The organism is Nonomuraea turkmeniaca (assembly GCF_005889735.1).
In the GTDB taxonomy this organism is placed as follows: Bacteria; Actinomycetota; Actinomycetes; order Streptosporangiales; family Streptosporangiaceae; genus Nonomuraea; species Nonomuraea turkmeniaca.
Genome location: NZ_VCKY01000027.1, coordinates 1 through 57671 on the forward strand (window position 1 = coordinate 1; position 57671 = coordinate 57671).

Here is a 57671-nt window from a genome sequence, read left to right on the forward strand (position 1 = left end):
CCGCCCGAACTCCGAGCCGCACTCAAGACCATCACCCGGCACGTCGACGACTACGCCGCCCAAGCTCGGCTCCCTCGGGCGTCGTGAAACTTGACACAAACGTCCAGAAACGCGAGACCAAAGATCGTTAGGCGACCTGCTTCGAGGAGGCCGTCCAGGTGTTGCAGGAACCGGGGTCACCAGTGGCGAAGCCTCGCTTGACCCAGTAGGCGATGCTCTTCTTCTTGCCGTAGATGACGGAGTCGGAGAACTGGCCGTAGAGCTCGGACACCTCCTTGGCGGACCGGCCCTTCAGCGGCCAGACGCTCCTGAGGAAGACCCCGGACAGGCAATCTCCCTGCAGGGCCTGACGCCGCAGTTGCTCCTTCCACTCCTCGTAGTGGTAGTAGCGGAGTCCTTCTTTCGCCTTCTGGATGCCGACCAGGCGCTGCACGTGGTAGCCATAGGCCCTTGCCGCTGTGTAGGACAGCCACAGATTGTCAGGCTCCCCGAGCCAGCTTCTGCCGAGCTGGTAGGTGATGCCGTCGGTCGCAGGGCAGTACCAGTACTGCGAGTCGTCGGCCGGAATCCTCATCCCACACCACCTCTTGGGAAGCCTCTTGACGAAGGTGACCTTGGCCTTCTCGAAGGGCACCTCGTTGGCGGTGAGGTGCTTGCCCCAGGTGGCGTCAAGGCACCGGAAGATCGCCAGGATGTAGGCCTTCGCGGAGACGGAGTCATTCCCCTTGACCGACTTCTCGGCGCACTTCGACGCGGGCAGCTTGCCGTAGCCGTAAAGGGCGTTTTCTGTGAGCTGAGGCTCGTTCTCGATTGGATACGCCGCAGCGGGGGTGCTTAACGCCAGCACTGAGACGCAGCTCAGGCTGGCGATGACGAGGAGTCTCACGGGGCGTGACAATACGGTCTAGACCATCCCGGGAGCAACAGTCAGTGATTGCTATCAAGCGCCGATTTCTGTACTCATCCTCCTCGGAGGCCCGTCTGCGACCTGCAACGCCGCTACCCCACCGTACTGCGCAACCTTAAAATCATGGCCGACGACCGCGGCCACCCCCCCATGCCCGCCTGGCCGCAATGGTGCTGGCTGCCGATGGGCACCGCCGCGCTCGTACAACACCACGGCCCCGGCCCGAGCGCCATAGGCGACATCGCCCGCGTCGCGGCCGTAACCCAATGGGAACTCGTCGGCCGCCACATCGTCACCCCTCGACCGACGTCACCAGCGCAGCCGTGCCCGCTCCCCCACCTGCCCGCCACCCGCGCCGAGTTGGAAGGGGTCATCACCTGCGCGATGGCCGCCTGGGACACGCTCACGTCCGCGCCGTCACACATCGGCGGTTGAGTCGTGTTCGTCGCTGGCGTCAACGAGTACCTCGCCGAGGCCAAACCCGCGTCCTGGGAATACTGCAGCCTCCGAATAAGTGCTCTGCGCCAGTAGTAGTACTTGACCCACAAGGCGCGGTCGCTGTGCTCCGGGTAGACCGCTTCCCAATCTGAAACCGCACGCCACAACCCCCAAGCGCTCCTCAAATACGATTGCTCTCAACTTTGCTACATCGAGCAGCAATGGATCGTCACCAACCCAGCCGGGTCCGATTCGTTGACACCCTGGAGAAACAGGAGCTGCGCAAGCAGCTGGAACTGCCCGAACCGAACGTCACCGCTTTTGTCGTTATTTTGGGTTGTTGGCCTCTTCCCGCAGGTCAGAGTCATATGATCTTGTCAGGCACGTCAGGCGCGTAACGCTAATCCATCCACCTGCGGTGTATCATGCCCGGCGGTGCTCCTTAATGATGTGGTGGCTCGTGTCGGGGGTTCCCCGCCTGCCTTCGAGGTGCTGGGCTCGTTGCGGGTGTGGGTGGACGGCCGGGAGCGTGCGGTGTCCCGGCCCGCGGTGCGTCGGCTGCTGGGCGCGCTGCTGCTCACGCCGGGCCGGCTGGTGGATCGGGCGCGGTTGATCGCGTTCGTGTGGGGGCCGTCAGGGTGTGAGCCAGCGGCGTTGCACAGTGCGGTGTACCGGTTGCGGGAGTGGCTGCGGCCGAGCGGCGTCGAGGTGGTGCGGGACAGCGATTGTTACCGTATCGAGGTGCCGCCGGAGCAGGTGGACGCGTCCCGTTTCCGCGCCGCGGTCGCCGGGGCGCGGGCCGAGCCGGATCCGGTGCGCCGGACCAATCTGCTGTTGGCGGCGCTGGAGTGTGGCGGGGTCCGTTGCTGGCCGAGGACATGGAATGGCCCCACGCCCTGCCCGCGGTCGCCGAACTGCAGCAGGCCAGGATCGACAGCGCGCGGGACCTGGCAGAGGCCGCCGTCGGTTGCGGGCGCGCCGCCGAGGCCGTCGACCCTCTGCAGTGTCTGGCCGAGGCGCTGCCCTACGACGAGACCATCCACACCCAGCTGATCATCCTGCTCGGGCACGCCGACCGGCGTGCCGAAGGGCTGCGCCGCTATGAGCTGATCCGACACCGCTTGGCCAACGAGTTCGGGGTGGACCCGGGCCCGGGGCTGCGTCGCGCGCATCTGGCCCTGCTCGGCGACGACCTGCCGGTGCCCGGCCCGCCCCCGTCGCCGGTCTGCCTGCTGCCGGGCGACCTGCCCGATTTCACCGGCCGCGAGGCGGAGCTGGAGCGCATCTGGTGGAGGTTGAGTCCGGCGTACTTCTATAGCAGCACGCGGGCGCGGTCGTAGCCCAGGCGGGCCCGGTCGGTGTATGGACAGATATCGGCGGCCGCGGGCCGTCGGGCAGGGACGGGGCGACGTTCGGAGCTGAGGGGTCGTATCCTTTGGCGCGAGCCGGACACGCCGCCACCTCATCGTCGACATCCAACAGCCACTCGGCCGGGACGCGAGACGTGAACCGGTCGCGAGCAGCGCGACAACAACTCCGGTGCCCGTCGCGAAAATCCGATGATCGATAGATCGATGGACGTTTGGTGGTGCCGACCGGGGCGGAGTTGCTGTCGCGCTCGATGCCACGAAGAGTTCTTAGCAGGTCTCAACCTTGTCGTACTCGGCAAACGGCTGGTTGAAGGCGGTCACGTCTCTCGAAGCGCCGGCGTTGACGGTGAAGCACCCGGAGTCCCGGGCGTACCTCCAGACGACCTTCAGTCTGTGGCTAGTCGAGCAGTTGTTGTGCATCGTGACATTGTTAAAGTTATGCACATCGACCGACACACACCCCGGCTTCGCGCCGGCGGACGCGGGCGACACCACGCCGACGAGTGCGGCTCCGGAAAAAGCTACGATCATCGCGGCTCGGGTAACGCTCTTTCTCATCTTTTTCCTCCGATTTTCTGAATCTGGCGATCCGACTATGGGAGCGCCCTCACTGGCGACACCCCTCACATGGTGTCAGGCCCGAACCTGGAAACGTTGTCCGTGCGTGCCAGCTTTCTTGACTCCGCGCGCACGATCCGTGCCCCGAGCGGCCGGCCCACGCCCGCCGACACCTCGCCCACTGGCCTTCGGGGAGGCGGAAAGTCGGGACTCCAGGTCCTTGAGTCCTCCTCGCACGCCTGCGCGTAGACCCCGCTCGAAACGCTCGAAACCCCCTGCCCTCCAGGTTTGCCTCGTGTTGGTAGCCACCGTCGAAACCGTGTGTGAGCTGGGCGGGGAGCCTGGCCAAGGGGGTGCGCCGCGCGCCCCCTGCGGATGGGGTGAATTACCTGTGGGAATTCGGATTCCCATTGGGACTTCTCGGGCTTATCGACCATGCGAAACCGGGATCGCCTGACCCGCCGGCGCTTATGGCAGGCTTCCTGGCGTGCGTAGGCTTCGGCATCTGGGCGAGTACGTGGGGCACCGACAGCACCTCACCTCAAACGGATCCCGCCTCGACGCCGCCTCTCCTGAGCGTTGCCGAGCGGTCGATCGTGGTCACCTCCCCGCTACCGTCTGCTTCCGCGCCTCGCACGCCGCGGCCCTCGGCGACGCCCAGCTCAGGTCGCAAGGTGTCGGAGAACAAGGCGATAGCGCCGGGGAACCGTCAACGACCGGCGGCCTCCGCTGCACCGCGTGCGCGTCCCGAGAACGTTCCGGACCCTCGCCGGAAGACGACGACGCGCGTTGATCGTGTGGAAGGGCCCAAGCGCATCGTTCAGGAAGACGGCGGCAAGAAGCGAGAAGTCCCGCTGATCGCCGCGAAGTGCGACGAGCTGTTCCCGCCTTCACACCCTGAGTCTCGTGTCCGCAACCGTGCATGCCATCTGATTTACGGATAGCGCGTCAACGGCAAGCTGCGGACGCGGGAGAAGGGAACTGGGCTCCGGGCCGGCAGTTTGGTGGCTTCGTCGAATCTATGCCTATATGGGTCACAATGCCTATTTTGAACGGTCCGCTACCACGGGAGTGTAATTCCGGTTGTTTATAGGGATGCGTGGGGCGTTGGCCGGTGTGCTTGACTCGTGCCTTGTAACCCACACCCTCAGGGAGGGTCCATGGGGGAGTTCGTCGGGATCGACCCGGGCGGGGCAGAACGGCTGATGCACCAGATGAGCATCAGCAAAAACGTCCTGGCCCAGACACGACCAGGGCTCGAGGCGGCCATCGCCGAGGCAGGCGCGTCGTGGACAGGTCCGCAAGGAGTGGCCGCCATGCATCGGTCCTGGGCGTTCTTCGACGACACGCAGCGAGATCTTAAATGGCGGATGGACACGCTCAAGCAGACGGTTCCGAGCTCAGGAAACGGCCAGGTGGGCGTGTTCTTCACGTTCAATAACGAAGCGGAGGCCACCCGGCAGGGAAAAGCCGACGCAGTGCCTATCGCCGAAGCGCTCAAGCAGCATGAAATCGAGAATTCGATGAAGAGTTGGCGAAAGGTGACGGCCGCCACGGCGGCGACGAAAGAGAAGTTAAAGGATCCCGCCTACGCCGCTTCCTTGCTGGCCGCCCTCGGGCCGGACAGATTCCGTGCGCTCTTTATGCACTGGATGAAGGACAAGGGCCCCGCGGCGATGGACAAAGGACTTCCGCCCTCTGTTGTCCAGCAAGGTCGTGAGAGTCTGGGCCCGCTAGCCGAGGCTTACGCCAACGCCGAGCGTGCGGGACGGCTGGGTGAGGAGTGGCGCCAGTTCATAGAGACGACCGATCCAGGTTTGCTGACAGGGCTTGTCACTATGTCCAAACCTTCGAGCACACTTCTCAATCAGGTGGCGCGTCGTGTACTGGGTCGTTCCCTTGCTGCAGATCGGCCGACGAGCCCGAACTGGAACCTCAATGCGCTAGTGGAGGCATACGACGCTAACCCGCAGGCGCTACAAAAGCTGCTTGCTGAGGACAAGGATGCTGCGGGCTGGTTGCTGCACCCGGGGCGGTTCATGCGGACTGGCGTTCCCGGCTTCGAAGAGCGGTTGGCGGGCGTTCTGGACAAGGCATTGAGGCCGGGCGCGGGTAATGATCGCGAACGTGAGCGGGCCTGGCTCAACATTATTAGCGCCGTAGGTGCCAGGGACACTCCCTGGCTTGGTGGCCAGTGGATTCCAAATGCTTGGCTTCGTCGCGGCGAGAGCTCCCCAGTCAGCCAAGCGCTGGCTAAAAACGTGGCGCCCTATCTCGACAAGCTTGCACGTCTACAGGCGAAGGAGTCCTCACCCGACCTCACAAAACTGCATCCGGCGCCGCCGTGGGACAGGCTCGATCCGGACACAGCGGCTCGTTTCTTGGGTGCTTTGATGCAAGATAAGGCGGCAGCCAATACGCTATTAAAATCCTGGCGTGAGTACACGGTGAGCATGGACATCGGTCGATTCCATCCGTTCGACAGTGACCCCAAGACACGCGCCGGATTCGTGAATATCAGCGCCTTATCGAGTGGGGCGGCAAATCTGCTACTGGATGGCTCCGCCTATGCCGAGTGGAGCGATGACGAGTACGCCGATTGGGTCGCCGGTGTCATGCTGACGCCCATCGATTGGCTCTCCAACAAATATTGGCCCATCGATAACCCTGCAACCGCGACCGTTCGAGACCGAGGACAGGATGACCTCAAAGACAGAATCAAGAATAAGATAACGGACTACTTCGACGGCAAGTCTGACGACACTGCGGAGAATGTCGCCAACGATATCATCGAATGGCAGAAACAGTGGGTGATTAAATCGTTGGCGCAGCACAGGCAAATGGAGTTGACGGAGGAAGACGTGGACATGATTGACAAAGCGTTCAAAGGACGGCTCTATCAGGCCCTGGTCAAAGCGCTGGAGCGACGGGGAGGCTGAGCATGTCCTTTCCTGACCCAGGTCAACTGCTCCGCCAGGCCGCTGACAAGGAATTGCTTGCCACGAGCCTCACTCGATACGTCAAGGCCATGGAGGAAGTCTTCGTCGGAGCTCTGGCGAATCCCCAGACCGTTGAGGCGTTCTGGAAGGGGCCTGCCGCACGTCGGTTCAACACCCAGGCCGCCCAGTTGGGCCGTGAGATCGAACTCCTCCGGGAGACCTGCGCAGCTACCGCCGACCGACTACGCAAACAGGCCGAACTCCTGCGCAAGGAAGCAGCCCAGTTACCAAGCTGAGCACGTTCCGTCAGCGGCCGTGAGCGTAGCAGCTGGTCTTGCCGACGATCATGATATTAGGCTTCTGGCCGTTGCGGACGGTCACAGTAAAGGTCAAACCCATCTTTGGGTTGTGCACGACGGATACGCCGAGGTTCTCATCGCCAAGATCCCGGTCGTTCACAACCGAGTCGTAGCCCATGAACTTCAGCACGCTCTGCATCAAGCCAGCGGAGTTGTACGGCATGTGCACGGCAGGCGGACCGGAGAGATCGCCTTGAGCCCGGAAGAATCGCTGTACCTGACCAGGCACGCAACCTGATTCCGTATCTTTGTCCGCTCGTTCCGTCGCTGTCACCTTTCCGGACGCGGCTACTTCGCGAGAGGCCAGCAGTTTGTCGCCGTCCGCGATGAGCTGTTTCGTGGCCTCTTCCAAGGTGGGCTTGTCGGACTCCCCGCCTGTGCAACCCGTCACAACCACGAGGGAGACGAGCACCGCGGCGACAGACAGTCGGCGAATATCTGGGCGCACGCCCCGGACACTACCTAACCCCATGCCTACGTACACCTCGTATGCCTGTTCTGCACTGAAACGCTCATCCCGCTCGCGAACCTTAAGCACGTAGCTCGAGTGATCAGTTTGACCCTCACGAGTCCCTGCTGCACTTGGGCCGGTGGGCAAGATTTACACCCCGGCGTGGGCCCAGGTATTCATCCCACCTGATTCCAGCGTGTGATCGTTGTGGTCTGCGCGGAACGGTGTCCATCCTCTACGGGTGAGGCCAAAGGTGGGCGAACTCCTGCTCGACGCCGTTGAGGTTACGCGGGGTGCGGGCGAGTCTTTCCACGAAGGCGAACTTTCGGCGCCGCAGCCAGCGGTTTGCCTGTCCGACCCCGAGGGTGAGACTGGGAATGAGCGCGCCGAGCAGGGGTGAGCGGACGCTGACCAGTTCCTTGGCCGCGTTGATTGCCTGACCCTGGGCAGGGTGCCGCTCGGACAGTCCGGTTTCGAGGCGCACGCCGTATGAGGTGAGCTCGGCACAGGCGCGTGCGACATCGTCACGCTTGCCTTCGGCGATAGCGGCGTCGACGCGGGCGCAGTACTCCCGGAACCGTCGAGCGGGCCTGCTCTCGCGCGTCTCCAAAGTGATCTCCAGAACCTTGGCGGGGCGTCTGGCCCGGCTGAGGACGTGCTTGATGACGAGCGGGATACGAACCCTGAACGCTTCAAAACCGAGTAGTTCATTGACCTGGTGGTCGCGAGCGCGTTCGGCGTCGCCGACCAGGGCCGTCACCCGCTCAGCAAAGCCGCGACTCGGTGCTTCCTTGACCAGTTCACTCCGTAGCGCGTCGGCGCTGTAGGGACAGCCGAAGGGGTCGGCCAGGAGCAGGTATACGTGTGCGGTAGATGAGGTGCGCAGCGAAACGCTCGGGGTACGTGCCCGGTGCGTCATAAGACAGCAAAGGCGCTCCGCTGTCGTCCCAGTTGACCGCCATGATTTCGTCCCTGCTGCGCCCGAGGGTAGTGATCGAGAATTCGTGGTAGCTGTCATTACCGAAGATGGCGTCGCGCATCTCCAGTCTGTGCGGTGACATCCTTGCCGAAGACGGACTGATCGCCCGCAGCCAAGCAAGGACCAGTTCCTCCGTCAGGTCAACGTTCAACACGGCGCCAACAGCGGCGATCGAACTCTGCCCACGCGCCGACTTCAGGGCCGTGGCCTTGGCAGCCGCGAGCACCGCGAAGGTCTCCGGCCCGGACAGACTACAATCCACCCCTCCCACGACCTGCCACGCAGGCCTGATCAGCGGATCCAGGTACAGGGCTTTCTCTTCCCTCTCGGGCCCTGTTAGCACCCCTCTAGTAGAGAACGGCCGCGTTGACGAACTCCGCTACAGCAAGCAGCATGAGCCGACGAGTGGACAGCCGGGTTTCGGGCGGCTCTTGACCCACGCCACCGAAGTACCGCAGGGCGTGGTCAACGGTCGCGTTAGAGCAGGATGCTGGAACCCCGGCCGGCGCGTCATATCGCCTGACCGCGCTTCGCAGCACGGCAGCCGCATGATCGGGATCATCGAACAATCTCCGGACACTGCGGGGCTGTGACAAGTCCTCATGGTCCGGCGCGGAGCCGTCCGCCATCATTCTTGATCACCTCGGTCGAGTGGTGATTGAGCCAGAGCCGGCCACGTCCAGGACTGTCCATACGTTCTTCTGCTCGCGGGGGCCGGAGAGACCCGTGAACAGAATGCTAGCCAGCTGTGCTTAGGGATCTGGCCGCGTAGCGGTTCCGCTGGGCGGCCAGCGCCTCGATCGCTTCGCTCGATCGATGACCTCGTTGTTGATGGGGAGGACGAACCCGGCCAGCGCATCGGTCTCCAGCGCGTCCAGATCGCCCGGAGTCGCCTGGGCCCGTGCGCCCCGCGGACGTCGTCGGCGGCGTGGCGCAGCCCCACGCGTAGATCCCCGCACCACCGCCGGCGCCAACTCGGGCCTCCTCGTCTTCGCTATCGATGCAAGACGAACGACGAGGCCAATAGACCTTCAGAATCTCTGAAATTTCATCAAACTCGAAAGAGTCAGGGATCCCAGGAAGTAAGCCCAGGTCCTGCAGTTCTGGCGACACTCAATCGCTCGACGAACTAAGGGTTATTTAACAATAGATCGGCGAGCGGCGGCGTCGTGTTCGGTCTCGCTCTCGACTCGCACCCAAAGCTGTTCCGCCCAACCATATGCGAAGTGACCGCGCCGCCGCAGCCGTCAACCAATTCTGGAGCCCCGCCGAAATCAACCTGGCGGAGCTTCAGATTACCGGCCCATTGAGGTCAAACCTGGTCTTGCCAGATTTCAAACTCACGCGGTGTCTTGCCGGCAAGAATATTCATAATAGTAGCTCGGTCTATGGACCCTAGCCATACGTCGAAAGATCTCTTGTCCTCTGGAAACCACCATTCGGAGTAGCTGCCGGCGAACTCTAGCTCGTCATCCAATGGATACCTGAACTCGAATTGCACCTGAATGTAGTAATCGTGCTCCCCAGTGGAGTCGACAACTTCGAGTTGGCGAGCCAAACTAAGCACAAAAGTCGGTTCGGAGAACCAGCTTACCTTTCCATACTGAAAGAGGTATCCGTCCACATCAGGTACGTCGGGCACATCGAACTCAATCGCTGAGTAGCGACGCACCAGACCGGTCAACCCCGAGGGCTGAAAGTTGAACGAGGCTGCCTCGGCGAGGAGTCCCCTGGCGAGGCCCAAAGCTGCCTCTACCTGCTGCTTGCCAGACATGATCACCTTTCCCGCAGACGCCTTAGCCTAAGGATAGTGCCCGCCTGCCGAGCCCTCACGCCCAGCAGGCGGACACTCTCAGCTTAGGGCCAGTAGCCCCCCTGGAGCTGCTTCCTGATGTGGTCTATTACGTCAAGGGCTTCTCCCCGGGTACGAGCCCCACTCATCAGCTTGTTCACATGATCGTAGTAATCGTTCGTGTGAATTCTTGAATGCACCGAAGCGCCCGTTGGGTTGGGCGATCCACTGCTACGCGGCAGCCACACGCCATTCTCGGCATCATTCACACCGATGCCGAACTTGTCCAGTACTGCCCTTGCAGGAGCAGCCCTTGGCGAGTTTCCAGCCACAATGTGGTGCGGACTGTGAGGCGTGCTCGGCTCCGGGAAGCCAGCACCGATAAGGCCTCGTCGTAGCTTATCCGCGCATCCCGGATCAGCATTGTGAACAAGGACCGCTTGGTCGCCTGCCACTACATGGTAGGTGTGGACGTCATCGACGGTTAGGTTGTACATCCACCGTGCTGAGTCGAAGGTGTGTACCTTAACCACGGCGGCGCGGCGGCCGTCGGTGGAGCGGAGCAGATCCTTGGGCTGGAGGTCGCCAGCGTCCACCCACTCCTTGCGCCCGCTTTCCCAGAAGGGATGCTCCATCGTTGTGTGGAGCGTGCTTTGCCTTCCATCGACGGACTTGATGGTCACATCCGTCATGGCAGTGTCGAGATTGCGATGGATGGCAGTTACTGTCTCGGGCGCAGTCTCACCCGTCTCCGGTTTGGTGGCCAGTACTTCGTCGCCTATCTCGATGTCCTCGATGTTCTTCTGCGTGCCGTTAGCCATGAGAACTTGGGTTCCGGGCGCGAAGCTGTTGAGGCATGGATTCCTTGCCGTCCAGCCTCCGGTCCTTGGCACATTTCTGGGTCTGAAAGCTCCCGTTTCCGGAGCGATGAACATGGAGAGTATGTGGATGCCCCAGTAGCCGGTTTGGTATTCGGGTGACGTGGGATCCGTTCCAAAAAGGGATTGTATGGGAAGCTGCGGGAGATCAGAGAAGCCCGGCACGAAATGGCAGACGAAGCAGGTCATGTCCCAGGCACCCTGAAAAATGCCCATGGCCGAATCTAATGGCGCCTGCCAGAAATCAGGCGGCTGGAACGGGGGGGTCCACGCGGGCGGTAGAGGGCCATCTGACGGTAGATCAACCGGTGCGACGGTTGGTGTACCGTTACTGGGCGCTGGTGAGCTCGTGCAGTTAAAGCTGCACGCGCTGGGAGAGGTCGGGCCGGCGTGAATGTGAACAGGGCCGGTGAAGATGTTTTCATGGCCGCCGTAGCTACCCTTGCACGGGCCATGTGCACATTGGTAGTCGATGTGCTTTTGCGTTGGGGGCAATGCTGGGCCGCTTATCGACTGGCTGACCTGGCCGGATTGCGGCGTGCCTTTGCCGCTAGTGCCTTTATTGCCCGTACTGGGGCCGTTGTTCGTGTTTTGTGGATTGCCTTGACGGGGTTCGGACCGCGGTTCGCGGTCAACATCCCCACGAGTGCCTGCCTCGCCATTGCCAGGCACACCGGTGCAGGCGGGTGGATCGTAGTTGGGGTCGTCCCAGCGCATAGGGTCGTCGTTGTAGTAGTCGACGTTTCGGCAGGGCTCGTGGCCGTTCGGGTCGCGGTGGACGAGCGGGTTGGCGTTGCCGTAGGTGTAGCGGTTGGCCTGCACGGAGGGGCTGGCGGGTAGGGTCCAGTCGTCGCGATTGGTGAAGGTGCCGGTGCCGGGTTGGTACCAGCGGGCGTGCATGTTGACGGTGCCGGTGTCGGGGTCGGTGTATTCGCCCTGGTAGCCAAGGCTGGTCTTGGGGCCGGTCTGGGCGGTGACCTCGCCGAACGGGTTATAGGCGGTAGTCGTGGCCAGGGCCGTACCGGAGAAGGTTCCGATCAGGTCCTGGTGGACGTCGGTGAGGGCGCCGAGGGCCGGGTTGGCGCCTTCCTTGGCGCTGAGGAGGTCGCCGGAGGGGTCGCGGCCGTAGCTGGCCTGGACGATGCCGCCGGCGTCGGTGATGGCGATGATGTCGTTGTCGAGCCCGGCGTAGGCGAAGCGCTGCTGGCCGCTCGAGCTTTGGCGGCTGCTCATCCGGTCGAAGGCGTCGTAGGTGTAGGTGGCGTCGCGGTCGTTGATGAGCCGGTCGAAGGCGTCGAAGGTCAGGGTGCGGGTGGTGCCGTCCTTGGTCTGGCTGGCCAGGGTGCCGCGCGGGGTGTAGGTGTAGTCGGCGCCGTCGCCGGAGAGCAGGCGGTTGCGTTCGTCGTAGCTGTAGGTTTTGTCGCCGGCTTTGGTGCGGTTGCCGGCGTCGTCCCAGTCGTAGCTGGTGGTGGTGCCGCCTGGGCTGGTCCAGGAGGTGAGGCGGCCGGCGTGGTCGTAGCCGTAGGCGTTGCTGCCGGCGCCGGCCAGGCCGGTGGTGGTTTTGCTGGTGAGGTTGTCGTCCTTGTCCCAGCCGTAGGTGATCTTGGCGAGTTCGGCGGCGGTGCTGTTCTTCAGGGTGTGGGTGAGGGGCCGGTCGAGGGCGTCGTAGGTGTAGGCCTGGGTGTTGACCGGGTTGGCCGAGGTGATGGTGGTGAGCCGGTCGGCCTTGTCGTAGGCGTAGGTGTTGGTGCGGCCGCTGACCGGGTCGGCGACGGTCTTGAGCCGGCTGGCGTTGTCCCAGGTGAAGGTGGTGGTTCCGGTGGCGTCGATGCGTTGGGTGGGGTTGCCGCGCTCGTCGTAGGCGAAGCTGCTGCTGACGCCGGCGGGGGTGGAGACCTTGGTGAGCAGGCTGCGGTCGTTGTACTCGAGCGTGTGGTCGCCCACGCTGGTGGGGCGGTCGGCCAGGTCGTAGCCGTAGGTCTTGTCGCCGGCGACGATGCCGGCCCCGGATCCGGTGACCTTGGTGAGCCGGTTGAGCTGGTCGAACTGGCGGTCCAGGCGGACCCCGCCGGGCTTGATCAGCGCGGTCTCGTTGCCGGCCGCGTCGTAGAGGTGGGTCCAGGTGCGATCGGCCAGGTTCGAGTGCGCGGTCGTGGCCGGCTCGGTGAGGGTTTCGACCAGGCCGAGGCTGTTGTAGCTGGTCCAGGTGGCGTTGCCGCGGCCGTCGGTGAGCCGGGTGCGGGCGCCGGTGGCGTCGTAGCCGAAGCTGGTGGTGATCGACTTGGTGGCCGAGACGGGTTCGATGAGTACGGTCAGCTGGTCGGTGGCGTCGAAGGTGCGCCGGGTGATGCGTCCCTCGCCGGAGGTGATCTGGGTGAGGTTGTCGGCGGCGTCGTAGCCGTAGCCGACGGTGCGCACGGTGGCGCCGGCGCTGTCCAGGCTCTTCAAGCCGGTCAGGCGGCCGGCCGGGTCGTATTCCGCGCTGGTGGCGTTCCCTTCGGCGTTGGTCACCTTGGCCGGGCGGCCGGTCAGGTCGTAGGTGTAGGTCGTGGTGTTCGGCGTGGGGTCGGTCTCGGTGGTGACCTCGCCGACCGCGTTGACCGTATAGCTGGTGATCTTGTCGCCGGACGCGGTCACCTTGGTCATCTTGGTCAGGTCGCCGGCGTCGTTGTATTGCAGGTTCGTGGTGAAGGCGGCTGCGGTCGGCTTGCGCTCGATGGTGGTGCGGGTGATCTGCCGGCCCAGGTCGTCATAGGTCGCCTCCCGGCGGGCGCCGGTCGGATCCACGGCGGCCAGTTGCTCACCCGCCAGGTCGAGCTCCGTCACCCACTGCCCGGCGCTCTGCCCAGGGCTGGCGGGCGGGTCGGTGACGCGTACCGCGTTGCTCAGCGCGTCGTACTCGATGCTGGTGACCTGTCCGCGCGGATCAGTGGTCCTGATCAGACGGCCCGCGGTGTCGTAGGCGTAGGTGATCTTCGGCGTGATAGTGCTGCCGCCGGGCGGGGTGTAGGCCATGCCGGTGTCAGAAGTGAGCCGGCCGGCTCGGTCGAAGCCTGAGGTGGTGAGCCGTCCCTCGCCGTCGACGGTGTGGGTCGTGTTGCCCACGGTGTTGTAGCCGTAGCGGGTGGCGGGCCTTGCGGTCTGAGCGGCGCCGTCCTTCTCGATCTGGACGGGGGGTGCCTTGGCCTCCACCAGCCGTCCGGCCGCGTCGTAGCGGTAACTGGTGGTGTAGGCGGCCGGATCGGCCCCGGCCGCGTTGCCGCGCGGGTCGGTGATGGAGGTGGCCAGACCGCGATCGTCGTAGCCGATGACGGAGACCAGATCCTCATCACCGTTCTCGATCACTTCGCGGTTGACCAGCCCGGTCTTGGTGTAGCCGTATTCGCGAACCTCGCTGCGTGTGGAGCCGGCACCGGTGAGCACCGTCTTGATCACGTTGCTCACATCGTCGTAGCTGTAGATGGTCTTGCGATTGACTCCGGCCGGGTCGACGGTCTGCGAGGTGAGGCGATTGGCCGCGTCATAGGTGGCGTCAGTGGTCAGCGTGCCGCCGCCGGTGATCTGCTTGGTCTGATTGCCGGCCCCGTCGTAGAGATGTTCCTCCAGCACGACGTCTCGGGTCGTGGTGGCGCCGTTCAGTTTGACGTCATCGGCAATCGTCTGCCAGGGCAGGTCGTCGGCGTAGTAGGTGTAGGACGTCTTGCGGCCCATCGCATCCACCCTCGCGGCCAGGCGGCCGCCCGGGTCGTAGGAGCGTGCTTCCAGCACCACGTCCTTGGCCGCCTGCGGGTTGACCGGGCTACCGGTCCACCCCTTCAACGTCTTGGAAATCAGCTCGCCGCGCTTGCTGTAGGCCTGCTCGATGACCGTGCCCCGCGCGTCGGTCACTCGCGCCAGCTGGCCGAGGGTGTTCCAGTCCTGGCGGACCACACCGCCTTCGGGATCGGAGATCGACTTCAGGTGGCCGAAGTCGTCGTAGGCGTAGGTGGTGGTCCGCGCGGCATCGCCGCCGGTCGTATCGGCGTGCGTCTGCGTCAGCGTGCGCCCGTCCGGGTCATAGGTGTACGCGGTCTGGGCGGTGTGGGTCACGCCGCTGATCTCGTTCTTGACTCCAGGCCCGGTCTGCGACACCAGCCGCCCAAGTCCGTCGTGGGCGAAGGTGGTCGTTACTCCCTGGGGGTGGGCGTTCGACACCTCGGACTTGCTGATGACGCGTCCGAGGGCATCGTGTCCTTGCTTGGTCACGAGTCCGGCGGGGTTTGTCTGCTCGGCCAGGTCTCCGGCCGAGGTGTAGCGGTAGGACCAGATGCTTCCAGCGGGGTCCTTCTGGGTCTGGACCAGTCCGGCAGGCGTGGTTCCACCGCCTACCGCCGGCTCGGTGCCCTCGGTGTAGGTGAAGGTGGTCCCCCAGAATTCGCCCTCGGAGCGTGGCGGCAGGGTCGCTATAACGATCTGTCCATAGGTGTCGAACCACCAGCGGCTGGCGTAGGTGCCGTCCATGAAGTTGGCCGAGCGGCCGTCATTCACGGCCCGCAATTGGTCGTTGCGGGGGTCGAACGGGTCGCTATGCGTCTCATACGCATACCACTCCCAAAACCCGGTTCCGCCGCTGCGCTGCCGGTGACGCCCGATAACGTTGCCGCGTGCGTCATTCACCAGGGTGGTCACATTGCCGTTGCGGTCGGTGACCTTCGAGGGGTAGCCGGCCGTGTCGTACTCGTAGCTGGTCTTCTTGCCCAGCTGGTCGGTGTGGGAGACCAGCCGGTTGCCGCGCCAGGTGTCGAATTCGTGCACCAGCGTGTCAGTGGCCGGGTTGGTCACCGTGACCTTGGAGATGCCTGTCTGGTTGTTGAGCACGGGCGCGGCCAGCTGCCATTGGCCGCCGTGCGCGTCGGTGTGGGTCTTGATCCGGTCGGTAGCGGCATCGTAGGTGGCCTGCATCGCCACTCGTCCCGATGGTAGCGTGATCTTCGACATCAGGTGCGGCGCCGCCGCGCGGGCCGCGTGGTGCGTGGCGACCTCGTGGGCCGACAGCGGCTTGTCGTAGATGGCGACCTCATCCAGGTGGCCGGTCAACGGCAGGTCCTGCGTGGTGGCAGGGCCGGCGGGCCACTTGCCGCCCTCCAGGCGGCCGTTACCCAGCCAGGCGCCTACCGGCCAGCCGCCGAACCCGCTGCCCGTGGCCGTGCCCACGCTCTGGCCGTCCAGGAACATCTGCTGCGCCGTGCCCGACAACGTGAGCACCGCATGATGCCACTGGCCGTCGTTGACCACGCCCGGCGAGGTGATCGGCGCGATCGTGGCCGTGCCGGTGGTGGGCCGGAACTGGCCGCGCAGCTTGCCGTCGGAGCCCACATACAGCACCGACCGGGCCAGATCGGAGCTGCTGTCGGTCCCGCCCGACATGATCACGCCGGTCTTGGTGGTCTTGAACCATGCCTCCACCGACGCCGCATCGCCCAGACGCGCGATCGCGTGTTCCGGCAGGCTGATCACTCCGCTGCCGGTCAATTGCGCGGCCTTGTCCGTGCTGGCCTCGACCGCACCCGCCTGCCCCAGCGTGACAGAGGAATACGTGGCAGCACCGGCGCCCCGTCCGGAATCCGCCGCCTTCTGCCCCGAAGTTTCACCCAGCCGCCAATAGCCGAGAGGATCGGAGTTCAGCACCGCGCTGTAATACTGCGAGCCGCCGGCATAGCCATAGGTGGTGCAGTTGGGCTGCGCAACCGGCGCGCACACCGACGTCAACTTGTCCCCGTCGTAGCTGTAGGTCCAGCGCAACGGCTGGCCGTTGACCGGGTCGGTGTCCACAGAGGTGACATGTGATCCGGTCCAGCCGAACGACAACGAACGGCCGCCGACTCCGCTGACTTTGGCCAGTTTCCCGTCCGTCCCGTAGGTCAGGTTCTGGGTACGCCCCCGCAGGTCCGCAATCTTGACCAACCGGCCATTGGCGTCAAAGACGTACGAGGTGGATGACTTGTCCATCAGCCGCCATCCGGTGACCGGCCCGTCCGCCGACTCGCGGGTCTCGGCTAACGTCGCCTGCAGGCCGGGCGGCGGCTGAAAGGTTCCGCCCGTGCCGTTGGCCGCGAACCGGACCTGCCGCCCGTCCGGGAAGGTGACCAGCAGGGTCCCGCCCACCTCGGGGCTGATCTTCATGTCCCAGCGGGTGGACCAGCCCGCCCCGAACATCCCATCCCGGCGCGGGTCCAGACTGTTGTAGGAGCGCACCACCGACAACGGCGGGCCCACCGTCGCCACCGCGGCATCGGTGACCGAGGTCGTGTAGTTCCCGGTCGCAGGCTGAAACCTTTGCCCCTCAGCGCCCGGGGTTGCGAACAGCGAACCGGTCGCCGGCTGCCGCACGCCGGTGGTAAAGGTGCCCTTCCACGAGGTGCTCTTGCTGTTACTGCTGTCGGTCGCCGTCACCTGCCACCAGTACTGCTTACTCCACGCCAGCGCCATATCCGCCGGAACCCGCCACGTACTGGCGTTGGCCGCCAGGCTCCCTGACGACACACACCCGCTCGCAAGCGCCTCATCGTCGCAAACCTTGAAGGCGTACTGGATCGGGTAACTGCCCATGTTGCTGTAGGCCTGCGCGCCAAACAGCGGCGTCCGCGTGCTGATCAGCATCCCGTTCAACGGAAAGACCGCAGTCAGCGTCGGCGGGTACTGCGTCGGAGGAGGCGGCGGCACCGGGTCAGCCTCACACGCTGTCCACTGCGTCCAGTACGACTGGTACGTGTACATCCCATCACCATCGGGATCCATGTAGTCGCCCGAACCCGGCGCCTTGCCTACCGGCACCGACACCCGAGCCCACCACACATACCGGCTGCTGCCGCTGGCATACCAGACATGAGTACCCGACGAATACGAGCGCCCCGCGTCGTACTGCGGATACGACGAGCAGAGAACTGCCTGCGCGGCCATCAGCGCCGCACCGCTCGTCACCGCCCGTTCCGACCCCGTCGACTCTGCCACAGCGCGTTCAGGAAGGGGCACCACAGGCTCTGGCCGGTCCTCTCGGACCACGCTCTTGCGCTCCTCCGGCGGCAGCGAACCCGGCGGCAACTTTGTCGACGCAACAGACTTCGCCCCAGCAACTGCCTTGCGCTGAGCCGGCTGGGTCACCGAGGTCTCCGTCAACGACGGCACCCCCGCCGCTGACCCCCACTGCTGCTTTGGCGTCTCTGGAGGTGCGCCCTGCGACGTGGCCGCCATCGTAGCGCCAGCCTGGGCAACGACCGGCTGGGCCGACAGCACGAGCAAACCTGGCATCAATGAGATGGCGACCGCAAGAGCCGCATAGCGCGAACGAGACCACGACAGTATCCGGCGCATGCGCCATCACACTCCGAACCACAACGAAAGACACCGACAGGGGGCGTCAACCGTTGCCCTCTGCTACAGGGCGATAGGCGTTCTGCCGTGCAGCTCGGAGCCGATCAACATCCGACGCTCAACGTAAATAAATCCGACCTATCCGACAAGACGGGCGATCATCACAAATCAGAAAACAGACATATCTGGTACGCAACATTCCGTCACGGGCTTTAGAGGACAGGCTGCGCCACAGAGTCGACGCGGGAGCCGTGCATCGGTTTCCGCGGGTAACCACTCGCCCGGTCTTGGGACGGCCGAGGGCCGCCTCCATGCTCTCGCTAAGCTCTGGCTGATAGCGTGGAACACATAAGCCCCGGGAGCGCCTCTGCTGGTACGCATCCCGGGGTACCGCTGTGTTGCTCTCTGACCTGTCCCGAGAGGCATGTGTGGTCGTGGTAGAGCGGCCCGGAGGAGAGGTCCAAGTCTTGCCCGCTGGCAGGGCAGAGATCCGCGTTCCCTGACATTCGCGCGCGGCGGCGTTTGGTGCTCACGATCTGTCTCATCGACCGACCGATGGGTTCGGCGGACTCGTGGCCTGCGGGATTGCCCTGTCGGGATCGCTCAAGGCTTCAAGATCATCCCCCATATGTCCCCAGATCATGGTCCTGCGGCTGCATACGGGTGCCCTCGGCGGCCTACCAAGGGCCTGACAAGTAAAAGACCTGCGGTCGATAAACCGCAGGTCAGAGGCTGAAATGCCTGGTGGAGATGAGTGCCCCCGGCAGGATTCGAACCTGCGGCACCCGCTTTAGGAGAGTGGGGGCTTCTCTCTTCCTACAGGCAGATTGAGCTGGGAAAACAGCCCACACATGGCGCGGGCAGTGCAAGATCATCCCTCATATATCCCCGGCTCGATCGCGAGATCAACCACGTGGCCGGCAACCCCACCCGGAGCGTGGTGATCGGGCGTGAGTGGCTGCGGCAGTACTTACGCGCACGCAAGATCTCTTTCAGCGCACCCGGACCTGGAAGGAGTCCACCGATCCCGACCACGATGCCAAGCTGGACCGCATTGAGGAGGTCACTGCCTCGCTTCCCACAATGGTGTTTTGCCTTCGACCAGTTTGGGCCGCTGTATCCGGCCTCAGCTGGGCTCCGGCTGGGCGTTACGGGGTCGGCCGAAGCGACAGCCGGCCACCTATATTCGCACCCACGGCGTGCGCTACCTTCCATGGCTGCTGCAGCCTGGGCGACGACCAGCTGTGGGGGCATAGTCTGGGAGCGCAAGGGCGGCGCCAACACGCTCGCGGCGCTCAAGACGATCAGATCGGCCCGCCCCGACGGCGCGCCGATCTACGGTGAGACAGAACGCACTGTCACGTACCGAGGCGACTCATCAGCCCTTCGATCTCAGCCCAGTTTGCCTGACGGCCATGTATCTCTTGAATCCACTGCTGCCTAGAACTGTACGCAGTCTGGACCCAGTCTTCCCCATGGTCGTACGCTGCTCCGAACTCACGGGCATCCTCACGAGCTTCGCGCTGTGCTCGCTCCGCCTTTAGCCGGATCAGTGCCTGTTCGACTTTGTCGAATTCTTCGGGCAATTCCTCAGCTGCGTCATGCTTAGTCAAAAACTCTAAGAGCTCATGGATCGACACTAGGTTATGGGCGTGAATCTCCTCCTGTATCGCGTATTCCGCGAGCTCGTTCAATGCGCATGCCACAAGTCGACCCATCAAATGAGTATATTCCGCGCCCAGCGTCTCATCGAGCATCATATAGTGCTCGTAGGCCCCTTGCCAGTTATCTAGTTCGAGCTGTTCCTCTACCTCGTAGAGAAGATCCTCTCTAACATCCTGGCTGAATTGTTCGGCATGCTCGTCGGGGATCAGCGCACTGGCCCTCATCTTCGCCGCAAGGCTGGAGCTATGAGAGAGATGTGAGCTGCGGCGGAGGTCGAAATCCGTCCTGCTCTTGACGTAGTCGGCCAGTGGAGCGTAGTCGAGATCCTCCGCTGTCTCTAGAATCCATTCCAGGTGCCGCGCCGTGCTGTCGTCCTCGTCAGAAGGAGAGTCCTCGACAGTGTCGACCGTGTCGAGAATAGATCTCGCGACGTCGACACGGTACTCCCTGAGCTGCCGCAGAATGCCATCCGCATCATGGCCCTGGGCGGTATACATGAGCCGAACGATTTGCCCTGCGTCGATGAAGCTGGCCAAGAGCGCGGGCAGTCGGGTGCGACCTTCGTTCATGTGGTGACGCAGGTAGTCGACGATGGATGGGTTGTGAAAAGATACTCCACCGTCGTCGATTACGATCATCGTCCCAGCCAAAATCCTCAATGCCTTGCGGAAAAGCCGCTTCTCATTGGGTAGGTTAAGCTCCTTGCAGTACCGCGACCACGACTCTTCGAGGTCCGCCAGCGCAGCCTCTCTGCCGAACGTGAACAGCACCTCCAGGATATGAACGGCTTCGTCGTTCAGCTCGTTCTCCACGACGCGTTCCCAGATACGACGTGGGTTGTCCAAGTTTTCCAGTATGGCCTTCGCGACGTTCTCTGCCGGGCCGGCGAGCATCAGCGTATCGCCGATGAGCCGCGGACTAAAATTGGGGTGACGCAGAATTTTCCACCATACGTCGCGATCGGCGAAGCGATGCTTCTCCGCAGCTGAGATCTTCGCATAATAGACATGGTTGTAAAGGATCTGCGCACGGACCTCAGGTGTCATGTCGGTCAGGTGAACCACGCTCAGATCCGGCGTGAAATCCTCCTCCCCGAGTCGGCCATGCCGTTGACGAGCGTGTTCGAGCAAGTAGTCCCGAGTCGTCATGATGAGCGCTTTGTCCGCCGAGACCTCAATCTCTCGCATGAGAGACACCAACCGGGCATCCTCGTTCTTGTTGAGATTGGGCTCCAGTGTCGTCTGGCCGACAAAGTCGTCATAGAAGAAAAGCTGCCGCACGCCGTCACGCCAGATCTCATTCACCTCGCTGACGTCCTGGGAAATCTCGTATGCTTCATAGCCGTCACTAATGAGGCGAGCCGCGAGCATGCACGCCACCGTCGTCTTGCCTACGCCGGGAACTCCAGTGATGATGCAGACGCGTCGCCTATCGAGCACGTCGCGCGCTCGTTCGAAACCATGGTGTGGTACGAAGGTCTCAGCCACACGCGCCACCTTCGTCCGCAGTCTTGAAGACCGGATGTACACGTCTTGATTGAGCACCGTCTGCAGGACAGCGGTGTTGCTCAACCAGAGCCGAAAATGCCGCTTTACCACTTCGGGATGGTCTCTAAGCACTTCGACGAGTTGCTCGACGCCGTAGAGATCCCCTGTGGAACGGACGAATGGCTTCAATCTGTCGCGGAGCTTGTCCTTGCCGAGAACGTTCAGTCTGACGCTGGTGGCTAAGAGGTAGCGGCTCGGCTTGAGTTTCTTAATCTTTGGCAGTTCTTCCTTCGTCATGCGATTGATCAGCTGCGCCTGACTGCTGCTCTGCCAATGCTTACATTGCAGCACAATCGTCTGTCCAGCTTCACTCATGTAACGGAGGTCGATTCCCAGGTCCGTGACGTTACGAGGAAAGATCTCCAGCGACACGCCGAGTATCTGTCCGAACAGATCTCGACAGAGGACCTCGAAGTCATAGTCGGTCAGCCGTCCAAGATCAAAGGAGTCCATCCGTTCCCCACTTTCCGCCAGCTCTGCGAACGGTTCAACGTGCAGCCACATCCGGATGCGCTATCACGCGCGCATCGGCGCGCCGGATCAGTCTCAATGAGGTTATCGCTCTTGCGATTAAAGCGAGCGCTATCGTCCTTCGTCCCTATGCCCCCAAAGACTATGCTGTGTGGCCGTGAGTCACAGCGTAGACCTTGCCGGCAGGTCATCCTCGATGAGTTGCTGGGCCGGATCTCGGAGCCGGTTCGGCGGAGTGGACCCGCGTCGTGCCGCCCGGGGCTAAGTACATGACCTGGTGTAGGCATCATGCCTACGATCTGGTGTCGAACATCGAGCACGAGAACTGCTGGAACTGGCCGAGCAGGACAGATATGCCGGTCCTCAGGTGATGCAGCGGCTGTTGCGCACTGCGGACTGGATGCTGAGGTGGGCCACGATGACATGCGCGGCTACGTCGCCGAGCACGTGGGCCACCCGGCCGGGGTGCTGATCGTGGATGAAACCGGCCCTATCAAGTAGGGCCGGTTCGGCGGGGGTGCAACGGCAGTACACTGCGCACCGCGGGACCGATCGCAAATAGCCAGGCTGGGTGTTTCTGGCCTATGACTCGGCCAGCGAGCGGGCGTTGATCTGCCGGCGTTTGTATCTCCCGCAGGCCTCCCGGCTACCGATAGCGATGGCCGATGCCGATCGGTGTGCGGCGGTGGGAGTTCCTGCATGGACGGAGCCGGTGCTGCCGTGCAGTGATCGCTGCGGCATCGGGTGCGGGTGTACGGGATCAGATGGGTGAGCGGGGACGAGGTCTACGGCCAAGACCCCAGCCTGCGCAAGCTGATCGAAAATCGCGCATGCCATCATCTGGTTCGGAGTACCTCGCCGGTCATGACGCTGGCGCGGTGTGGACGGTCAGGACCTTCTCCCGGTAGACGGCCAACCTGGTCGAGGCTGGCGGCCGTGAAAACTCCAGGTCTATGGCCAACTGCGGTCCGGGTGTCCGGTCACCGTAGCTCGCCCTCCAGAAGGCCCATCAGGACCATGTCATGCCACGTGCCGTCCCGGCGAAAGGCTTCTCTTTCACGGCCCTCCACGACGAAGCCGGCCTTTTCGTAGACGCGATGGGCGGCGACGTTCTCCGCGACTACAGAAAGGCGGATTCGGTGGAGTCGCATCTCGGCGAAGCCGTACCGACAGATCACTCTCACGGTGTCAGTGGCATAGCCGCGACCCCAGTACTCCTTGTCGCCGATCCGCAGGTCGAGCTCGGCGGCGCCGGTCTCGGGTTCGGCGTCGCGGAGCCGTACTGAGCCAATCAGCCGCTGTTCGTGAAGCGGCTCGATGCCGAAGAAGGCGATGGCATAGGAGTTGCGGGGCAGTTCTTCGAAGCGTCTGGCGATCTGCGCGAGCGACTCGGGGTAGCTGCCGAACATCCAGCGTCCGACCTCGGGGTCATTGTTCCAACGCCACATCAGCTCGGCGTCCGAGGGTTCAAGGGGCCGTAGCCGTACAAGATCGCCGGTCAGCAAGAGGCGCTCCATTCGCAACTGATCACTTGGTCGAACGTCATCACAGTGTGTGGATCTTGAGCAACCCCCTAGACGCGTGAGCTTCGCTTTGGTCGACGGGGGATCGGAGAAGCGGAACAACGCCGCAACCGGCGAGGGCTTCGGTCAGATGGTGGGATGCACCACTGGTTTCGACCATGTGCGCGCAGTTCAGTGCATGGCCATCGACCTGGATTTCCGATGACCGCCCACCTGGACCCCTATGTCCGTCTACCAGGAGATCCTGTTGACCGCTTACAGGGCGGACAGTATGGCGGAGAGACAAACCAGTCCAAGGCAGATACCACGCTACGGTCCGACCTCGCCGCTAACAATCCCCCACAGGAGAGTGGTGGTAGGACCGCTCTATGCGCGTGAGCTCCACGAACGTCTGGCACAGCCAGCACCCTTATGCAAGATCATCCGCGCATATCCCGTACCCGTGGCGGCGGGCCACCCGCATTACTCGATGGCAAGTGGACCCGTACCGCAGGGCCGCCAGGCCCGAGGAACGGAAGCCACGCGGCAGCCTCCGCTTGCCTTGCGCTACCGGCCACGAGATGTTTGAACCTTGACACGGGCAGCGCTCACTGCCCCAGCGGACGCGGGACGCGGCGGCAGCGTTCGAAGTGAACTTTGAGTCCCATTAATCTATTGAGACCAAAGCGAGGCTAGCGAGGCTGGAGGCATTACGCATGCTGGCATCACCGACAAGATAAGCGGCACCCCGGGCGACGTGTGCTCTAATTTGAGTCTGAAGGGTTGCTTCGTCCAAGGGGAGGCTAAGTTGGTAGCAGCGCATCTTCAGTAGCCACCAGTACAGGTCGCCCGCGGTTCCGCTGAAGACCTTCCAAGTCATTTCCACTGCAGTGTCCGAAGCTGGCAGATTACTCGGCGCTATTGGCTCCGCCAGAGATCGGCATAGTGCCCACCGGCAAAGCACATTCGACGTCTGAACATTTGTGCGACGTTTAAGTGTGGTCAGATGATCACGAACATCGGAGCCGAAGCGAACCATTTCGGGCGCTGGCACAGCCGACATGAGGTTCGGGGGAGCTTTCTTAGAGCTCCGGGCGGGTCGAGTGCTCATACCTGCTTCACCTCTATCTCTGGGAAGGAGCCTTCGGCTTCCTGTCCATCCGAGAAGTAGCCCTGCTTGACAACAGTGGACCGGGTTTCCTGATCAAACTGCAGTTTGATCATGTGGCTGACTGAAGAACCGAGGTGAACTAGGACGTCGGAGGTGATTTCGCTGTCCGTAGACAAAACGATGACCTGATGGCTGGCTTGAGGGAGGTAGCGCTCGATAAGGCGGTGTCGGTGATCTCGGTCGAGGCGGCCTAGTGGAGTGTCAATAACGACGGGGAGAAGGCGCCCCGATGCGCGAGCGAGTCCAGCGAGGAGTGAGACGGCGAGAAGTTGACGTTCACCAGCAGACAATGTTCCGGGCCGAAGGGGGTGCCCATCATGGGTTAGCAGCTCCAACTCGGAGGTTTCAGGATCGATCCTTACTTCGCGAATGAGCTTCTCTTTGCGTAGGAGGGTTTGTAGTGAATCAAGGATCAGCGCTTCGATACGCTTGGTGTGGCGCTGCGTCGCGGCAGCTCGGAGCTGCGCCAGAGTGTTCCTGGCGCGTTCAGCATGTTCGACGATACGGCGAGCCTCTTCAGATTGCAGCAGAGTCGCGTTGGCTTGAAGGAGTTCGTGTTGCACGTTGCGGTCCGCGGCGAGGCGTCGCGCTGCCGCTTCCTCAGAGCCGCGTCGAGCGGCTTCCCAACGAGCGTGGGCCTCCGCAAGCGCGGACATAGCCTTCTCATATGCCGCAACTGACTCTTCTACGGCATCCGTTGCTGGGATGGCCTCCACGGCACGTTCAGCGTCTTCAGCCGATGACTGGGCTGCCGCCAATTCCTCAACGGATCGACGCAGGTACTCTCGCTCTTCATCGAGTTCGCCCGCCAGCAACCGTTCTGCGAAACTCAGCGTTTGCGGCTGAATGCCTAGGACTTGGGGGATGCCCTGGCCTGACTTGCGATGCGCCACGTCTTCGGCGAAGAAGTCAGCGATAGCCTGCCGGACATTTTCTGAGACGCGCTGCCGACGGAGCACGTCTAGCAGCCGGGCATCACGTTCAGTGAGCATCTCGGCAAGGTTTTGGTTGTCAGTCTGCCGGCGCTCTGCCACGGCTTGGGCCACAGTCTGCTCGATGAGCGGTTCAAGAAGCAGCAGGGGGCCGAGCCCTCCCAAGGCCTCTACCAATGCCGCCCGGCTTTGGCGGTATCGAGCCAGGGCTTCATGGCGCCGATCCTGTAGTTCCTCGCGTGCTCGGTATCGGTCGCCTCCCTCTGCGGCCAAACGCTGGGCCGTTTGATCCACGATGCGTTGGGCGTGCCCCAGGTCTCGTTCTGCCTCATCGACAGCTTGGAGAGCGTCTGCCTCCTGACGTCGGCTGGCTTCGAGGGTTGCGACTTGCGCCTGAAGAAGCTGTTGTTCCTTCTCACCAGCAACAGCGTTCATGCGCTTTCGACGCTCTACGACAACAAGGTCCTCCTGCAGGCGGTCCACGAGATCCAGGCCTAGCAAGCCTCCGATTGCCGTGCGTACAAGTTCTTTGGCCATCTCGAGATCAGCGAACGCTTCGATCTGTTCTCCGTCGAAGAAGAACAGGTTGGCGACACCTCGCGGAGCTAGCGTCTCGACGTGCTCTGGCCATGCCTCGGTGAGAACAATGTCAACTGCGCCGTCGCGCGATACCTCAACCGTGTCCCGAATACGATCGTTTACAGCCCACCACCGGCGTTGGATACGAAACGTGTGCCATGCGCCGTCGCGGATCGCCCGGAAGGCAAGCTCTACCGCGGCGCCTCGGCCAGGGTCCGCATAGCGGTTGATGAGCTGGCGCAGGTACTTCTCGTAGCTCCCAGCGCGACGCGTGCTCCCCGGAGTCAGAGCGCCATAAAGCGCCAAAAGCAGAGATTCAAGCACTGTGGTCTTGCCCGAACCGTTCAGTCCGCCCAACAGGATGACCGGTTGGTCAGTTGATCGGGGAGCGAGAAGGATACGGTGTTCACCCGCGAATGGGCCGACGTCACTGAGAACTAGCTCTTCGAAGATCATACGTTTCCCGGATCGACATCGACGGTTTCGAACAGTGTCGGAGCCGACTGGCGGGGCGAGGTGGGTTGTATGAACCCGGTGGTCATATCGCTGGGAGTTACACCATCGGCTGCTGCGTTGTTGGCGTCGCGGCGCTTGCGCGCGTGCTCTACAGCATCCGCCTCGTCGTTGTAGAAGCCACGCATGAGCGCCTGCTCCAACGCTGGGAACAGGCCAGCGCGACGAACCTGGTTGCGGTGACGACGCTCTACATCAAGTAGCTCGCGGACAGTCTCGAAGTGCAGCCGGTCATCACCACATAGCTCTGCTAGAAGCTCGACCTCGGTGGCGCCCAATGGCAATGCCTCATCGAGGGGACGGCCTGGGTAGGGTCTGTCCGTGACCTCTGTGTAGATGCGCGGCAGGTTGTCTTCGAACTCGTGCTTGTCGACGACCCAGATGCGACGAATCTCCTCTAGTTCGGCAAGGCTGATTAGCTCAATCTCGCCCATGTCAGGAGGACCGTTACGTCGGACTTCTTCCTGCGCCTTCAGCAGACGGCGCAACCATTGTTCACGTGCGGCTTGCGTGTATGGGCCCGGGATCGGACGATCGTGAAAGAGCTGGACGTTTCCGTGCATTCGGCGAAAATCGCGTAGCGGTCTATCGTCAGTCAGATCGAGATCATTACGCAGCGTCAGTAGCGGAAGCATCCACTCCTTTTCGGCGTCATTGGTCACCATAGCGGTCATGGACTTGTCCTTGTCGACCAACGTGCAAGTCCAGCAGCCGAACCGGCTATCGCCGCAGCTAGGAGTTGAGGAGTCAACCACAAGAGGGCATTCGCCATCCGACGTGGCGCCTTGGTACATCGTTAGCAGGTCTTTGTTGGAGTGCCCCCATGGGTTTGGTACCTGCATTAGGTACATCCATACCTCGTCCGAACTCCATGCCTCGATGGGGGTATATATAAGGGAGTTAGGCAAGTTGGCATTGGGCGAGAGGTGCTCCCGCACGCGCTTCGCCTCGTGTGCGGTCATAACGCGCGCGCGGGTGGCGGACTCAGCCTTCCGAGTCCCGAGAACGAGGATCGCCTCACCATGCTGGCGAACTGTGCGACGAATGAAGGAGTTCGACGGCTTGATCTTCAGTCGTTCGGTGCACCACCGGAAGCGCGGTCGGGGTGCAGGATAGCCCTTGCCAATTAGATTGACCCAAAAGGTATCCGTTAGTTCGGGGGTGAGCTTGTGTGGCTTGATTGGAAGGCCAAGCTTCTGGGCCTTGGCGTCCATGATTTCTAGGCTTCGGTTGACCCACGAGGATACAACAGGGTTTTCTACCAAGGTGTCCGTGGTAATAACATGGACCGGCTTCGTGCGCTCCTCTGCGGGTATGCTAGCCAGGGCTTGCCACACAAGTTGAAGGGTGGCTGTCGAGTCCTTTCCACCCGAGTAACCAACAACCCATGGAACGCTATCTGCCTGATAGAGACGGACAATCTCGGCTGTAGTGGCACGAATCGTTTCGCCAAGCCCGACTTCACCGAAGGGCTTGTTATACCGGCCACCCGGGCCGACTGAGGCAGTGGTCACCGTTAGTGCTCCTTGCGGTAGGCGTCTTCAGCGCGCTGTTCGTCTGGCGGCAGCGGCAAGTCCAAGTGCGTACGGATAGCGGCGGTTGTGAGCAGTACGTTGTTGACCGCTTTGCTGACTCGGCCGCCGATCAGCGCTCGTCCGCCCCAGAGGCGGCTGTTGGCTCTCGACCAGTCGAGACTGCACAGCTTCTCCAGAGTGGGTCGCCAGTCATCTGGATTCTTGCTGCTATGAAGCAAGCTGTTTCCGATGCGTCCCAGCGCAGTAAGGACGATGCTGTGGGAATGGATCAGATCGGCCCTCACTTCAGGTGAGCGCATACGCTTCTGTCGCACATCTTGCCATTCCGGAAACTGAGTGTCGACGATCTCCCAGAACGCCATCGCCAGTTTAGTCTGCAACTCATCGTCCAGATCCGATATGCCGTCGAATAGAGCTTTATGTGCCCCATAGATGGCAGAGAGTGTGAACAGGCGGCGCGATTCCTTGGGCAGAGATGTGGCTTCCATTTCCACGAAGCCGCGGAATACGTGGGAGCTCAGGGCTACCACTCGTGTCAATGCTGCAAGTGGGTCGCGATGGTCGTAAAGAACGCCGATAGATTTCGATGCGCGTACTGCATGCCGATTAAGGTCAGCGAACATCTGCTGACATCTTTCAAGGCCTTTGTCGATAAAAAATACGACGGCAATCGACTCGTCCCCGAGTTCCGGGTGGGTTTTGAGTGCTTGCTCAATGGCGGCGCGGCGATGTTGGCCATCATTAATGACGAATCTGCCATCCATGGGAATGTACAGGACGCCTGTAGCGGCACCATGTGCGGCGCCGTCGTATGGAACAAAACGTATGCTCGCGTCGACGGATGCGGTGATGGCCGAGAACGTATAGTTACTAGGGTTACGTTCGATGTAGCGCACGATCTCGGGGATACGGCCCTTATTGAGAGTTCTCTGTGCGCGTAGTTCCGTCGGAAGGTCGTCATCGTCCCAGACGAACATCTTCGACAGCAGTTTAAGAGGGCACATTGAGACGAAAAAGACGCGCTCTGCCTGAACGCCACGGATAGCTGGAAAGGCATACTCGTAGTGGGCGGTGATGGGCGATGATGGCGGCGCTTTGGACACAGCGGTGTCGCCTCCGGCAGCACGGGACCGCCCCCGTCGCAATGATGTCCCAGACACGGTGTTACGTTATGACTTGACGTAAGGAACGTCAACTTCAGATGCTGGAGTGTACTGCCGCGGCAGAGGGTTCCGTGCGACAGTAGCGCTCAGAGATGACACTGCGACGAGGAGTCTGCGTGACTGTGTACCTGGACTTCAACGCCACGACGCCGGTGGACCCGCGTGTGGCCGATGAGATTGTCCACTACCTCGTCGATGAGTACGGCAACGCTGGTAGCCGTACGCATGAGCTGGGGCAGCGTGCTCAGAAGGCCGCGAATCGAGCCCGCCGGCAGGTCGCAGAAGTCGTCGATGCCCAGGACGACGAAGTGATCTTCACCTCCGGTGCCACAGAGGCGAACAACCTCGCGTTGCTGGGCTTGGCACCAGAGGGTGACAAGATCAGCCGCCGACACATCGTCTCGACGGCGATCGAGCACAAGGCTGTGCTTGAACCACTCGCGCGGCTAGACAAGATGGGCTTCGATGTCCAGCTTGTCGATCCTGGTCCAAGTGGGCGGGTGGCTGCAGACGACATCCTTGCGGCCGTCCGGCCGGACACGTTGGCGGTGTCGGTCATGGCTGCCAATAACGAGACCGGCATCCTTCAGCCCATCGAGGAGATCTGCCAACGGCTGGAGGGGCATGATCTGTGGCTGCATGTGGACGCAGCTCAGACCTTCGGCAAAGAGCTGGACCCGCTTCGAAGTCATCGAATCGACCTGATGTCGATATCTGCACACAAAGTGTTCGGTCCAATGGGGGTGGGGGCGCTCGTAGCCCGTAGTCGCGACTATCGCCGGCCACCACTGAAGCCCTTGATGTTCGGGGGAGGGCAGGAGAGAGGCCTGCGGCCAGGAACCCTGCCTGTTCCCCTCGTCGCCGGGTTCGGGCTCGCGGCAGAGCTGGCTGGCAAAGAGCAGGCGGCAAGGCACGAAGCCTGCCTACGATACCGCAGCGCGGTACTTGCTGGTTTGGCGCCACTTCAGCCGGTCATCCACGGTGACGAGCAGTTTACGCTGCCCCACGTGGTCAACCTGTCGTTGCCCGGCGTGGATTCGGAAGCCGTGATGCTTGCATGGCGAGGGATCGTAGCAGTGTCCAATGGATCGGCCTGCACTTCTAACTCCTACGAACCTAGCCACGTGCTCACGGCCATGGGAGTGCCAGATAATCAGGTGCGCGGGGCCTTGCGTCTGTCGTGGTCTCATATGAGCCCGCCCGCTGACTGGGCTGAAGCTGTTGATCGGGTCCGGGCCCTGACGTAGCCACGGCCGTCACCTTGGACACTGTCCAGCGCTCCCGTACTGCAATCGCGCGCCAGCGCCTATCGATGCCTGCTCGCGTAGCCATGAGTGATGCTGTCGTCAAGACAGATACCACCGTGTTGGACTATGGCTGCGGGCGAGGCGACGACGTCGGCTATCTCGCCGCTCTCGGTATCGCTGTCCAGGGATGGGATCCGCATTTTCGGCCTATCCCACCTCCCACACGTGCCGATGTAGTACTGCTTACCTATGTACTCAATGTAATCGAAAATATTGACGAACGTATGGAAACTCTGAAGGCGGCACTCGGCCTCGCCCGCCGATGCTTGGTTGTGTCCGTCCGACTTCGGTGGGAAGAGCATTCCATTCAGGGCTTGGATCATCACGATGGCGTGATCACCACGCGTGGGACCTTTCAGGCATTACACCGACCCGAAGAGTTCCGCCTCTGGGCCAACATGATTACCGGTATTGTCCAGTGAGTCCTTGTCCTGAAGTGATCTATCTATTCAAGGACGATCAAGCCCGGACCGACTTTATTCATCGCAAGTATCGAAAAGACTTGTCGGCTGAGGACCAAGGTGTTGATCCGCTGCACCGGCTTGCCAGCCACATGCTCACGTTTGGCCGACCACCTCGGCCCAGCGAGAAACCGGACCTGCTTGCAAGCCTGCTCGCCACTTACGGCTCGATGCATCGCGCGATTATTGCGGCCAAACATCTCCTCACACCCGCCGCCATGGCGCAGGCACGCCGACGTCGGAAAAGCGACCTTGTCGTCGCCCTAGCACTTGACACCTTCTATGGAAGGGCAAGTTTCGGCGAACTGCCTCCTGCAATGCGCGCCGACGTGAAAGCCTTCTACGGCACTTATAGTAACGCCTGTAGTACGGCAGGAAAGCTATTGGTAGCAGCAGGGCAACCGGACCTCGTCAAGCGCGCGATGATTAGCTCCCGCACCGGCAAGCTCAGCCCTACAGCGCTTTACATCCATAAAAGCGCACTGGACGAGCTGGTTGCGCTGCTACGCATCTACGAAGCATGCGCCCGAATCGTCGCGGGAACACCTGACGGGGCTAACCTGATGAAGCTTCATCACGACCAGCCGGCAGTCTCGTACCTCACCTGCCCAGACTTCGACAAGGATCCACACCCGTATCTAGCGGCTAGCTTGTTCGTCCACATCGGCCAACAGAAAACCAGCTGGACCCAATACCCGCCCTCTCCCCATCGGCCCCTCCTGCATCGCAAGGAAGAGTTCGTGGCTCAGGGCCACCCGCAGCGAGCCCGGTGGGCAAGGTTGACTACCCGGGAGGTCAAAGCTGGACTCTACGATGACCCGGTCGCCATAGGCACGGAACAGGGATGGCGCCATGTTCTTGACTCCAAGGGCCTCGTCCTGTCTGGTCATCGCTTGATATCCAAGCAAGCTTGAAGACTCTCTTCTCCTGGGTAGGCAGCATGGCTTATGCTGCTTCTTCTCTTTCGGTAGCATTCGATCGTTGCCCCCAGTCCTAGGAGTCGTTGTGCCAGTATTCCAATATCCGGCATTCCGTACATTCCAGACAAGCGAGGGCAAACCTCTAATCTTGTTCGCTGCGCGGGCCACAGATATTGAGCAGTGGGCAGGAATTCCACGCCGCGCGCGTTTGCATGGCGACGGTGAGACGGTCGGATTCCAGCGCGAGGTAAAGATGGCTCGTGTAAAGGATCTGGGAGCCTTTTTCGGCGACAGTCGCAATATCGCTCAAAATCCCCTGATGGCCGCGCTTCAATCTGAGGATGTTGTGCGTTTCGATCCGATCGACGGCAGTGGCCATTTTGGCCATATCACCATCGACACTGGCAACCTTGCCCAATTGCCGTTGATTGACCTGCTGCGACGGTTCGCCGCCCTACTCGAGGATCGTGTCCCAGCGCTTAGTGCGAGCACAGTTTCTCGACAGCGAATTCAAGAGGCAATCGCGGAAGCGCAGCGACGACATGGATTCTCTGACGGCACTGAGAATGACAGCGATGAAGAATCACTTCTTGAAGGTGAGCTAGATCTGGATGCAGGTCCAGACGAAGATATTGCCGGCATACTGATGTCTGAGGAGACAAATATTCTCGAGTTTTACACTGAGCTGATAGTCCGCATCTCGGCATTGGAGCGACTATCTCCCGATCGAGATCGAGAAGAAATTTTGGGCTTCCGCAAGGAAGACGTCCTTGCCTATTTGTTGCCGATCGTCCTCGTCGATGGACAGCACAGACTTAGAGGTGCAATTAACTCCGCCGAGAAAATGTTGGAAAGCGATGCCTTCCAACAAGAAATTATGGATGCAGTTGTCGAGGGCGTTGATCCGGACGAGGCTGAGCGTCAAGTGATCGGCAGGAACGCCCGAAATCTACCGATCTCGCTGCTCATGGACCCAAGTCCTAGTGAGCACGTCTTTCAATTTGTGGTCGTCAATCAGAAAGCCACACCGATGGCGCCTGCACTGCTTGGGACAATTGTGTCGACCAGCCTTGGGGCAGACGAGCTGGAGCCGGTTGCGCAGCGGCTTCGGGACGCAGGCATCAAGCTTGACGATTCCCAAGCCATCGCATACTTGACCCGTGCGCCGGAGAGTCCATTCAAAGACTATGTGCAAAGAGGGATGACCGGTGATCGTCCTGACCAACTGCAGTGGACTGTACTTCAAGGCCTAGTCCGAATCTTTCGAGAATTGAAGGGCGGGAAACGTTACGGCGACAAGAACGATTATGCGGCGATGTGGCGCGAAGACTGCCTGTCCGACTCCGCCCTCGTCCGGGAGGCTGATGATCCATATGCCGTATGGAGCGAACCTGATGGCCCATGGCGGGATATCTTCATTCGGTTCTACACGCAAGTGCGAGATTATTTCGGCTCAGATGATTCGGAAGCTGAGAACGCGTGGGGAACGACACGTAGTAACCTATTCAACAAAGTCAGCTTAACAATACTCGCGGCTGACTTCTTCGACTTCTTGCAAGACCGGCGCATCACTCTCGACTCAACGGAGCAGCTTAACGAGGCGTTTAGCGAATGGCTTGGCAACGCAAAACCCTCGTATTTTGACCGAAAATGGGACACAACCGGCCTAAAGAAGGACACCGACGCGGTTCGCAAGAAATGGGCTAAGCTCTGGTCCGAGTATCGTCGAAATCCACGAGGTGGACTACCGAGAGTCACTGAGTACCGGCCCTGAAGGTTCGATGCAAGCTCACCAGGTTTCGCACTTCTTCTCAGCCGTCGACGTTGCCAGGCGAGGACGGTGGGACGACGACGCACTACGCCAACTTGCTCACCTCGCTATACCTGAAGGCCTGCTCGGTCCGCGAGGCAATCTGGTAAGGGCCGATGTCACCCTAGCGCAAGCTCGCTGGTATTTGGAAGGTTTAGTAGACTATGCAGCTTTTGAGCAGGACGAGTCGCTTAGATTTGGCCGGCTAGCGTTGCAACTGTGGCAGGCTCTTGTCGCACAAAATCCCCAGATTCCACGCGACGAATTGCACGAGGTCGCATTAAAACTTGCCACTGTTGCCTGGAGCGAGGTGCGGGCTCGAAGAATACGCCATCGGGCGCGCATGACCCTGGATACTAGGCGTACCCTTTGGTTCAGAGAATTGGATCCCCGGTGCTATCTGTGCGGCTATAAGTTTACGGCTGGTGCGCGGGACCGCTTTCTTCGTCGCAGCAGGAGTCCGCTCACCCCGCCTCCCCTGGTTGACTTCACCAGACCACGTACTAAGGAAAGGCATCTTCTTATTGAGATAGACCACATGCAGGCCGTTGCTGAGGGCGGAACCAATGAACTAGATAATCTCAGTCTCGCATGCGGTTGGTGCAATATTGTCAAGGGTAGGCGAGGCAGCATCTTTGATGTCGACAGCCGGCCAATCGGTATGCTCGACCACCCAACCCTGGGCTGGCTTTCTGTTCCACAGCCCATGTGGGTCCTCAGAATCGTTAGTATGCGAGGCCGCTGCGAGCACCCGTCCGGATGCTCTGCCAATTTGGCCAACAGTGAGCTTCTCGTGGCGCCTTACTCGAGCAGAGGCGCCCTTAATCCAGCGAACACACTTGTGTTTTGCGGTGAACATGACCCGTGGAAGGACGAGCGGCTCATAAGTAGGACATTAGTTGTGTGATGGCCGGATTTGGGCGCCTTCAGGCTACAATCCTAGTTCATCGGCGAAGCGAGTTAGATCGATGCCATTTTCGGCTAAGTGTTTTTCAATATGTCGGTTAACAAGCATCTGAATGGCATCGTCTTCGCGTGCTAGACGGTTGGCGTTGAGATGTGCTTGGATGATTTCAAGGCCACCGTTCGCGTACTGTTCAAAGATCGCCACGCGTTCTGCGACACGGTCGTCTCGAAGGATTTCGAGGTCATCCTCATGCTCAAGTACTGAGAGGACCTGGATCAGTAGCTCGTGGCCGCTATCACGCTGAAACAGCTCCAGCCGTATATCTCCCTTTGTACCCGGGAGTGGTACCTTCTTGCCCTCTGCTTTGCCTAGCGCAGCGGCAAAGACGAAGAGATCACGCATGGACGCGAAGAGCGCGTCTGGCGCCTCTCCGGCGAGGCGCGCGATCAACTCTTCCTTGTCGGCCGGTCGCCGTATGCGTTGCTCTAATATCATTCAAATGACCTTTCGAAGTTGCGCCGAGTCGTAGTCGGAAGCGGGAATGACGTAGTCCCATTCCTGTCCCTTGAGCGATATTGATTCCTGCTCAGCATCCGGCTTGGTAGTGTGAACGCAGATTACGTACTCTGCGCCAACATGAGGTGCAAGTTCGCGAGAAACAACGCCATCCGCTTGAGCTTTGCTCGTGAGAACGACTACCTGGGACGTCATACTCGGCAGCGCACGCGCGATGGCCTCACGATAGTTGTTGTCGAGGTTGCCAAACGCGGCGTCCATCACGATCGGGTACAAGCCACCGATTCGACCGACGAGCTGCTCCTCACTTCCGCGTTCTACCTGTTCCTTGCATAGCTGGGCGAGAGCACCAACGAAGGACAGGCTGAGCAGCTGGTTCTCACCAGTGGACTTTGGTGCTAAGAGTCGGTCGGGCCCCTCGCCTCTCCATAGTCGCAGCTCGAAGGCTGAATTAAGTTCGGGAATAAAGGGTTTGATCGTAATCCTCGAATGTACCCTGCGGACCTTGCTATCTAGACGCCGGCGAACGCTTTCACTGGCGGTGTCGAGCATGAGCTTAATTACCTTGGCTACCTCGCCGGTTATTGCCACCCGTCGACGTAGCGCTTCCACCCTGGCGTTCTCACTGTGTGCCTTCTTTAGCCTGTCGCCAAGATCCTTGATGACGGAGGCAACTTCTTGGAGCTCCCTATCGATGTCTCGGAGCCGGAACTCGTCGTCCTGAATCTTGTCCCGCACCTCGTTGCGACGCCGCTCAAGCTCTTGTGCGTCCTCAGGACCAACCTTCTGGAGTTGCGCGGCGATCTCGTTGAGAGTCTCTTCCGCCTGTCGGTATGCCTCGCTAGCCGCGGCGATCTCTCTGGTGTGCCGCTGGAGCATCGTGACAACGTCACCGGCCTCCTCGGCAAGGTTCTTGGCCCGCCCTCGCATCTCCTGCCAGATGCCTTCGACCTCGGCGAGACCCGCCTTGAGGCGCCACTCCTCGACATGCGCGTAGGGCTCTTCCCCTGGACGTAGCGGCGTACCGCAGATACAGATACCGACTTTGAGTCGCTCATCGACGAACTGGCGCTTGAGAGGGGCAGGTAGCTCGCCTCGTTCGTGGAGATCGGTGTGAAGGCTCTCAACGTGTGGAAGGAGCTCGGCCACCCAAACTCGATAAGCCTTACGGGTCAGGACTTCCGCGCGTGCCTGCCGAGCCTGACGCCGGCGCTCTTCGGCGTCATCAAGTGCTCGGCGTTGTTCGTCGCGTCGCGACTGTAGCTGAGCAGTCGCTTCATGCTGTCGTAGCAACTGGTCGAGCTGGTCTACTTCATCCTTGAGATGAGCCACCTCACCCCGCAGCCGCCTCTGCTCGGTTAGTAGCTTAGTTTGTCTTTCCTTCTCACTCTCTAGTTGAGCCACGAGTTCGCTCGCCCGTGAATTCCCAAGTTTGCGAAGCTCGCTCGCGAATGTCTTCTCGACGGCAGGGAGATGATCCAGGGATCGTTCGTATTGCTCAAGACCTAAAAGTGTTTTAATTGCAGCCTGTATGTCCTCGAAGGCTTCACGATGTACCAGGTGTTCGATTCGCTCGCCATTAAAGAAGAAGAACTGCGCCAGCCGTTCTGGCAGAACTTGGTCCAGCGTGTCGGAGTATGATGGAACATCTCGCCAGGTGCCATCGTCAGCTGCAATAGTGAGAGTTACATCTGGCTGGCGGACTTGCTGTCGCGGACTGCCTTTACGTGTCTTGATTGTGCGGCGTAGCCGGTATTGAGATCCGTTGTGCTCGAAGAGGAGCGTCGCACCGCAGCAGAGGTCTCCTCCTATTGGGGCCTGCTCCCATACTGCGTCGGTAATGAGCCGTTCCTGCTCTTCGACATCTGAACTAAGCGATCCGTAAAGTAGCCATGTGAAGGCATTGAGGAGAGTCGTCTTCCCGGCACCATTGGCGCCGTAGATTAACGTTACATTCCCGTCTTCGCCACCAGCGGCGAAGTCGATACGCTGTTGGCCGACAAACTGTCGGAAGTTTTCAAGTTCGAGTGACAGAAGTTTCACGAATAATCCCTCGGATGGCGTTCACCAACAGGTCAATCGTCCCCTTGTCCTGTCGGCGAAGATGTAAGCGGCTACGCTCTATGCTTAGCACTTCACGTATGACCAGTTGTACGGTCTCGTCCTGCTTGGCATAGATCTCGGCTACTGCTTCACGTTCAGTTTTAGGCTCGTTCACCAAGTTCCTCACACGTCCATGAGTCCATATGTCACGCGTAGAGGCCTCATAATAGCTAGTGCTTCGCCAGCATTCCTGGCGCATGAGGCAAACTCTGTAAAGCGTGCAATCTCACGCCGCAACAGTCGGCGTTCTAGCTTTACGTCGATCTCGCCGCTTGGGACCGCGATAAAGTCTACGATCTCGGCTACTTCCTTGCCTTCCGTTCGCCTGAGGATTCGGCCTCGCCGCTGTATAAACTGGCGCGGATTGGAACTGCTCGCGAGCATGTAAGCAACTCGGGCGTCAGGCACGTCCACGCCCTCGTCTAGGCAGCGCATTGAGATAAGGGCCTTGAGGTCAGTAGATCTGAACCGTTCGAGGATCCTCTGGCGTTCAGAGCGGCTTTCGGCCGATGTGTATGGGTGGGAAGGGATGCCGAGGTCTCGGCCTAGAAGCCGGCTTACCTGGTCGAGCTGGCGAGACCCCTGTTCCGCTTCCTGAGGTGCGCTTCCTTCTGCGCAGTAGACTAGCTGCCAATCTAGGTGGCGCCGAGCCTTCGCTTCAACAGCGAGAGCGGGAAGTTTACCTCTCGCGTGTGACAACAGCTGTGCGCGTTTGAGTAGCAGCATGGAGAGTTCATCATTACCGCGCAGGTCCGGATCGGAGTCTCCTTCACCCATAAGCCTCGCGATACGTTGGCTTAACAGTGCATACTGCTGGCTTTCATCGCTGTCTAACTGGACTGGTATCGGTCGGTAATCGTACTCGCACAAAGCGCCGATCTTGATCGCATCGCGAAGCCCAAGATTGATCAAAGTATCGCCGAAGTAGTTTCGCAGTGCGTCGGTTCCAATTGGATCGAACCAGCGCTCAGGCGTAGCTGATAGGGCGAGACGATGACGCGTATTGGAAGGCAATGCGGCGAGGCTGGACGCCGCCCCAAGATTGTGGGCTTCATCGGCTATCAGCACGAAAGGGCTTTGGTACTGCTGCATCATCTGTTGAAATGCTGGCCTCGCGAGGGTCGCGTTCGTGCTGATCATCATCGCGAAGCCGTTAGTTCTCGCCGCTAGCCCCGATGTCAAGGCATGGGCACTGTCGATCCAGGTCTTTGCATCGTCGTAGCAGCACAGTGGTCGGATGCCAAATGACCTGGCTTCTCGCGCCCATTGGTCCACCAGATGTAGTTGAGGTGCGATGACAATGGCAAGAAGTGGCCTGTCTTGCTTGTCGTAGACCTCGGCAAGCTTTGTTATGGCGGCGAGAGCCGTGATCGTCTTCCCGGTGCCAGTCGCCATCTGGAAGATTCCGCGACCATTAGCTTCAAACCAGGCGCGAATAGCTTGGCGTTGATAGTCGCGCAACTTGAGATTTGGTGGAACGCGAGGAATTTGGAAAGCCCCTGCGCTGGTGCCGATCAGGATCCCGGTATCCGTATGACGAGGAGATTCGTCGTCCATTGCCTTCGCGGATGTGGCCAGCTCCAGCATCCGCTCCTTCCCTAAGACGGGAAAGTCGAATACTTCTAAGTGAGGAGTGTCGCCGTCCCAAAGCTGTGTGAAGTTCTTAGCGAGCCGCTGTGCCCGAGAGGCATCGGACGGCTCCCAGCTGCGAAAAACTTCGATCGACTCGAAGTTGTCGATGAAGGCGCGGCCTGTCTCGTTCGAAGAGCCGCTAAATGCGACTTGGTGGCCTGTTTTGTCAGTGAAGATTCCAATTTTTTCATGATAGAGCGCGAGCCGGTCCCCGCGACGTACTAGAGCTATGCGAATATCGAGAATGCCTTGTCCGACGAGCTTGCCCAATAGTCCGAGTTTATTGAGAAGGGCAGGCGATTTTTCGACGTCGGAGCCGATCTCGCGAAGCAGGGCCCGCTCAATCACCTGCCTATACTCGTACCCGAGCTCTATTTGCTCGATATCTTCTTCTGTCAGGTGAGGACTCGCTATCAGTCGAATCCGACCTTTGTTCTCCGCTAACCGTCCGACTCCACGTGCTACGAGTGCAAGGCTCGTGCTGGTGAAGTATCCGACGGCACGGTCATATCGCGACGCGACACCCAGACACGGTTCAAAGAAGTCGGCGACGATGTCATCGGTGTCGCTGCGATAGTGATCGCCGACTCCGCAGTGACGCAAGGTTGAGACCAACTTCTCTCCCTATCCATGCAGCGGCAAGCAAGGAAGCTGGACTGTAGCTTACGCGGGTCTTGCGCCAATTTGGCGGATGTTCTGATCTCTGGGCCGGGAATTGGCTGGTTTGTTCGCAGGCCGTAGTGCAGCTTGGGGAGGGACGTCGGACTGTGCCTACGGAGTGTGATCAAGCCGTGGTGGCTGGGCGGTTCGGCTAATGCTGGGCGCATCTCTGAGAGCGCTTCCTCGTTCCGGCGGAAATCCATTCGTCGGAAGCGCGTGGCGGTGCGGGCCGCGACCGGCCGGAGAGCCGCAGCGCGGCCAGCGACCGCCTAACGCGCGCCGATCCGCCGTAGGCGGGTCGGCCTTGAAACCGTGGAGAAAAGTCTCATCCAGTCGATCTAGCATGTCTCTGAGCTGCGGTTATGCATTCTGGCGACAGCTGATGTCGCGGTTGATGCTCGACGCCATTGCCCCAGGCTGGCTCAGCCGATGTGTGGGCTGCCACCTTGGAGGTAGTGGCTGATCCTGAGCCGCATGGAGCGGTGCATGCCGTAGTTGCTGACTTCGTGCCGCGGCACCCAGCGCACTTCCCGCGATTCCGTACTCGGCGTTGGCCGGCCACTGATGGCCCGGGCTGTGAGGACCAGGGAGAACTCCTGCCGGACCTCGTCGTTGCTCGTGTAGTGGATGACGTGGCCGGGGTCGCTGTAGGTGCCGACTAGGCCAGTGATTTCGCAGCTGATTCCGGTCTCTTCGAGGGTCTCCCTGATGGCTGCCTGTGGGATGGACTCGCCGAGGTCGATGGCGCCGCCCGGTAGGGCCCAGTTGTCGTTGTCGGAGCGGCGGATGAGCAGCAGCTCGCCGGCCTCGTTGGTGACCACGACATTCACGGACGGGACGAGGCTGTTGGCCGCAGGCGCGCTCGGGTCGTTGTAGTAGTCGATCCGCTTGCTCACGCCCCCGGAGCCTACTCCGCCGAGGGCCTTCCGTTGAGGGCGTCGGCGTCCTCGCTCTATTCGGCTTCGGTGTCGGCCTTCACGAAGCTGCCTAGGTTGGGGACGGTGTAGACCTTGCCGGCGCCTCTGAGGCGTTCCATGGCCTTGCGTATGGTGGGGCGGGCGACTCCGAACTCCTCCATGAGCTTGACTTCGGAGATCTTGAACTTGGGTCCCCACTCGCCCGAGTCGATGCGCGTGACGAGGACCTCGAGGATCTGCTCCCAGCGGGAACGGTCCTCGTCGAACTCCCAGGTGCGCGTGTGCTCGACATATCTGGCCACAGTATGAGAGTAGGAGGGCGTTTCACGGCCCTTCGTGTCGGATCGTGGAGCTCCATGAAAGTGCATGGAATAGACAGGGGCTTACAGGCTTGCTAGCTTGGAGGTATGGCGTTGGTGAGCGAAGGTCCAGGGCCTCTCCGGGTGGGGCTCCGCACGTGCGCTCCGGCTGGCCGCCCTGTGAGTGCGCGCGGTGCGGTTGGAGTCGGCTCACTCGCTCACCAGCGCCTGTTCATCGATCGCGGTCCGCGGACCCCGCCGGCGCCGCGTTGGCAATCGCGCGACAGAAGGACGGTGAGCCCAGTGGCGGACTTCGGTGAATTCCACGGCATGCACCCCGCCTCACCTCGTCCGGATGCGGTGCCAGTGAGGTGGTCGCCGGTGCAGCGGCGTGCGGATCGAATCCGTGTCCGGGCCTACACCTGCGAATGCCTGTCTCTGGTTTTCGAGCAGTGTCTGGCTGGCGGGCAAGGGTTCATCCGGCGGTACGACCGGTCTGTCTTTCCGTGGGTCGTCCTCGAGAGCCCGTGGGTGAGGGTCGCCGCTGCCGAGGCGCTGTGGCGACAACTCATGAATGGCGAAGCGAGGTGACGACGCGCCCAACCACGCAGCCATCGCACACGTAGCGTCACAATGCGCAACTGATCTGTGACAAGCGTTTCCGCAGGTCGAAGGCCGATCTGCGGTTTCGTATGCCCTCCCACTGGCAGTTTTTCTGCCAGTGGCGCAGGTCATCCGCCTTATCGTCGAAGCAAGCGACGGCGAGAAGGAGGGCGGGGACGTGGCAACAGAGTACGTGACGCAGGGCCAGCGGATCGCGCGGGCTCGTCACCGCAAGGGGTGGGATCAAGCCACTCTCGCTGAGAAGATCGGCCGTTCCGTCTCCTGGTTGTCGAAGGTGGAGAACGGACGGTTGCCTCTGGACCGTATGAGCGTGGTTGGGCAGCTCGCCGAGGTCCTTGGGGTCGAGGTCGCAGAGCTCACGGGTCAGCCGTACCGGCACGAGACGACGGAGCTCGACTCCGGACACGCGGCCGTTCCGGAACTACGGCTCGCGCTTCAGCAGGCTTCGTTGCCCAGCGGGGTAATGCTGCGAGCGACCAGAGAGCCGCGGTCGCTGCAGGAGCTTGAGGCGAACGTCCGCCTTGCCGAGCAGCTTCGCCAGGACGCCAAGTTCACCGCGCTGGGAGAGGTGTTGCCCAGCATCCTTACCGATCTCATCGCCATCACCAACGACTCGTCGGCCGATCGCGATCGAGCCGAAGCGTTGATGCTGCGGGCCTGTCACATGGCGCGGGTGTCGTCCAACCTTCTGGGGCATCACGACCTGGGGTGGACTGCCGTGCAACGTGAGCTTGTCGCCGCTCAACGCGTCGGCGCCCCTGATCTGGTCGCCGCGGCGAGCTGGGATCTGTGCGGTGTGTGGCTGCACGAAGCGCAGCTCGATCCTGCCAAGGACGCGGCTCTGTCGGCGCTCGACCAGATCGAACCGCATGTGGGTACGGACGACACGATCAAGGCGATGTGGGGTGCGCTGCACCTGCGGGCCGCCGTGGCGTACTCGCGGCTGTGGGATCAGCGAGAGGCCGAGAGCCATCTTGAGGAGGCTCGCCGGGTCGCCGAAGTGCTGCCGCGGGACGGCAACGTCTTCCAGACGCAGTTCAACCAAGTGAACACGACGATCCACGCGGTTGAGGTCAGCATGGAGCTGGGCCGGCCGCGCGATGTCATCTCCCGGGCCGAACACGTCGAGATCGCCCAGATCGCCTCGTCGGAACGTCAGGCTCACTACTGGACCTGCACCGCGGCGGGCTACCACATGAACAGAAAGGACAACGAAGCTGCTGACGCTCTGCTTCGTGCCGACCGGATCGCGCCTCAGCACGTCCGGAACCGTCCACTGGTCCGCAACATCGTGCGCGACCTGAGGGACAGCGGCAAGCTGCATCGTCAGCGCGAGATTCTCAACCTCGCCAAGGTGATGCGGCTGCTCTGAGCACGACAACGGAGGGCTATCCGCGCAATGGCTCCCCACCCGTCAGGTAACCCGGGGGCGCTTCGGCGTCCTGCCTACACAATGGGGTGGTACGTGGGTCTCAGTGAGATCGAACGACAGATCCTGCTTCGCGAGCTGGCGGAGATCGCGGCCGACTTGGCCGAGCTCCAGCGGCGCGCGGTCAGGATCACTTCTCGGCTTGATCAGGATGAGTCCGGGCGTCTAGCTCGTCCAGCCTGATCGTCAGCTTCTGCACGTGCTGACGGATCTCGCTCAGCTGCTCGGAGATGATGCGGAACTCTTCGCTGCGCTCGCCAGGGGCAGGGCCGGCGGTCTCGTCGTCGGGGGTCCGGCTGACGAAGCTGCCGGCTCCCTGGCGGGTCTCGATGAGTCCCTCGTCGCGTAGGACGGCCAGGGCGTTGCCGATGGTCATCATGGCAACGCCGTACCGTTCCGCCAGCTCGCGGGCCACGGGGAGGCGTTCCCCGACCGCATACCGGCCCGATGCGATGTCGCGCCGGATGTCCTCGGCAATCCTCAGGTACGGCCGGCGCCGGTCGGTGGTTGCCATACCTCAACAGTAGCGGTTCTAGATGCCTAGGTCTCTGGGCAACCTGTAAGTAATCTCGGAGCTCCAACCCGGCTCCATGGGTTTGCAGAGCTAGATACCTAGGTATCTTTGTATCTAGACCATCACCTCAGAAGGAGACCAGCTCTCATGCGCACCATCCCTATCCCTGTCGACACCTCCAAGCTCGTGATCACCTGCGTGAAGTCGCCCAAGCCGCGCCTGCTCAACAAGGACACGGGCGAGATCAAGACCGACAAAAACGGCAACACCGTCTACGAGGTCACCGTCTCCGTGGAAGACGAATTCGGCCGGATCGAACTCGTCAAGATCGGCACCTCGGGGGAGCCCCCGATCAGTGCTGGTCAGCAGGTCAACCCCACGGGCCTGGTGGGCTACGTGTGGGAGATCGCCGGCCGGTGGGGCATCTCCTACCGCGCCGCGGCGCTCCTACCAGCAGACGCGGGGGAGCCTCTCCGTGTCTGACACGCACCTCCTGCTGCTCGGAGTCCTGGCCGCTTCGGCGGCCGGGCTCTGGGCCTGGCGCCGCTGGCACTACCGCTCGTTCTGGCTCGTGGTCGCCTTCCCGCTGACCGCGATCAGCGTGTGGGCCACCTGGCGCAAGGTAGCCCTCGGCTGCGGGCTGACCAAGAAGCGGCAGCGCTTCTGGTTCACCACCGTGCCGGGCCTGGTGGCCTCGACCGGTGTCGTCCGGGTCAGGCGCAGGTGGCAGCGCATCGCCGTGGACACCAGGCCGTTCATGTGGCTGCCCAAGCCCACCCGGTACGGCTGGCGGGTCACCCTGCACACCCTTGAGGGCCAGATCCCCGCCGACTACGCCGACGCCGCCGAACGGCTCGCCCACTCCTGGGGCGTGCACGCGGTCCGCGTCTCGTCCCCTCGTCCCGGACGGGTCGTCCTTTCCGTCACTGTCCGCGATCCACTCGTCCGGGTCGAGACTCTGCCCTCGTCGCCCGAGCTGCTCAAGGTCATCGTGGGCCGTCTGGAGACCGGCGGCCCATGGACCATCGACTTCAAGACCGTCCCGCACTGGCTCAACGCCGGAGCCACGCAGTCCGGCAAATCCAACCTCGCCAACGCCCTGGTCCAAGGGCTCGCACCGCAACCGGTCGCCCTGGTCGGCTTCGACCTCAAGGGCGGCGTGGAGTTCACCCCGTACAACCCGCGCCTGTCGGCGCTGGGTACCACGCGGGCCGAATGCGTCGCTCTCCTGGATGACCTCGTTGGCCTGATGACCAGCCGCATGGCCCAGTGCCGCGAAGCCGGCGCCCGCAACATCTGGCAACTACCGGACGACCAACGCCCCGTCCCCGTCGTCGTACTCGTCGACGAGCTGGCCGAGCTGTACCTGATGGCAGACAAGAGCGAGAAGGACGAGATCGCCAAGACCTCCACGGCTCTCCTACGGGTGGCCCAACTCGGGCGGGCGTTCGGCATCTACCTGTTCTGCTGCGGTCAGCGCATCGGCTCCGATCTCGGCCCTGGCGTCACCGCCCTACGCGCCCAGTGCTCGGGACGGATCTGCCACCGCGTCAACGATCCCGAAACCGCGACCATGACCCTCGGCGACCTCGACCCTGCCGCACTCGCCTCGGCCCGCGCCATCCCCGCCGAGACACCGGGCGTCGCGATCGTCGCCTCACAGGACGGCCAGTGGTACCGCGCCCGCTCCTTCTACGTCAGCGAGCAAGCCGCCGAGCACGCCGCCACCGCCTACGCCGACCAGACACCGGCCTGGACGGACGTCATCTCCGGCCACGCCGCGCAGATGAGCGACGCCGACCTCGCCGACTTCCTCGACTCCATCCCGGACCCGCGAAAGGGCTGAATCCGATGCGACGCCTCGCCCGCTGGCTGCTCGACACCGGCCCTGTCCTCGTCCTGGCCATCATCGCTGGAGCCGGGTCTTTCACCCACATCCGCGATACCGCCCGCGAACATGGACAGTCCGGCTGGATGGCCTGGGCGATCGCCGTCTGCATCGACCTGACTTGTGTCATGGCCGCCCGCGAACGCCAACGCGACAAGAAGACCGGCCGCAGGCGGCGCGGCCTGATCTCCTGGCCCGTCCTGGTGCTGAGCGGCGGTGTCGTCCTGTCCCTGGCCGCCAATCTGCAACAAGCCGACCCCACCGTGTGGGGCCGGATCACCGCCGCCACCCCAGCAGCAGCCTTCCTCGTCGCCATCTCGATGCTCGAACGCCGGACGTCCGGCCCTCGTCCCGAACCGTCCGAGGACGTCTCCAAGACGTCCCCGGCAGACGTCTCACCGTCCCGTCCTCGTCCCAGCGAGCCCGAGGCCGTCCCAGGCGCCGATCGTCCTGCCCTCGTCCCCGCTCAGGACGGCCGGGACGAACAACCAGGACCGTCCCCGGCGCTCGTCGACTACGCCCGCCGCGTCGCCGACGAACACCACGCCAGGCACGGCAAACCCATCACCCGCGACGTTCTCCGCGCCCGCCTGGGCGTGTCCAACCAACTCGCCTCCGACCTGCTCCGCACCCTGCGGACCACCCCGGAAAGCAGCTGAAAGGCCATCACCATGCAGAACGAACGAGACGCCTTCATCGCCGGGCTCATCGCCCTGGCCGGCTTCCTCAAGGCCAACCCCGAGATACCGGTCTCGCTGGCACCCGTCATCCTGCGCGCCTTCCCCGCCAACGGGCCCGACGACCAGATGCGCGCCGAGGTCGACAGGGTTGCCGCCCTGCTCGGCACCGAGATCGACCCCGACCACCTGCCCTACGGCCACTACATGACCGCCATCGACTTCGGGCCGGTCCGCTACGAGTTCATCGCCATCCTCGCCGCCGCCCGTGCCCGGCACGCAGCCGAAGACAGCTACCGCGGCTGCATCAAGATCGACAACCTCTAGGAGATACCACCATGCGAATCCGCCTCGAAGGCAACCGCGCCGAACTCACACTCGGCATGATCCACCTCCGCCAGCTCTTCACCGTCACGTCCATGTCGCGCGCCTTCCCAACCGGAACCGGCCGCAGCACTACCGCCTCTACCTCACGATCACCCCGCACAAGGACCGCTGACCCATGGAGCCCGAAGAGCTCGACGCCGGCTGGACCGACATCCTCGCCACCGTCCTGCTCGCTCACAGCCACTGCTGCACCTGCAACGGCACAGGCCTCGACGGCGACGGCGACACCTGCCGCGACTGCGACGGCACCGGCATCGACAACCACGGCGCATAGCCGAGATCCCCTCACCTGGCCACACAACCGCCAAGTTCCGCGCCAGGTGAGGGGCCATCCCACCAGATCGCATCCGGATAGGACGGATCCATCTTGCACCACCCACACGCCATAGCCGGGATGATCTCCCGACTCCATCACCCGACCTACGACCGCTGGCCCGCCAGATCAAGCGATCCGGAGGCTGCCGCCAGCCCATCCATTTGCGCGGCAAGGTCGAGCACTACGACCGGGTCACCGGTCAGCTTCTCCACCGCTATAGCACCATCCGCGAGCCGGACGGTGTCCTGCGCGTGGCGTGCAAGACGCGGCGTGCCTCCCGCTGCCCGGCCTGCGCCGAGGTCTACCGCGCGGACACGTACCAACTCGTCCGCGCCGGCCTGGTCGGTGGCAAGGGCGTGCCCGAGACGGTCAGCGCGCACCCGTGTCTGTTCGTCACCCTCACTGCACCGTCCTTCGGGGCCGTGCACGTGCGGCGGGAGAAGAACGGCAAGGTTCTGCCGTGCCACGCTCGCCGCGACGCCCAGACGTGCCCGCACGGGCAGGTGATGTCCTGCACCGAGCGGCACAGCGCCGACGATCCGCGGCTCGGCGAGCCGCTGTGCCCGGACTGCTACGACTACGACGGCTCGGTGCTGTTCAACGCCATCAGCCCAGAGCTGTGGCGGCGCTTCACGCTGGCCCTGCGCCGCCGCTTCGCCAAGCTCAACGGCCTGACCGTCAAGGCCCTGCGCGAACACGTCAGCATCGCCTTCGCCAAGGTCGCCGAATACCAGCGGCGAGGCGTCGTCCACTTCCACGCCGTCATCCGCCTCGACGGACCGGACGGCCCCGAATCACCGCCCCCGGCCTGGGCGACGGCCGATGCGCTGGCCCAAGCCGTCCAACATGCGACTGCCGCAGTGACGGCGGAGATCAAGCCACTGAGCCGGACCTTCCGCTGGGGCACGCAACTCGACGTTCGTCGCATCACCCTGGACGGCGAACTGACCGAACAGGCCGTCGCCGCGTACATAGCCAAATACGCCACGAAGGCCGCTGAATGCGTCGGCACCCTGGACCGGCGCATCCAACCCCTCGACGACCTGAACCGGCTACCGGTACGCGAGCACGCCCGCCGGCTGATCGCCGCCTGCATGCGCCTGGGCAGCCAGCCGGGGTTGGCGGACCTCCGGCTGATCCACTGGGCCCACATGCTCGGCTTCCGTGGACACTTCTCCACCAAGAGCCGCCGCTACTCCACCACCCTCGGCGCCCTACGCGCCGCCCGCGAAGAACACATGCGCGCCGAAGAGATCACCACCGGGCGGCTGCCCCTGTTCGAGGAGGACACCGTCCTGGTCATCGCCCACTGGCAGTACGCCGGACAGGGGCTCTCCCCGGGAGAACAACTCCTCGCAGCGGCGATCACCGGCGTCCCCTTCTCAAACGTCGGGGGTGATTCTCGATGAGCAGAAGCGACGAGTTGCTGACAGTTCCGCAGGTCCTCGCCGAACTGGGCGGAGTCTCCCGTCGCACCTTCTACCGCTGGCGCGAGCTCGGCCGTGCGCCGGTCTGCGTTCAGCTGCCCAACCTCGAACTCCGCGTCTGGCGGAGCGACCTCACAGCCTGGCTCGACTCGCGACGGGAGGCGAAGTGAAGACGACCTACGACGTGAGGTTCAGCCAGATTCAGCAGCGCTCCAACCGAGGTACATCGGTCTACGTCGCCCGCTGGCGGGTCGCCGGCAAGGAGAGATCGAAGAGCTTCCGCACCAAAGGGCTGGCCAATGCCTTCATGTCCGACCTGCGGCAGGCGGCCAAGGCGGGGGAGGAGTTCGACATCGCGACCGGCCTGCCGGTCTCGATGCTCGCACCGGAAGCCTCCGGGCCGTCGTTCCTGGAGTTCGCCCAGGCGTACGTGCTTCGGCGCTGGAATACCTCGGCGGCCCGGACACGCGAGACCGACGCGTACGCGCTCCTGACGCTGGTCCCGGCCCTGGCGGCCGATGCGCCGCGCTGTCCCTCCGCGGAGGAACTGCGTGAGGTCCTCAGAATTCACGTTCTCCTGCCGGAGAAGAGGCGGGCCGAGCTGACTACGGCTCAAGCTGCGGCGTTGGGCTGGCTGGAGAGGGCGTCCCTTCCGTTGGCGGCACTGGGGGAGGCGCACGTCCTTCGTACCGCGCTGAACGCCATATCGGTCACCTTCGCCGGTTCTCCCGCAGGGGCGAACACGGTGCGGCGGAAGCGCTCCGTTCTGCATCACCTCCTGGAGCAGGCGGTGGAGGAGAAGGTGTTCAGCAGCAACCCGCTGGATGGGATCAAATGGACGGCGCCGAAGGCTCTGACGATCGTTGACCCGCGCACGGTGGTCAACCCGGCCCAAGCGCGGCAGCTCCTCGACGCCATCCCCCATGTGGGCCGCAAGCGCGGTGTCCGGCTCAAGGCGCTGTTCGCCTGCATCTACTACGCCGCCCTCCGGCCGGAAGAGGCGGCCGACCTGCGGTTGAGGAACTGCACGCTGCCGGAGACAGGCTGGGGCCTGATCGTCCTAGAGAAGGCGCGCCCCCAGGGGACGAAGCGCTGGACCAACTCCGGCGAGACCCACGAGTCCCGCTGCCTGAAGCACCGCGCGGACAAGGAGACACGAGAGATCCCCATCCCGCCCGTCCTGGTCGCCATGCTCCGCGAGCACATCGCCGAGTACGGCACCGCCAAGGACGGAAGGATCTTCCGCACGGGCACCGGGGGCTCCTACTCCAGCTCGGCCTACTCCTACGTCTGGCAGGAAGCCCGCAAACTCGCCCTCACCCCGGAACAGATCGCGTCGTCGCTGGCCGCCAGGCCGTACGACCTGCGCCACGCGGCGGTCTCGCTCTGGCTGAACGTGGGCGTCCCGGCCGTGGAGGTCGCCAAACGCGCCGGTCACAGCGTTGACGTCCTGCTGCGCGTCTACGCCAAGTGCATCGACGGCCAGCAAGAGCAGATCAACGGCAAGATCAACGACGCCCTGAACGAATAGCGCAGGTCTACCCGCCTTCGGCCCCGGGAGACCGGGGCCATGCCACTCAATGCCGCTCGTCATGCCGCGTCGTTCCCGCCAGGGGACGTTACGTTGCGTCACTCTTGCATGCACGGGCAGCGAGAGGAGGACCATGAACAGAGATCAGAACCGCTCCACCGTCCCTCCCGGAGAATCGCATCCGGTGGGGCGCCCGCCGTACGGCCTGCCGCTTCGGCCCCGGCTCCTCGCCGCATCCGACTCGCTTGGCTGGAGAAGGTACTCGACCCCGGTCCCGCCAGAACGATCCCCTCTTCGAGGCTGGGACCGCCTCACGCGACCGGCACTCATCGCTGGCTTCCTGGCGTGCGTAGGCGTCGGCCTCTGGTCGAGTTCATGGGACGCCAACGGCTTCTCACCTCGAATGACGGTCGCCTCGGCGCCGACGCCGCGCCCAGTCATTTCCGAGCGGCCCGTGGTGCTCGCCGTGCCATCGACGTCCACGTCCGCGCATCGAACGCCGTCACCCTCGGCGAGGTCCACGCCGAATCCCAAGGTGTCGAAGAACAAGGCGACATTGTCAGGGAACCGTCATCGATCAGCGACTTCCACCATGCCGCGTCCGCCTCAGCGCCGGGTCCTGCGCAAAAGGCCAACGACTCGCGTTGATCGTGTGGAAGAGCCGAGGCGTATTGATAGGGAAGACGAGGGCAACAAGCGAGAGGGGTCGCTGATCGCTGCGATGTGCGACGAACTGTTTCCGCCTTCCCGTCCTGAATTCCGCATCCGAAACCGCGCATGCCACCTGATCCATGGATAACGCGCCGTATTCGGGATCAGAGGCGGATGTTGGCGGCGATCGGTAGGTGGTCGCTGCCCGTCCTGGGGAGCGATTGGATCTCGGTCACCGTCATCGCGCGGCTCAGGATCTGGTCGATGCGCGCCAGCGGGGCGCGGGCCGGCCAGCTGAAGGCGAAATCGCGAGGTGGGGCAGCCATCAGCGAGAGGACCGGGCGCAACCCGCGGTCGTCGACGGTGCTGTTGAGGTCACCGAGCAGAAGGATGCGGTCGATTGGTTCAGCGGCCAGCACCGCGCCGAGCCGGCGGGCACTCTCGTCCCGGCGTACGGAGTCGAATCCGCCCAGACCGATTCGCACCGAGGGCAGGTGAGCAACGTAGATCGCGATGTCGCCGTGCGGGGTGCAGGCGACCGCGCGCAGCCCCCGGTTCCAGTCAGGGCCGACGTCGTGCGGGCGGATGTCCACCGGGGCCGCCTCGGCGAGGGGGTGGCGGGACCAGAGGCCGACCGTGCCTTGCACCGTCCGATACGGATACTCGGCGCGCAGCGCGGCGTCCCAGGTCGGCAGGGCTGCTGGTACGAGCTCCTCCAGGCCGATCAGGTCCGGCCGGGCCGCGATCAGCTCGCGCGCAGTGCCGACCGGGTCGGCGTTCTCCTCACTGGCGTTGTGCTGCACCGCGACCAGATGATGCGGCTGGTCCTCGCGGGCAACACGTGCCCGCCGAACTGGGAAAGCCAGGTGGCGGTCGGCAGCAGCGCGGCCAGCGCGCTCACCGCGGAGCGCCGCCACCAGGCCAGGCCGAGCAGCACGGGAACAATCAGCGCGAGCCACGGCAGGAACGTCTCGACCAGGCTGCCGAGGTGGCCGATCCCATTCGGCACGGCCCGGGGGAAGGCCAGGACGGTGGCGGTCAGCGCCGCGAGTGCGACCAAGACGATACGGAAGATCGGGCACGGCGCGATCCTTGCAGGCTTTCGCCACTTTCCGCATCGCTTACGTTATTTTGCGCACGTCTCTCCGCTCTCGGCGCTCAGGCGACCAGGGCCATGTCACTTGGTGCCGCTCGTCATGCCGCGATGTTCCCGCGGGACAGCGGTCCATAGATTTCCACACGTCTCATCTATCCCAACACACCCGGCGACGGGAGAAGTGGTTTACGTGATCAATATCGGGAGTGACCTACCACTACCGTGAACGAGTTGCTGCCGCATTGATCATGCGATCTCCCTATAGTGTATTACGGTTTCCGGCTTTCATGGCTTACTCTGCGCATATGAGCGACCTGCCGAAAGTAAGTCCTTCCCTCGCACTACCCAGCGTGGAGTACGCGCGCCGTATGTACGACCGGGTCATCGATTGGTACAAAGTCGCCGAATCGAAGGCACAGCTTATCCTCACTGTCAATGGGGTGTTCGCGACAATCACCTTTGGCTTGTTATTCGGTAGCATCTCCGAACTGCGCAAATCCGGAATCGTTATCGGGCCTGAGACGTGGATCTTTCTGGTGGTGGCACTCGCCGCTCTCTGCTGTTCTATCGGATTCGCCACGGCTTGCCTGCAATCGCGACACAGCTACAACATTCGCACAGACTTCGCGCAGCTGGGAATCGTTCCGGACAGGCAGGAAACCTATCGGCCGGAGGGACTCTGGTATTTCGGACATCTCGCCAGGCTTCGCTGGGAGTGGGTTTTCGAGAGGCTGCGGACAGCTGACGAAGAGTTCGAGATCACGACCCTCGCCTACAACGTTCATGGCCTGGCTAAGGTTGTACTGCGCAAGCACCGCTTGATCAACGCCGGATGGATCCTGACCTCGATTGCTCTGATCGCGCTGATAGCGGCTGGCGCTACCCTGGTGATCCGCAGCCAGCTGTAATAGCCCTGACAACAGCTACAAGATCGGATTGCCGTTGCATAGGAGCATGATGCAGTGGCCTTTCTCGTGTCTACTGCCATGTCAGAGATCCAAGTCTGCAGCTTCCGTGTCAGGGAGTGTGGAACAGCGGGTTGCTCGGCGATTCCCTATGACATGGGTCTGATACTCCAGCCTTTGACGCTGAAGTGGCGTTTAGCATGGACGACTTCGTCTGCACAGTGGCAGCGGCCCAAGCGAGACCGAGATTGACGCCTTCGGTCAGAGTTCCTTTGTTGCCGATCCCCCAGAGGAAGCCTGCTGCGAAGGCGTCCCCAGCTCCAGTGGTGTCTACTGCATCTGTCGGGATGGACGGGTAGTGGTCGCTCTTGCCCGATGAGTAGACGGTGGCGCCTTTGGCGCCTTCGGTCACGATCGCGGTGGCGTCCTCGGGGATTGCGGAGAAGTCGTTACGGGATCCGATCAGGTATCGCATGGCGGGGGTGGTGCCCGGTGGGACGCTGGTGACCAGTGCTCCTGCGGCTGCCATCGTTTGGGCTGCGGTGGTGAAGGAGTCGTGCCAGGCGGCGAAGTAGACGATGTCTCCTGGCGCCACGGCGTCGGTCGGAATCGTGATGGTGTGCAGCAGGTCAGTGTGGATGCCGATGATGGTCCGCTCGCCGTTGGGTTCGATGAGCAGAACGACGGAGGATGTGTGCCCCGGCAGGACCTGCACATGTTCGACGTCGACCCCGGCAGCAGTGAGCGTCTTCGTCATGTTCCGGCCGGCGGCATCAGCTCCCACGTAGCCGACCATGTTGACACGGCCCCCGGCCTGGCTCAGCGCGACGGCGACATTAGCGCCGGTCCCACCTGGCCGCTCGACGCTTTCGCCGGCTTGGACGAAGTGACCGCTGGCGGGGATGCGGTCAACGTACAGGGCGAGGTCCCAGGCGATGGGGCCGATGATCCAGAAGTCAGGCATACGCCGCCCGTCGCATGGCCCACAGCCCTTCGGCAAGCGCGTCCAGCCCTGCCGGGAGAGCGACTTGTGGTGCCCAGGGGATGTCCGCCGAGTCTTGGCGGCAGCTCAGGATGCCTCCGATGATTGCAGCCACGGTGTCAGTGTCCCCACCAAGGCTGACCGCATACCGCATGGCCTCAACCGGTTCGTCGTGAAGGTGGAGTACATGCAGGATCGCGCCCAATGTGTCCATGACATCCAGCGATACTCCGCCCGAATCGGGCTCCCATTCTGCGGTGAAGGGGACGTTGAAGTGATTGAGTTCTTCTTGGGCGACGGCGATCAGGTGCTCGGCGGTACAGGCCTCGAACGCCCAAGATCCCATGGCGGCCACAGCGCTGGCGGTGGCGATGGCCTTCGGGTGGGCATGGGTGGTCTTCGTCATTCGTACGGCCAGCTCACGGCGGCGTTCGGCATCGGTGGCGGGCAGGGCCCAGCCGATGGGCAGCACGCGCATCATGGCGCCGTTGGTCGCTCCGCCATCGGCTACCAGTTCTCCGGTTGCCTCAAACCGCGCCACGGCTCGCCGAGTGGTGGGGCCGGCTCCCCGTATGGTCGGCAATGCTGCGGCGAGGGCAGTGAGAAAGGCGGCCTCTGAGCCGCCGGTGCCGATCAGATTCTGGGCGAGCAAGATGAGCTGTTCGGTGTCGTCGGACGTGCTGCCGAGCGGCCATCCCTCTCGTGTGGTGAGTGTGTCGGAGAGAAGGATGTCCCGGGGACGCTTGCCCTCCCAGGGGACGCCGAGCGCGTCGCCGCAGCAGAAGCCGGTAAGCCCGTTGAGGATGCGTACCGCGGATGGGATCGACTGGTCGGGGAACAACTGGGCGAGGACACCGAACCCACCCCGCTCGATGGCGCGCCGTCCGCGGTCGGCGTACTGGACCCGTTCGCGACGTTGCGCCAGGCGGGCCAGTGAAAGGCATGCGGAGGCCACGTCGTAGGGGGTGCCGTGGTGCTCGAACTCTTGCAGGGCCTGGACGGTCAGCTGCCACGCGCCCGCATGGTCGCCGTTGGCCTGGCGGACGTCGGCTTCGCTGTGGGTGACCTTCGCGGCGAGCAGGCCGTCGCCGAGATCTCGGGCTGCGCGACCGGCCTCGGCAAGCGTCTGGGCGGCTTCTCTCGCCCGGCCGAGACCGCATTGGGCCTTGCCCAGCCCGTGGAGGGACTGAGCGATTCCGCGGGCGTCTTCTGACGCTTTACGAATGTCGAGTGCCTTGTTCTGGCTGTCCAACGCGACGCTCCAGGCGCCGGTGGCCTCGGCGACCAGCGCTGCGTCCTGCAGTAGGCCGGCGTACAGGGCCTGGTCGCGCAGGTGGGAGGGACGGGCAGCCACGTCCTGCAACGCCTGGTTGATGAGTGTGTCGGCACGCTCGACGTTGCCGGAGAAGTATTCGATCTCGCCGAGAAGTTTGAGCCAGGGTGCCTGATCGGTCGTGGCGTTCATGCCCTCGGTGGCGTGCTCGCGTCCTTCTGGGAAACGCCCTCGATACAGCTCGATCTCGGCCAACCGGAACAGAAAGCCTTCCCGGGCGTCCACTTCCGTGAGCGCCAACGCCGCCTGGGCGAGATTGTCGGCATTTTCGAAGTCGCCTCTGCAGAAGGCCACCTCGGCGCGGAGCAGTTCGGCGTGTGCTGACCGGTGAGGTAGCCCGTCCAGCAGGGCTTCGGCCTGGCTCCAGCGGCCGAGTCCGAGGTAGGCGCGGGCCACGCGGTACAGGCAGCGGCCTTTGTCTTCGTCGCGGCCGATGCGCAGGTCGCTGAGCAGGCTTGCGAGGGCACGGCATTGGTCGAAGCGGCCGGTGGCCAGGCTGCGATCCATGAGCGTGACCCAGGCCGTGACGCCTTGGGCGGAGTCGAGATGGCTCAGGTGATAGGCCGCTTCCAACTCGGCGGTGAACTCCTGGCGCCCCCTGTAGTGCCGAGCCAGCACCTCATGGGACCTGTGCACCTCCGCCGGCCGGACGTGTTGAAGTGACCGGCGCAGGATGTTGTGCATGGTGTACGCACCGGATCCGCTGGCCGTACCGCCCCGTAGCGGTGAAATGAAGGAGAAGGCCGTCAGTTTGCTGAAGGCGCTGCGATCGCAGGGGAAGTCCAGCGTCTGGCCGAGGTGGTGGAAGGTCTCGGCGGTGAAGGCGCGGCAGGCGCTCACGGCCAGGATGCCGTACTCGGCTTCGGCAGGCGTCCACTGCAGCAACCGGTGAGCCAGGTCGCGTTCCTTGTCGACCAACGAGGCGAAGTCGGCAGGATCCAGACGGGAGCCGGCGGCCAGTGCCACGTCGGCGCACAAGCCCAGGAAGTAGGGGTGCACCTCATCGGGAGCGGTAGAGGCGTAGGTCACCAGCGCTGCCTGCATGGCTGGGTCGGTGATGCCAGCCAGGGTGAGGTACTGCGTCGCATCGGCGGTGGTCAGGTGGCCGACCAGCCGGTGGTCGATGTAGCGCTCCGGGATGGGGTAGACGGGCGCGGAGGGCCACGGTGGACGCGTGCGGCCTGCCACGATGGCGATGATCCCGGCTCCCAGATCGAGGTGGCCGAGCAGGCAGCGCAGCCACTCGTCGCGCATCAGTTTGTCGGCGTGGATCAGGCTGTCGGCATCCCCGATGGCCTCGCCGAAGAACGCCTCGTGGGTGTCGAAGAGCAACACGATCCGTGCATAGTCGCCGGCAGCGTCGTTGAGATCCTTGGCGAACAGCCGCGGCAGCTCATGCAGTAGGTCCGGCTCAGGCACCAGCGCCAGGATGTGCTCGGCGTCCTCCTGCGAGAGACGGCGTTGCATCCGCCGGCGGGTGAAGGCCTTGTCCATGCGCGCGTTGAGCATCTGGAACAGTTGCTGCCCCACGCGCAGAACCGGCAGGGTCAACACCGCATCGGCGATGTCCAACGCGATGTTGACCTCGCCGCGGGGGAACAACTCGGGGACCCTGTGGGCGATGTCGAAGCCGAGCTTGTGGAGGTAGGTGATGGCGGCGAAGTCGAAGCGGGGCGTGGCGATCCCGTGCTGGGCCAGTTGGCGTTTGAGCATGAACAATGCCGAGAACGCCTCCTGCGGACGGTTCTCACCTGCCGGCCGGGCTCCGAAGTCGATTCTGGCCATGGGCACCTGCTGACCATGCTGGGCCAGTTGCTCCAGAAGTTCGGGGTCAGAGGCGTCGTGAACGCTCTCCCACCTGTCGGTACGCAGGCAGCAACGCTTCTCCAGGTGCCGCAGCAGCAACGACTTGCCGTTTCCGCCCAGCCCGTGCAGGTAGAGGATCCGTTCTGGGGGTGGGTCTTCGTTGATGAGTGTGACGACATGCCGGGTCAGCTCGTAGCGGTTGGCGAACAGATCGAGCGAACGGTCATGCGCAACGACAGATCTGGTTTTCCCCTCCTGAAATATCGGCACGATCAGCTCGGTATGTGTGTGAGTCGCATGTGGTATCCCGTCCCGGGTAGACGAGCGTTTAACGGCGTTGTACGGCCAAGGTCCGCGCGGCAGGACCGATGTTGTGTGAAGCCGTCTCGATCGGTTCTACACTGGGCGTGGGCCCACTTCCACCTGCTTGGACTTCCTGTTCTACTATTCTCCGCCGCCGAACAGTTGCCTGAATCCTCACGACAGAACCGAGGTGCACCACTCTCGAAACGGTTCTTTCCGCCCGTCATGGCCGAAGTGTGATCACGTTGGCGTTAGGAAAGTCTATATTTGTGCTTGATGGAGGTAGCCTCTTCTTCAGTAACCTCACTCGGTGTACGGCTGAGCACCTGCCGCAACTCCTCCATGATTGCCTGGCCGGAAGTACGGGCTCGTGTACTGAAGTGCGTGAGTTGGGTATCGAACAGCTTGGCGGAGGGGCCGGTCCAGACCTTGCCGGTATGGAAGGCTCGGCAGGGCCTGTCGACGTCAACGTTGAGCTGCTCGATCATCGGGCCTATCGTGCGTATGGCGTGCTGGAGTGCCTCGTGCAGTGGGTTCTTCACCATCGCGGGCATCGGCTCAGTCCCTGGTCTTCTCGGTGGTGGGGGTCGCACCGGGGATCAACTTCGGTGCGATCAACTCCATCAAGGCGGCCGCGTCGGCGGCATTGTCCCGTCCCTTGACACCGTGAATCAGGTCTACGATCACCTCGTTGAGGCCGTGTACGAGAACCGCAGACGCCTGAGCGTTATCAGCGCTGCCGTCCTGACTGTAATGGCCGATCGCTCCGGGAATGATCTCGGGAAGAGGCTTGGCTCCCTGGCTGATCTCCCACTCCACCTCTTGTTTCGATCCGGCGGGAGAGAGGGAAATCTGCAGCACCTTCGACTTGTTTCCCGTCGGTTGGTAGATCCAGCAACCGCCGGTGCCATAGTTCTTTCCGTCCAGCTCTTTGCCCACAGTCAAGTCGAAATTGCCTTTGACGATTGGTTCGCGTATGCCAGTCATCAGTTGTACCGCGCCCAGCGGAATATAGTCGCAGATATATGGTGGAGCCGCGACCGACGGAAGTGGTGTCGTGTTTACCGGAGGGCTCGTTTGTTCCTGGCAAGCGGCCAGCAGGAGTAATGCAGTTATTGTCGCGATTGGGGAGAAGATGTGGCCTTTCATGATTCTTTGAACCCCGACGCGC

Annotated in this window: 44 protein-coding genes and 1 tRNA gene (1 of these 45 running past the window's edge); 19 read left to right on the plus strand and 26 right to left on the minus strand. The window is 62.6% G+C overall.

The window, feature by feature from the left end; genetic code table 11:
- Window positions 1-127: 127 nt before the first annotated feature.
- On the minus strand, window positions 128-886 hold the full coding sequence (locus ETD86_RS10760) for a neutral zinc metallopeptidase (protein WP_170222987.1): 759 nt from the start codon (window positions 884-886) through the stop codon (window positions 128-130).
- A gap of 144 nt (window positions 887-1030) precedes the next feature.
- On the opposite strand from ETD86_RS10760, the gene ETD86_RS10765 reads away from it, so the two are divergent.
- Together ETD86_RS10765 and ETD86_RS10775 are read left to right on the plus strand one after the other, a co-directional pair.
- Complete coding sequence (locus tag ETD86_RS10765; RefSeq protein ID WP_138665988.1) at window positions 1031-1342, plus strand: hypothetical protein; 312 nt, start codon at window positions 1031-1033, stop codon at window positions 1340-1342.
- 686 nt (window positions 1343-2028) lie between these two features.
- Window positions 2029-2685, plus strand: a complete 657-nt coding sequence (locus ETD86_RS10775; protein WP_138665990.1) for a BTAD domain-containing putative transcriptional regulator — start codon at window positions 2029-2031, stop codon at window positions 2683-2685.
- Between the two features lie 297 nt (window positions 2686-2982).
- Here the strand turns inward: ETD86_RS10775 and ETD86_RS10785 are convergent, their stop codons facing one another.
- Window positions 2983-3273 carry a hypothetical protein gene (locus ETD86_RS10785; protein WP_138665991.1) on the minus strand — a complete coding sequence of 97 codons (291 nt, stop codon included), beginning with the start codon at window positions 3271-3273 and terminating at the stop codon, window positions 2983-2985.
- A gap of 1160 nt (window positions 3274-4433) precedes the next feature.
- Between ETD86_RS10785 and ETD86_RS10790 the strand changes: the two genes are divergently transcribed.
- Both ETD86_RS10790 and ETD86_RS10795 read left to right on the plus strand, forming a co-directional pair.
- Window positions 4434-6212 carry a hypothetical protein gene (locus ETD86_RS10790; protein ID WP_138665992.1) on the plus strand — a complete coding sequence of 593 codons (1779 nt, stop codon included), beginning with the start codon at window positions 4434-4436 and terminating at the stop codon, window positions 6210-6212.
- Between the two features lie 2 nt (window positions 6213-6214).
- Window positions 6215-6508 carry a hypothetical protein gene (locus ETD86_RS10795; RefSeq protein WP_138665993.1) on the plus strand — a complete coding sequence of 98 codons (294 nt, stop codon included), beginning with the start codon at window positions 6215-6217 and terminating at the stop codon, window positions 6506-6508.
- Between the two features lie 10 nt (window positions 6509-6518).
- Here ETD86_RS10795 and ETD86_RS10800 read toward each other — a convergent pair whose 3' ends face one another.
- The 11 genes from ETD86_RS10800 to dndB all read right to left on the minus strand — a co-directional run bounded on the left by ETD86_RS10800 (window position 6519) and on the right by dndB (window position 29039).
- Entirely contained in the window at window positions 6519-7019 is a 501-nt protein-coding gene (locus ETD86_RS10800; protein WP_138665994.1) for a hypothetical protein, read from the minus strand.
- Between the two features lie 238 nt (window positions 7020-7257).
- On the minus strand, window positions 7258-7782 hold the full coding sequence (locus ETD86_RS10805; RefSeq protein ID WP_138665995.1) for a hypothetical protein: 525 nt from the start codon (window positions 7780-7782) through the stop codon (window positions 7258-7260).
- A 1531-nt stretch (window positions 7783-9313) separates the two neighbouring features.
- On the minus strand, window positions 9314-9775 hold the full coding sequence (locus ETD86_RS10815) for a hypothetical protein (RefSeq protein ID WP_138665997.1): 462 nt from the start codon (window positions 9773-9775) through the stop codon (window positions 9314-9316).
- Window positions 9776-9858: 83 nt separating this feature from the next.
- Entirely contained in the window at window positions 9859-18021 is an 8163-nt protein-coding gene (locus ETD86_RS10820) for a polymorphic toxin-type HINT domain-containing protein (protein WP_138665998.1), read from the minus strand.
- A gap of 758 nt (window positions 18022-18779) precedes the next feature.
- Window positions 18780-18855, minus strand: a tRNA-Arg gene (locus ETD86_RS54985).
- A 524-nt stretch (window positions 18856-19379) separates the two neighbouring features.
- Window positions 19380-21737, minus strand: coding sequence for an nSTAND3 domain-containing NTPase (locus tag ETD86_RS10830; RefSeq protein WP_138665999.1), 2358 nt, complete (start codon window positions 21735-21737; stop codon window positions 19380-19382).
- A 947-nt stretch (window positions 21738-22684) separates the two neighbouring features.
- The gene (locus tag ETD86_RS10835; RefSeq protein WP_138666000.1) at window positions 22685-23209 is read right to left on the minus strand and encodes a GNAT family N-acetyltransferase; all 525 of its coding nucleotides are present in this window, start codon (window positions 23207-23209) and stop codon (window positions 22685-22687) included.
- 664 nt (window positions 23210-23873) lie between these two features.
- Window positions 23874-24317, minus strand: a complete 444-nt coding sequence (dndE, locus tag ETD86_RS60000; RefSeq protein WP_211369967.1) for a DNA sulfur modification protein DndE — start codon at window positions 24315-24317, stop codon at window positions 23874-23876.
- Complete coding sequence (gene dndD / locus ETD86_RS10845) at window positions 24314-26344, minus strand: DNA sulfur modification protein DndD (RefSeq protein ID WP_138666001.1); 2031 nt, start codon at window positions 26342-26344, stop codon at window positions 24314-24316. The genes dndE and dndD overlap by 4 nt, the downstream gene beginning before the upstream one ends.
- A complete protein-coding gene (dndC, locus tag ETD86_RS10850; RefSeq protein ID WP_246147838.1) occupies window positions 26341-27915 on the minus strand; it encodes a DNA phosphorothioation system sulfurtransferase DndC in 1575 nt (524 codons plus the stop codon). The genes dndD and dndC overlap by 4 nt, the downstream gene beginning before the upstream one ends.
- A gap of 2 nt (window positions 27916-27917) precedes the next feature.
- Entirely contained in the window at window positions 27918-29039 is a 1122-nt protein-coding gene (gene dndB / locus ETD86_RS10855; RefSeq protein ID WP_246147839.1) for a DNA sulfur modification protein DndB, read from the minus strand.
- 176 nt (window positions 29040-29215) lie between these two features.
- On the opposite strand from dndB, the gene ETD86_RS10860 reads away from it, so the two are divergent.
- From ETD86_RS10860 to ETD86_RS60005, 5 genes are all read left to right on the plus strand, one after another.
- Window positions 29216-30346: an aminotransferase class V-fold PLP-dependent enzyme gene (locus ETD86_RS10860; RefSeq protein WP_138666002.1), complete on the plus strand. Its 1131-nt coding sequence runs from the start codon at window positions 29216-29218 to the stop codon at window positions 30344-30346.
- Between the two features lie 14 nt (window positions 30347-30360).
- Complete coding sequence (locus ETD86_RS59055) at window positions 30361-30828, plus strand: DNA phosphorothioation-associated putative methyltransferase (protein WP_138666003.1); 468 nt, start codon at window positions 30361-30363, stop codon at window positions 30826-30828.
- 14 nt (window positions 30829-30842) lie between these two features.
- The gene (locus tag ETD86_RS10870; RefSeq protein WP_170222989.1) at window positions 30843-31781 is read left to right on the plus strand and encodes a DNA phosphorothioation-associated putative methyltransferase; all 939 of its coding nucleotides are present in this window, start codon (window positions 30843-30845) and stop codon (window positions 31779-31781) included.
- A 91-nt stretch (window positions 31782-31872) separates the two neighbouring features.
- On the plus strand, window positions 31873-33561 hold the full coding sequence (locus tag ETD86_RS10875; RefSeq protein ID WP_138666005.1) for a hypothetical protein: 1689 nt from the start codon (window positions 31873-31875) through the stop codon (window positions 33559-33561).
- Window positions 33562-33940: 379 nt separating this feature from the next.
- Complete coding sequence (locus ETD86_RS60005; protein WP_425465621.1) at window positions 33941-34504, plus strand: HNH endonuclease; 564 nt, start codon at window positions 33941-33943, stop codon at window positions 34502-34504.
- A gap of 24 nt (window positions 34505-34528) precedes the next feature.
- Here the strand turns inward: ETD86_RS60005 and ETD86_RS10885 are convergent, their stop codons facing one another.
- From ETD86_RS10885 to ETD86_RS10905, 5 genes are all read right to left on the minus strand, one after another.
- Window positions 34529-34999: a DNA phosphorothioation-associated protein 4 gene (locus tag ETD86_RS10885; protein ID WP_138666007.1), complete on the minus strand. Its 471-nt coding sequence runs from the start codon at window positions 34997-34999 to the stop codon at window positions 34529-34531.
- Entirely contained in the window at window positions 35000-37063 is a 2064-nt protein-coding gene (locus ETD86_RS10890) for an AAA family ATPase (protein ID WP_138666008.1), read from the minus strand.
- A gap of 183 nt (window positions 37064-37246) precedes the next feature.
- Window positions 37247-39370: a DEAD/DEAH box helicase family protein gene (locus ETD86_RS10895; protein ID WP_138666009.1), complete on the minus strand. Its 2124-nt coding sequence runs from the start codon at window positions 39368-39370 to the stop codon at window positions 37247-37249.
- 467 nt (window positions 39371-39837) lie between these two features.
- On the minus strand, window positions 39838-40311 hold the full coding sequence (locus ETD86_RS10900) for an NUDIX hydrolase (protein ID WP_138666010.1): 474 nt from the start codon (window positions 40309-40311) through the stop codon (window positions 39838-39840).
- 56 nt (window positions 40312-40367) lie between these two features.
- Window positions 40368-40634 carry a winged helix-turn-helix domain-containing protein gene (locus tag ETD86_RS10905; protein ID WP_138666011.1) on the minus strand — a complete coding sequence of 89 codons (267 nt, stop codon included), beginning with the start codon at window positions 40632-40634 and terminating at the stop codon, window positions 40368-40370.
- Between the two features lie 718 nt (window positions 40635-41352).
- Between ETD86_RS10905 and ETD86_RS10910 the strand changes: the two genes are divergently transcribed.
- Window positions 41353-42627, plus strand: a complete 1275-nt coding sequence (locus tag ETD86_RS10910; RefSeq protein ID WP_170222991.1) for a helix-turn-helix domain-containing protein — start codon at window positions 41353-41355, stop codon at window positions 42625-42627.
- A 187-nt stretch (window positions 42628-42814) separates the two neighbouring features.
- On the opposite strand, the gene ETD86_RS10915 is transcribed toward ETD86_RS10910, so the two are convergent.
- Window positions 42815-43198, minus strand: coding sequence for a GntR family transcriptional regulator (locus ETD86_RS10915; RefSeq protein WP_138666013.1), 384 nt, complete (start codon window positions 43196-43198; stop codon window positions 42815-42817).
- Window positions 43199-43345: 147 nt separating this feature from the next.
- Here ETD86_RS10915 and ETD86_RS10920 point away from each other — a divergent pair, with 147 nt between their 5' ends.
- The 8 genes from ETD86_RS10920 to ETD86_RS10950 all read left to right on the plus strand — a co-directional run bounded on the left by ETD86_RS10920 (window position 43346) and on the right by ETD86_RS10950 (window position 49424).
- Window positions 43346-43681, plus strand: coding sequence for an SCO3933 family regulatory protein (locus ETD86_RS10920; protein ID WP_138666014.1), 336 nt, complete (start codon window positions 43346-43348; stop codon window positions 43679-43681).
- The gene (locus tag ETD86_RS10925; protein ID WP_138666015.1) at window positions 43674-45044 is read left to right on the plus strand and encodes an FtsK/SpoIIIE domain-containing protein; all 1371 of its coding nucleotides are present in this window, start codon (window positions 43674-43676) and stop codon (window positions 45042-45044) included. The genes ETD86_RS10920 and ETD86_RS10925 overlap by 8 nt, the downstream gene beginning before the upstream one ends.
- A 5-nt stretch (window positions 45045-45049) precedes the next feature.
- A complete protein-coding gene (locus tag ETD86_RS10930) occupies window positions 45050-45745 on the plus strand; it encodes a DUF2637 domain-containing protein (RefSeq protein WP_138666016.1) in 696 nt (231 codons plus the stop codon).
- 12 nt (window positions 45746-45757) lie between these two features.
- Window positions 45758-46090 carry a hypothetical protein gene (locus tag ETD86_RS10935; protein ID WP_138666017.1) on the plus strand — a complete coding sequence of 111 codons (333 nt, stop codon included), beginning with the start codon at window positions 45758-45760 and terminating at the stop codon, window positions 46088-46090.
- 175 nt (window positions 46091-46265) lie between these two features.
- A complete protein-coding gene (locus ETD86_RS54995; RefSeq protein ID WP_170222992.1) occupies window positions 46266-46424 on the plus strand; it encodes a hypothetical protein in 159 nt (52 codons plus the stop codon).
- A 203-nt stretch (window positions 46425-46627) separates the two neighbouring features.
- On the plus strand, window positions 46628-47875 hold the full coding sequence (locus ETD86_RS10940) for a replication initiator (RefSeq protein ID WP_246147840.1): 1248 nt from the start codon (window positions 46628-46630) through the stop codon (window positions 47873-47875).
- Complete coding sequence (locus ETD86_RS10945; protein ID WP_138666018.1) at window positions 47872-48063, plus strand: helix-turn-helix transcriptional regulator; 192 nt, start codon at window positions 47872-47874, stop codon at window positions 48061-48063. The genes ETD86_RS10940 and ETD86_RS10945 overlap by 4 nt, the downstream gene beginning before the upstream one ends.
- Window positions 48060-49424 (plus strand): tyrosine-type recombinase/integrase, encoded by a 1365-nt coding sequence (locus tag ETD86_RS10950; protein WP_138666019.1) that lies wholly within the window; start codon window positions 48060-48062, stop codon window positions 49422-49424. Before ETD86_RS10945 ends, ETD86_RS10950 begins: the two co-directional genes overlap by 4 nt.
- An 815-nt stretch (window positions 49425-50239) precedes the next feature.
- Here the strand turns inward: ETD86_RS10950 and ETD86_RS10955 are convergent.
- Window positions 50240-50878, minus strand: a complete 639-nt coding sequence (locus ETD86_RS10955; RefSeq protein WP_211369968.1) for an endonuclease/exonuclease/phosphatase family protein — start codon at window positions 50876-50878, stop codon at window positions 50240-50242.
- A complete protein-coding gene (locus ETD86_RS56845) occupies window positions 50821-51135 on the minus strand; it encodes a hypothetical protein (RefSeq protein ID WP_211369969.1) in 315 nt (104 codons plus the stop codon). The genes ETD86_RS10955 and ETD86_RS56845 overlap by 58 nt, the downstream gene beginning before the upstream one ends.
- 341 nt (window positions 51136-51476) lie before the next feature.
- On the opposite strand from ETD86_RS56845, the gene ETD86_RS10960 reads away from it, so the two are divergent.
- Window positions 51477-52079: a Pycsar system effector family protein gene (locus ETD86_RS10960; protein WP_138666020.1), complete on the plus strand. Its 603-nt coding sequence runs from the start codon at window positions 51477-51479 to the stop codon at window positions 52077-52079.
- A 109-nt stretch (window positions 52080-52188) separates the two neighbouring features.
- On the opposite strand, the gene ETD86_RS10965 is transcribed toward ETD86_RS10960, so the two are convergent.
- From ETD86_RS10965 to ETD86_RS10985, 5 genes are all read right to left on the minus strand, one after another.
- Window positions 52189-53040, minus strand: coding sequence for a carbohydrate kinase family protein (locus ETD86_RS10965; RefSeq protein ID WP_138666021.1), 852 nt, complete (start codon window positions 53038-53040; stop codon window positions 52189-52191).
- Window positions 53033-56467 (minus strand): ADP-ribosylglycohydrolase family protein, encoded by a 3435-nt coding sequence (locus ETD86_RS10970; RefSeq protein ID WP_138666022.1) that lies wholly within the window; start codon window positions 56465-56467, stop codon window positions 53033-53035. The genes ETD86_RS10965 and ETD86_RS10970 overlap by 8 nt, the downstream gene beginning before the upstream one ends.
- 284 nt (window positions 56468-56751) lie before the next feature.
- The gene (locus ETD86_RS10975; protein ID WP_138666023.1) at window positions 56752-56988 is read right to left on the minus strand and encodes a hypothetical protein; all 237 of its coding nucleotides are present in this window, start codon (window positions 56986-56988) and stop codon (window positions 56752-56754) included.
- Between the two features lie 70 nt (window positions 56989-57058).
- On the minus strand, window positions 57059-57649 hold the full coding sequence (locus ETD86_RS10980) for a hypothetical protein (protein WP_138666024.1): 591 nt from the start codon (window positions 57647-57649) through the stop codon (window positions 57059-57061).
- On the minus strand, window positions 57646-57671 hold the 3' portion of the coding sequence (locus ETD86_RS10985) for a hypothetical protein (protein ID WP_138666025.1). It continues 2026 nt past the right edge of the window; the window shows 26 of its 2052 coding nt (coding positions 2027-2052); its start codon lies off the right edge, out of view; the stop codon is at window positions 57646-57648. The genes ETD86_RS10980 and ETD86_RS10985 overlap by 4 nt, the downstream gene beginning before the upstream one ends.

Bases quoted from the DNA above. Each gene is read 5' to 3' on its own strand.
- ETD86_RS10765 (WP_138665988.1), top strand. From the start codon at position 1,031: ATGGCCGACGACCGCGGCCACCCCCCCATGCCCGCCTGGCCGCAATGG.
- ETD86_RS10785 (WP_138665991.1), bottom strand. From the start codon at position 3,273: ATGAGAAAGAGCGTTACCCGAGCCGCGATGATCGTAGCTTTTTCCGGA.
- ETD86_RS10790 (WP_138665992.1), top strand. From the start codon at position 4,434: ATGGGGGAGTTCGTCGGGATCGACCCGGGCGGGGCAGAACGGCTGATG.
- ETD86_RS10795 (WP_138665993.1), top strand. From the start codon at position 6,215: ATGTCCTTTCCTGACCCAGGTCAACTGCTCCGCCAGGCCGCTGACAAG.
- ETD86_RS10815 (WP_138665997.1), bottom strand. From the start codon at position 9,775: ATGTCTGGCAAGCAGCAGGTAGAGGCAGCTTTGGGCCTCGCCAGGGGA.
- ETD86_RS10820 (WP_138665998.1), bottom strand. From the start codon at position 18,021: ATGCGCCGGATACTGTCGTGGTCTCGTTCGCGCTATGCGGCTCTTGCG.
- ETD86_RS10830 (WP_138665999.1), bottom strand. From the start codon at position 21,737: ATGTGGCTGCACGTTGAACCGTTCGCAGAGCTGGCGGAAAGTGGGGAA.
- dndE (WP_211369967.1), bottom strand. From the start codon at position 24,317: ATGAGCACTCGACCCGCCCGGAGCTCTAAGAAAGCTCCCCCGAACCTC.
- dndD (WP_138666001.1), bottom strand. From the start codon at position 26,344: ATGATCTTCGAAGAGCTAGTTCTCAGTGACGTCGGCCCATTCGCGGGT.
- ETD86_RS60005 (WP_425465621.1), top strand. From the start codon at position 33,941: ATGACCCTGGATACTAGGCGTACCCTTTGGTTCAGAGAATTGGATCCC.
- ETD86_RS10885 (WP_138666007.1), bottom strand. From the start codon at position 34,999: ATGATATTAGAGCAACGCATACGGCGACCGGCCGACAAGGAAGAGTTG.
- ETD86_RS10915 (WP_138666013.1), bottom strand. From the start codon at position 43,198: ATGGCAACCACCGACCGGCGCCGGCCGTACCTGAGGATTGCCGAGGAC.
- ETD86_RS10920 (WP_138666014.1), top strand. From the start codon at position 43,346: ATGCGCACCATCCCTATCCCTGTCGACACCTCCAAGCTCGTGATCACC.
- ETD86_RS10930 (WP_138666016.1), top strand. From the start codon at position 45,050: ATGCGACGCCTCGCCCGCTGGCTGCTCGACACCGGCCCTGTCCTCGTC.
- ETD86_RS10935 (WP_138666017.1), top strand. From the start codon at position 45,758: ATGCAGAACGAACGAGACGCCTTCATCGCCGGGCTCATCGCCCTGGCC.
- ETD86_RS54995 (WP_170222992.1), top strand. From the start codon at position 46,266: ATGGAGCCCGAAGAGCTCGACGCCGGCTGGACCGACATCCTCGCCACC.
- ETD86_RS10945 (WP_138666018.1), top strand. From the start codon at position 47,872: ATGAGCAGAAGCGACGAGTTGCTGACAGTTCCGCAGGTCCTCGCCGAA.
- ETD86_RS10960 (WP_138666020.1), top strand. From the start codon at position 51,477: ATGAGCGACCTGCCGAAAGTAAGTCCTTCCCTCGCACTACCCAGCGTG.
- ETD86_RS10965 (WP_138666021.1), bottom strand. From the start codon at position 53,040: ATGCCTGACTTCTGGATCATCGGCCCCATCGCCTGGGACCTCGCCCTG.
- ETD86_RS10975 (WP_138666023.1), bottom strand. From the start codon at position 56,988: ATGATCGAGCAGCTCAACGTTGACGTCGACAGGCCCTGCCGAGCCTTC.
- ETD86_RS10980 (WP_138666024.1), bottom strand. From the start codon at position 57,649: ATGAAAGGCCACATCTTCTCCCCAATCGCGACAATAACTGCATTACTC.